This is a genomic window from Roseovarius mucosus DSM 17069 (genome assembly GCF_000768555.3).
Taxonomy (GTDB): domain Bacteria; phylum Pseudomonadota; class Alphaproteobacteria; order Rhodobacterales; family Rhodobacteraceae; genus Roseovarius; species Roseovarius mucosus.
This window is the reverse complement of sequence record NZ_KN293991.1, coordinates 1-56518: the sequence shown is the minus strand read 5'-3', so window position 1 is coordinate 56518 and position 56518 is coordinate 1. Positions and strand designations below refer to the sequence as shown.

Below are 56518 nucleotides of genomic sequence, written 5' to 3'. Positions count from 1 at the left end.
GGGTTTGACTATCTCATGCAGATCGTGACCCGTGACATCGACACCTATCAGCGGCTCATTGATGAGATGCTTGAGGCGCGGATCGGGCTCGCGCGCTATTTCACCTACATCGTGACCAAGCCGGTCAAATCACCGCGCCTGCCGCCGCTCGAGATGTTTTTCGAATGAATCATCTTTTTTGTGGGTGCCTGGCAGAAGATTAGTCTGCGCTTGCGGCAAACTTCAGTCTCTCTCTTTGGCAGAGCCAAGACATTCTTTGGCGCGAAGGGAGCGTCACTATGTCCGACTCAGCCATCTGGACCCGCAACGGAATCACCGACACACGCCTTGTGCGCAGCTTTGCCTATGTGGGTGGCAAATGGGTTGGTGGAGACGATACGGCAACCTTTGCCGTAACCAACCCTGCCGATGGCAGTGCGCTGGGGGCCGTCGCCAGCCTCAGCGCAGATCAGGCTTGTGCCGCGGTCGATGCGGCGCAGGGTGCGTTTGGCGGCTGGGCGATGACCCTGCCGCAAGACCGCGCAGCACTTCTCCGCCGCTGGTTCGATCTGATCCTTGCGCATCGCGAAGACCTCGCGCGGATCATGGTGCTGGAGCAGGGCAAACCCCTAAGTGAAGCACGTGGCGAGATAGACTATGCCGCGAGTTTCGTGGAGTATTATGCCGAAGAGGCCAAGCGCCCCAATATCGAAGGAGTCACAAGCCACCTGCCCGATGCCGAGGTGGAGCTGTGGCTGGAGCCGGTGGGCGTGGCGGCGCTCATCACGCCGTGGAATTTTCCCTCAGCCATGCTCACACGCAAGGCGGCGGCGGCGATGGCGGCGGGTTGCACCGTGGTCGCGCACCCAAGCGCCGAAACGCCGTATTCCGCGCTGGCCCTAGCCGAATTGGCTGAACGGGCGGGGTTTCCGGCGGGTGTGTTCAACGTGGTCACGGGTAATGCCGCCGTGGTGGTCGAACCTTGGACCCAAGATGCCCGCGTGCGTGTCCTTAGCTTTACCGGCTCGACCAATATCGGGCAGTTACTTTATCGCCAATGCGCCGGGACGGTCAAGAAACTGGTGCTGGAATTGGGCGGTCATGCGCCCGTGATCGTGTTTAAGAATGCCGATCTGGACGCGGCCGTAAATGAAACGATCAAGGCAAAATTCGCTACATCCGGACAGGACTGTCTGGGGGCGAACCGCATCTATGTAGAGCGCGCGATTTACGAGGAATTCTGCCGACGTTTTACAGACGCAGTACAGAGGCTCACCATCGGGCGCGGCATAGACGATCCCGACATCGGCCCGTTGATGAACGAGAAGGCCATTCGAAAGCAGGAAGAGCATGTGGCCGATGCTCTGGCGCATGGCGCGACGCTGGCCTGCGGTGGCAAGCGCGATGCCCTAGGACCGCTTTTCTATCAACCAACTGTTCTGACGGATGTGCCCGACGCCGCCGAGATCATGCGCGATGAGACCTTTGGTCCAGTGGCCGCAATCACGCCCTTTGACACCGAAGAAGAAGTGGTCGCCCGCGCCAATGCTACTGAATATGGCCTAATCGCCTATTTGCACTGCCACGATCCGCGCCGCATCTATCGCATGACGCGGGCGCTGCAATTCGGCATGGTGGCGGTGAACCGCACCAAGGTCACGGGCGCACCGATCCCCTTTGGTGGGGTCAAGCAATCGGGGCTGGGCCGTGAAGGGGCGCGGCGCGGCATGGAGGAATTTATGGAGATCAAATATGTCTGCCGCGATTGGGCGTGAGCAGACGAAATCTTGAAAAGATTTCGGCCTGGAATTTTTTCAAAATTCCGGTGCCCCAGAACAAACGAAAGGAACAAAAATGCTGCGGAATGACCAACTCGATCAATGGGATCGCGAGAATTTCTTTCACCCCTCCACGCATCTTGCGCAGTTCGCACGCGGCGAGGCACCCAACCGCGTGATCAAGACCGGCAGCGGCAGTCATATCGAGGATCGCGACGGCAATCGCCTGCTTGATGCCTTTGCCGGGCTTTACTGCGTCAACGTGGGCTACGGCCGTCAAGAGATTGCCGAGGCGATCGCCGCGCAGGCACGGGAACTGGCCTATTATCACGCCTATGTGGGGCACGGGACCGAGGCGTCGATCACCTTGGCCAAGATGGTTCTGGACCGCGCACCGGCGCATATGTCCAAGGTCTATTTTGGCCTCTCGGGCAGTGACGCCAACGAGACCAACGTCAAGCTGATTTGGTATTACAACAACATCCTTGGACGGCCTGAAAAGAAGAAGATCATCAGCCGTTGGCGCGGTTATCACGGTTCGGGGCTGATGACCGGCTCGCTCACCGGGCTCGAACTCTTCCACAAGAAATTCGACCTGCCGCTGGCGCAGGTGATCCACACCGAGGCCCCCTATTATTTCCGCCGCGCCAATCTGGATCAGACTGAGGCGCAGTTCGTCGCGCATTGCGTGGCGGAGTTGGAGGCGCTGATCGCGCGCGAGGGGGCTGATACAATCGCCGCCTTTATCGGCGAGCCGGTGCTGGGCACCGGTGGTATCGTGCCGCCGCCCGCAGGCTATTGGGCCGCCATTCAAGAGGTGCTGGCCAAGCATGACATCCTGCTTGTGGCTGATGAGGTCGTGACGGGCTTTGGGCGTTTGGGCACCATGTTCGGTTCGGATCACTATGGAATGAAGCCGGACCTCATCACGATCGCCAAGGGCCTTACCAGCGCCTATGCGCCGCTCTCGGGCAGCATCGTCAGTGACCGTATGTGGAAGGTGCTGGAGCAGGGCACGGATGAGAATGGCCCCATTGGCCATGGCTGGACCTATTCGGCGCATCCCATCGGTGCGGCGGCGGGGGTGGCCAACCTCAAGTTGCTAGATGATCTGAACCTGATCGCCAACAACCGTGAAGTGGGCGGCTATCTTAATCGTGGCATGGCCGAGGCTCTGGGAGCGCATGCGCATGTCGGCGAGGTGCGCGGCGAAGGGATGCTCTGCGCTGTGGAGTTCGTCAAGGATCGCGATGATCGGGTCTTCTTTGAGGCCGCCGACAAGGTGGGGCCGCAGGTTTCTGCCGCGCTGGCGGCCACGGGTGTCATTGCGCGGGCCATGCCGCAGGGCGACATCCTGGGCTTTGCGCCGCCCTTCTGCCTGACGAAATCCGAGGCGGATGAGGTGATTCACAAAACCACAAAAGCCGTGCAATCGGTGCTGGGATAAGCTTGTTTCCGGCGAAAACTCTGCCGGGGCTCGCGCTAAAGCGGAGCGTGCCTCGGCCGATTGCAGGAAAATTGACTTATCTTGCGTGACTTGCAGGCGATTTGACCTGTGTAGGTCGGTTTCGGGAAAAAAGCGCCGCAATCCGCTTGCATGTGAAGGTCCATCTTGTTTTAGTTTCTTCCGAACGCGAGGCAAACGCTTGCGATGAATAAAATAGGGAGCCGACTTTGGCAGATACCGGGAACAACGATGCGTTCGTTGCGTTTGAACGTGTCCAAAAGAGCTATGACGGCGAAACACTGGTCGTCAAGGATCTGAACCTGACCTTGCCCAAGGGCGAATTTCTGACGATGCTGGGGCCGTCGGGATCAGGCAAGACAACCTGTCTGATGATGCTTGCAGGGTTTGAAACCGCCACCCATGGCGAGATCAAGTTGGACGGTGTGAGCATCAACAACATTCCGCCACACAAGCGCGGCATTGGCATGGTGTTCCAGAATTACGCGCTATTTCCACACATGACGATTGCCGAAAACCTCAGCTTTCCGCTCGAGGTGCGCAAGATTGGCAAATCCGACCGTGAGGCCAAGGTCAAGCGTGCGCTTGAAATGGTGGAAATGGGTGCCTTTGGTGGGCGTCGTCCGTCGCAGCTGTCTGGGGGCCAACAACAGCGTGTGGCTCTCGCCCGGGCGCTGGTGTTCGAGCCTGAATTGGTGCTGATGGACGAACCCCTTGGCGCGCTGGACAAGCAATTGCGCGAAAAGATGCAGTTCGAAATCACCCATCTTGCGCACAACCTCGGAATTACTACTGTTTATGTGACCCATGACCAGACCGAAGCACTGACCATGTCGGATCGGGTGGCGGTCTTCAACGATGGACGCATTCAGCAGATCGCGCCGCCGGATGAGCTGTACGAGAGCCCCAAGAACAGCTTTGTTGCGCAGTTTATCGGTGAGAACAACACGCTCGAGGGTCGTGTCAAAGAGATCAAGAATGGCATCGCTGTTGTGCAGCTGGACAATGGCGACCTGATTGACGCGAAACCCGTGAATGTCGAAAAACCGGGCGACCGCACGCTGATTTCCATTCGCCCCGAGCGGGTTGAGTTCAATCGTGACCGCCTCAAGCCGGATGCGCATACGCTCAAGGCTGAAGTGCTGGAATTCATCTACATGGGTGACATTTTCCGCACGCGGCTCCGGGTGGCAGGATCGGATGAGTTCATCATCAAGACCCGAAACGCCCCCGATCAACGCCGTCTCCAACCCGGAGAGCAGATCGAGATCGGCTGGTTGCCTGAGGATTGCCGCGCACTGGATGCGCCCCAAGTATAAGAATACGCGCGCCGGCCACAGGACCGGTGCGGGTTGAGCAAGGCCCTCGACGTTCCGCCCGTAGCGCAGGGCCCAACCATCGAAAAACGGGATAAACTGGGAGTATGTTTATGAAACTGACGAAAACCCTGCTCGCGACCACGGCTCTGACCGTCGCTGCGGGCACCGCCGTCACCGCACAGGATATGGCCAACAGCATGACCATCGTCAGCTGGGGCGGGGCTTATCAGGCCAGCCAGGACAAGGCCTATGTTCAGCCCTATCTGGCCGCCAATCCCGGCGTGACCGCGACCTGGGACGAAAGCTCTGCCGAGGCGGTGGCCAAGCTGCGCGCGATGAACGAAGCCGGCAACATCACCTGGGATCTGGTCGATGTGGTGGCTTCTGACTCGATGCGTCTCTGCGACGAAGGTCTGGCGATGGAAATCGACCATGACGAAATGCTGGCCGCAGCACCCGATGGCACCTCCGCCAGCGATGACTTTGGCGATCTGATCGTCAGCGACTGCTTCATTCCGCAGATCGTTTACTCGACCACTTTCGGCTATCGCACCGATATGGTGCCCGCCGGCACCGAGCCGCCGAGCAGCGTTTGTGACGTGTTCGACCTTGCCAAATATCCCGGCAAGCGCTCGCTGCAAAAGCGTCCGATCGACAACATGGAATGGGCGCTCTATTGCGACGGCGTGGCCAAGGACGAGATTTACGACGTTCTGGGCACCGATGAGGGCGTCGAGCGCGCTCTTGCCAAGCTTGGCACGATCAAGGACCAGGTTGTCTGGTGGTCCGCCGGTGCGGAAACCCCGCAGCTTCTGGCAGATGGCGAAGTCTTTATCGGCTCCACGTTCAATGGTCGTCTGTTCTCGGCGATTGCAGAGCAGGGTCAGCCGATCGCGATGCTCTGGGACATGCAGTCCTTTGACCTCGACGGCTGGATCGTTCCCGCCGGTCTGCCCGCAGACCGTCTGGCGCGTGTGATGGACTTCCTCAAGTTCGGCACTGACACGCAGCGTCTGGCGGATCAGGCAGCCTATATCTCCTATGGTCCGGCGCGCGCGTCTTCGGCACCGCTGGTGGGCAAGCACGCAGAGCTTGGGATCGACATGGCACCGCATATGCCGACCGACCCGGCAAATGCGTCAAACGTCCATATCTATGACTACGAATGGTGGGCTGACAACCGCGATGATCTGGATGCCAAGTTCCAGTCGTGGCTGGCCCAGTAATCTAGTCTAACCACAGGTGGGGCCGCACGCGGCCTCACCGCTTCTTTGACCGGGCACAAGACCCGGGCTGAATAACCGGAACACTTCGACGGGGAAGACATGAGCGATAGCACCCACACCGGCCCGATGCTTGCCGCCGATGGCACGCCTCTGAAACGCAGCCTGCGCCGCGCCTTGCGTGCCCAGAAAATGCGGGCATTGGCGCTGATCGCCCCTCTATTGATCTTTGTCCTCCTGACCTTCATTGCACCCATCGTTGATATGCTGTTCCGTTCGGTCGAAAACCAGATCGTTGGCAACACCCTGCCCATGACGGTTGAGGAATTGCGCGATTGGGATGCAACCGAGGTTCCCGATGAACAGGTGTTTCGGGCGCTGTTCTTTGATCTCTTTTTGGCCGCCGAGGCCAAGGAACACACCAAGCTGGGAAGCCGCCTGAACTACGAGAAGAGTGGCATTTCCTCGCTCTTTCGTACCTCTGGGCGGGATATGAACGACATTGGGGAGGTGTTCCAAGACGCGCTGGAAGAGATTGACCCCGCCTTTGAGGAGGCGTCCACCTGGGTCGAGATGATGTCGGGTGGTGCCCGGGCAGAGCCGAACGCACGTCTGATGTCCAATCAGATCGCCCGGCTTGAGGCCCTGGAGGCGACCACCTTCAGCGGTGATGCCGAATTCCTGCCCGGTGCCGCGATTTCCGATATTCTGCCCAATACCGCACGCGCCTATGCGGCCTTTGCTGCCTTTACCCAATTTGTCGATGGTAAGAGTGTCACCAAGGAAGAACCGTGGGAGGCTGTCTATGCTGCCCTGGCGCTCGACCTCGAGGATCCGGCCACGAAAACGGCGATCGCCAGTTATGCCGGACCCGGTGCTGACAATTTGCGGCAAGCGGCTGCGGCAACGTTGCCGCCGATCGCGATGCGTGATGCCTTTTTCGAGTCGAACAAGGACTGGGCGAATGTGACGTTTTGGGAAACCATCAAAACCTATTCGCCGCCCTATACCACCGGCTACTTCCTGAATGCCGTGGACATGGAAAAGACGCCGCAAGGTATCGCGCTGCGCAGTGAGGATGAACGCATCTACGGCATTCTCTTTCAGCGCACGATGTTCATGTCGCTGATGATCACCTTTTCCTGTGTCGCCCTTGGCTATCCCGTGGCGTGGATTCTGGCCAATCTGCCGACGCGCACTGCGAACCTTTTGATGATCCTCGTCCTTCTGCCATTCTGGACCTCGCTTCTGGTGCGCACCAGCGCGTGGAAAGTGATGTTGCAGCAACAGGGTGTCATCAATGACGTTCTGGTATGGCTAGGTCTTGTCGCGGATGAGAGCCGTCTTGTGATGATCAACAATCAATTCGGCACCATCGTGGCGATGACGCATATTCTGCTGCCCTTCATGATCCTGCCGATGTATTCGGTGATGCAGACCATTCCCCCCAGCTATCTGCGCGCCGCCAAATCGCTTGGGGCAAACAACTGGACGGCCTTCTGGCGCGTATACTTTCCACAGTCGGTTCCCGGAATCGGCGCGGGATCGATCCTCGTGTTCATCCTTGCCATCGGTTACTACATCACGCCCGAGATCGTGGGCGGTACCACAGGCACCTTCATTTCCAACCGGATCGCGTATCACATCTCGTCCTCGCTCAACTGGGGTCTTGCGGCGGCGTTGGGCACGATCCTGCTGGCGGTGGTTCTGATCCTCTACTGGGCCTATGACAAGATCGTCGGTATCGACAACGTGAAGCTGGGGTAAGAGACATGAACGGATTCACACTGACACCGGTTGAAACCAAGCCGCTCTCCTTTTCGTTGCCAGTGATTGGTGCGGCCGGGGGCTTTGTCGGCCTTTTTGTCGGCACGGCGCATGGCTCTGGTCTGATGGGCGTTGTGATCGGGGCCGTGGCGCTCATGGTGCTGGCCTATGTTGCTCTGGTGGTCCTCGGATTGGCTCAGGAAAAAATCACGCGCTGGGGCCTGGTCGCGCTCTTTATCGTTGCGGGCGTACTCTTGGCGGGAGTGCCGGGGTTTGTGCTCGGGCTGCTCTTTGGCCTCTTTTTCTCTTGGTTCATCTTCTGGATTGGCGAAGGGCGCTATCGCGCCAATCTTGCGCCGTATCTGACCAGCGGTCAGGTGCTCTGGCACTATGCGTTCCGGGTGATCTGTGGGGCGATCTTCATCTTTCTGATCACGCCCATCCTTGTGGTGATGCCGCTCAGCTTCAACGCGCAGAACTTCTTTACCTTTACGCCGGAGATGCTGCGGTTTGATCCCGCTGGGTATAGCCTCAAGCATTACCAGGATTTCTTCACCTCGAACGAATGGCAACAGGCGCTGCGCAATTCGCTGCTGATCGCGCCGGCAGCCACCGTTCTTTCGGTGAGCTTTGGTACGCTGGCCGCGATTGGTCTGAGCTCCGAACACGTGCCGTTCCGCCGGGCGATCATGGCGGTTCTGATCTCACCGATGATCGTGCCCCTCATCATCTCGGCGGCGGGCATGTATTTTTTCTATAGCCGGATCGGGTTGCAAGGCACTTACCTTGGGGTCGTTCTGGCGCATGCGGCATTGGGTATTCCCTTTGTCATCATCACCGTGACCGCCACGCTGGTCGGGTTTGATCGCTCGCTGACGCGGGCGGCGGCGAACATGGGTGCTGACCCTGTGACGACTTTCTTCCGGGTTCAGATGCCGCTCATCCTGCCGGGCGTGATTTCGGGCGGTCTCTTCGCCTTCATCACCTCTTTCGATGAGGTGGTCGTTGTGCTCTTTGTCGGTTCGGCCAATCAGCAAACCCTGCCGTGGGAGATGTTCACCGGTCTGCGTGAACAGATCAGCCCGACCATTCTGGCGGTGGCGACGATCCTTGTGGTGATCTCGATTGCGCTGCTGACGACCATGGAGTACCTGCGCCGCCGGTCCGAGCGGTTGCGCGGCATGAGCCCAAGCTGATCCTTCGCATCCCTGACGCCACGTCGCGCTTTGGCTTGGGGCGGTCCCCAGCATAGCGTGGCGGGGCAGAGGGAGGCGGGGCATGATCTATGACTACATCATCGTGGGTGGGGGATCGGCGGGCTGTGTCCTTGCGGCGCGGTTGAGCGAGGACCCCAGCATCACTGTCTGCCTGATCGAGGCGGGCGGTTCCGGGCAAGACATCTTTGTCCGCGCGCCGGGCCTCGTGGCGGCGATGGTGTCAGGCCGACCCAAGATCAACAATTGGGCGCTGAAAACCGTGCCGCAGCCGCAGCTGAACGGGCGGCGGGGATTTCAGCCGCGTGGTCGGGCGTTGGGTGGCTCGAGCGCGATCAACGCCATGCTCTACGTGCGCGGCCACCCCTCCGATTATGATGAGTGGGCCGAACTTGGCTGTGAGGGTTGGGATTGGCAGAGTGTTCTGCCGTGGTTTCGTGCGGCTGAGCGGAACGCGCAACATTGCGGCGCTCTTCATGGTCAGTCCGGGCCGTTGCAAGTCACGGATCAGAGCGCGCCGCGTGCTATTTCCGAGGCCTTCATCGCGGCTTGCGAGAGCCTGCAAATCCCCCGGAACCCTGATTTCAACGGCACGACCCAAGAGGGTGCAGGGCATTATCAGGTCACGCAGTTCTTTGACGGTCCACGGCGCGGCGAGCGCTGCTCAGCCGCGGCCGCCTATCTTTTTCCAGCCATGTCGCGGCCGAATCTGACGGTGGTCAGGCGGGCCATGGCCGAGCGGGTGATCTTTGACGGCAAACGCGCCGCGGGCCTCCGCTATCGCCACAAGGGGCGAGCGCAAGAGATACGCGCGCGACGCGAAGTGATCGTGAGCGGTGGCGCCTTCGGCTCGCCGCAGCTTCTCATGCTGTCCGGGATCGGCCCAGCCGAGGTGTTGCAGGCGCAGGGTATCGCGCCTCTGCATGACCTGCCGGGTGTGGGTGAAAACCTACAGGATCATCTGGACTACATCCTCGCGGAAACCTCGAAGCGCGACGATGTCATCAGCCTGGATCCCAAGGGTCTCTGGCATCTGGGCAAGGCGGCCTTTGAATGGCGCAAGACCGGGCAGGGATCTTTCGCAACGCCCTATGCCGAGTCCGGAGCATTCTTGCGCTCAGATCCCTCGGTTTCGCGTCCTGATCTGCAACTGCATTTCGTCATCGGCATTGTCGAAGATCACATGCGAACCCTACATTTCCGCCCCGGCTATTCCTGTCATGTATGCATGTTGCGGCCCTTTAGCCGAGGGCGGGTAACGCTACGCTCTGCCCGTGCCACGGATGCGCCGTTGATTGATCCGGCGTTTCTGAGCGATCCGCGCGATTTGTCAGTGATGATGCAAGGTGCGCGGCAGATGGACAGGATTTTGCGTGCGCCCACGCTCGAGCCTTGGCGCAAGGAGCGGCTGCATCCGCATGATTGGTCCGATACAGGACTCGAGGCCGATATCCGCGCCCGGGCCGACACGATCTATCATCCGGTCGGCACCTGCGCGATGGGGCGCGGGGATATGGCGGTGGTCGATCCGGCCGCGCGTGTTCACGGGGTTGATGGGTTGCGCGTGGTTGACGCGTCGATCATGCCGCGCCTCGTGAGCGGGAATACCAACGCGCCCACGATCATGATGGCCGAAAAAATTGCGGCGGACATGCTGGGGCGCGGTGCCCCTGATCAGGCGCGGTAGCGGGCCAAAAACATCTCGACCGCGCCATTGACCACCCGCTCTATATCCTTCTTGGATGGCTCTGTGCACATGCCACAGAGGCTGCGGATAAAGAGATCGCCTTTGCACAGCTCGCCGAACTGATTGGCGGCCAGTTCCATGTCGTCGATCTTGAGAATCCCCGCTTCGACATAGGGTCGCAAGACCTTGCTCAGTCGTTCACGCACAAGGTCCGGGCCCGATGCATAGAATCGACGCCCCAATTCAGGAAACCGATGCGATTCCGAGACGCAGATGCGAAACACTTGCTGGCCGAAATCCGATAGAAAGAAACTCACGATCCGCGTGGCCGCTTCGTGCAACACATGCTCGATGCTCGCCCCTTTGCCGATCACTTCAAGCGCTTCTTCGGCTTGCCGGTTGCATTCGACCCGCGCCACTTCGGAAAATAGTAGCCGTTTGTCGGGGAAATAGCTGTAGAGCGTCGCCTTGGATACCTGCGCCTCGCGCGCGATTTCATCGACGCTGGCGCCCTCAAAGCCATCGCGCATAAAGACCCGCCGCGCCCCTTCGAGCACTTGATCGAACTTGCGACCTTTCTTGATTTCAACGGCTGGTGCCGACATCCAACCCCTCCCCACAGGTCGGGACAGTGTAGTCGGCCCAACCCCGTAACCGCAAGCCCGTCTGCGCGCGGTCACGGGACGGTGTTTCTGGCGTGGCTTATCGGTTGATACCCGAATTGCCCTGCGTCACTGGCGCTGGCGCAGGTTCGGGATAGGTCAGCGTGGGTGTCAGGCTGCTGGTGTCAAAGCTGAAGGCCAAGGCAGGTGCTGCGATCAGGCTGAGTGAGAGAGTGAGAACGGTCAAGGCGCTTTTCATATCGAACTCCATAACTGAACTGTTTCGTTCAGATACATAACTAAACAGATCGGTTCAGAATTCAAGATAAAAATGAACTAAACGGTTCACTTCTTGAACTGCACAACACCCCTTTGCCTTTGAAGCATGCAGCGCTAAAATGATTTAGAATAATTCTAATTGAGGTGCCCGATGATTCCCGGCATGACATCCCGTCGTCGCTTCCGCGACCTGAGCGAGCAGGAGATTCTCGCGCTTGCTATTTCCTCGGAAGAGGATGACGCACGCATCTATCGCTCTTATGCTGAAATGCTACGACAGGATTTTCCGGATACCGCCGCGATCTTTGACGGGATGGCGACCGAAGAGGACGGCCACCGTCACCGGCTGATCGAGCTGCATCGCAGCCGCTTTGGCGAGGTGATCCCGCTGATCCGGCGCGAACATGTCGCCGGGTTCTATGCCCGCCGCCCTATCTGGTTGGTCGAAAACCTTGGGATCGAGCGTATCCGCGACGAAGCCGAGGCGATGGAGCGCGACGCTGGTGCCTTTTATCTCAAGGCGGCACAGCGCACCACCGATGCCGATACCCGTAAATTGCTTGGGGATCTCGCGGCGGCCGAGGCCGGGCACCAATCCCGCGCCGAAGAGCTGGAGGCCGAACATCTCGATGCCGACGCGCGCGATGCCGAGGATCGCACTGCGAAACGGCAATTTGTGCTGACATGGGTGCAACCGGGGCTTGCCGGGTTGATGGATGGCTCCGTGTCCACGCTCGCACCGATCTTTGCCACGGCCTTTGCCACGCAGGACACATGGACCACCTTCCTCGTCGGCCTCGCGGCCAGTGTGGGCGCGGGCATTTCAATGGGCTTCACCGAGGCTGCCAGCGACGATGGCGAACTCTCGGGGCGTGGCAGCCCGACGAAGCGCGGTTTCGCATCTGGGATCATGACAACCGTAGGCGGTTTGGGCCACGCCCTGCCCTATCTGATCCCGGACTTTTGGACCGCGACGATCATCGCCTTTGTGGTTGTGTTCGTCGAACTCTGGGCAATCGCCTGGATTCAGAACAAATACATGGAAACGCCGTTCTTTCGCGCGGCGTTTCAGGTTGTCTTGGGCGGGGCACTGGTTTTTGCCGCCGGTGTCCTGATCGGCAGCGGATAAAGCCTAGTCGCCGTATTCAAATCCTCCTGAGGTCGCCGCAGGACTCTCAGATACAACAATGGCAGGAGAAGACGTTCTTGACGCACTAAACTCGAGAAATTGCCTAACCTCAGTTTGGCACATGGGTTCAATTGGCGAGCATCTTATACGGACCCCATCAATCGTTACGAAGTAGGACGTTACACCTCCGGGTCCATAAGATGCTGGTTGATAGACTTCTTCGAATGGATAGCTCTTGCCATCGACAGAAATCGTTCCTTTGCTAACAACCGGCTCCAACGCACATGCGCAAAGAGCCAGACCGGCCATCAGAGCCGGTATTCTAAAATTTCCAGACATTGTTTTTCCCCCAACAAAAGATTTCCCCCGCGGAAGACCAGCGGAGACAATCCTGAGCAAGGTAATGTCAGATATCTATACCAAAATTTCTCAATACCTTGATCAGGTTATGAAACCGGAAACGAGATACGGACAGACCGTCATAATAGCAAACATTGCTAAAAAAGATAGATAGCGTCATCGCAGGGGTGCTGTCGCCTTGTCGCTACAGACCACGAGGCGAGTGATCCTGGGCTCTCTTGGCTATTTGCTCTCGCATATGATGGTTGCGATTGACCCTGCCCATTTGCCTGTCTACCAAACCCGCATGCTGAGTATCTTTCTCCAGACCCTACCTTTCTTCATGATCATCGGGCTTGGGTATGGCGCCGGGCGCACCGGGTTTTTTCCCGAGGTGGCAACCGCGTGGTTGACCAAGTTTGTCTTTTATTTCGCGCTTTCGGCGATGCTCTTCCGGTTCTCGGCCAACCTTACATTGGCAGATGTGCTGGATTGGAATTTCATCCTCGCCTATCTCTGGGCCACGGCCTTTGTTTATGGCATCGCCACGGCGGTGGCGCTCTTGCGCCGCGTTAATGTGCAAGAGGTCGCCATCGAGGCACAGTGCGCCGTCATCGGAAACGTGGGGTTTCTTGGCGTGCCGATGCTAGCGATGCTGATGGGTGAGGCGGCGATTGGTTGGGTGATGATCGTGCTGGCGGTGGACCTTATCGTGTTCGGTTCGCTTGTGGTTATTCTGATCACCGGCTCACGCGATGGGCGGCTTAGCTTCGGTATTCTGCGCACGGTGGGTATGGGGCTCTTGAAAAATCCGATGATTGTCTCGATCGTTCTGGGCCTGACTTGGTCTGGGCTGCGCTTGCCCATTCCGGACCCGATCAACGATTTCGTGCGTATTCTGGGCGGCGCTGCGACACCCGGCGCGCTCTTTGCCATCGGGGCTTCGCTCGCGTCGAAATCCGCAGAGAGGCCGCATATTGCGGGCTGGCTATCGTTTTGCAAACTGGTTCTGCACCCGATTTTCGTGGCCTTTGCCGTGCTCTACCTCTTCGAGGTTGACCCCTATGCCGGGGCGGTGATGATTGCGGCCTCCAGTCTGCCGGTGGCGGGCAATGTGTTCATGCTTGCACAGCATTACGGCGTCGCACCCAAGCGCGTCTCGTCCTCGATTCTGATTTCCACCGGCGCTGCCATCATCACGGTGTCGCTTGTCATCGGTTGGGTGAACCAACTTTACTGAACAGTCCTACGGACGTTAGAGGAGAATATGATGAAAACGGTTTCGGAAAACACCTGTTTCGGCGGCACTCAGGGCGTCTATACCCACGCCTCTGAGGTGTGTGGCGTAGATATGACCTTTGGCCTCTTTCTGCCTGCTGAGGCGCAGGATGGTCCGGTGCCGGTGCTATGGTATCTTTCGGGCCTGACCTGCACCCATGAAAATGCGATGGTAAAGGCCGGTGCGCAGGGCTGGGCGGCAGAGCAAGGCATTGCCCTGATTTTTCCAGACACAAGCCCGCGCGGCGATGGTGTGGCCAATGACGAGAATTTCGATCTGGGGCAGGGGGCCGGATTCTATGTGAATGCCACCCAATCCCCTTGGGCACCGCATTTCCAGATGTGGGATTATGTCGCCACGGAATTGCCAGCGTTGATCGGTGAGAATTTTGCCCTCGATATGGACCGGCAGGCAATCACAGGGCATTCCATGGGCGGACATGGTGCGCTGACGCTAGCGATGTCCCTGCCGGGGCGGTTTCGGTCCGTGTCGGCCTTTTCGCCGATCTGCAACCCGACCAACAGCGATTGGGGCCGCAAGCAGTTCACGGCCTATCTCGGCGCGGAGGAGTCCGCTTGGGCGGCACATGATGCAAGCCTCTTGATGGCAGAGCGCGGCTTTGACGGGCCGGTTCTTGTGGATACCGGCACCAAGGATCAATTCCTTGACCTGTTGCGCCCCGAAACGCTGGCCCATGCCATGACCGCCCGCCGCCAAGAGGGCACATTCCGGATGCAAAAGGGCTATGACCACAGCTATTTCTTCATCTCGACGTTTATGGAAGATCACGTCACCTTCCATGCCGAAGCACTCTATGCGGATTAAGATATGAGCCATTATGACCTGATCATCGTTGGCAGCGGTCCTGCAGGACGGGCCGCTGCCATTCAGGCGGGCAAACTGAAACGCCGCGTGCTCGTGATCGACCGCAAGGATCGATTGGGTGGAGTGTCGGTGCATACTGGCACGATCCCGTCCAAGACACTGCGCGAAACTGTACTGAACCTCTCGGGCTGGCGCGAGCGCAGCTTTTATGGCCGCTCTTACCGGGTCAAGGACAACATCGGCGCCGATGACCTCAAGGCGCGGCTGCATATGACCTTGGACCACGAGGTTGATGTTCTGGAACATCAGTTCAACCGCAACCATGTCGATACGCTGCACGGCATGGCGCGGTTCGTGGATGACAAGACCATCGAGGTTGCGACCGAGGCGGGCGATGTCACGCGTCTGACCGCCGACCGCTTTTTGATTGCAACCGGCACCAAAACGCACCGCCCGGACAATGTGCCGTTCAATGGGCGCACCGTGGTGGACAGCGACGAGTTCCTGGAATTGGCGCAAATTCCGCGCAGTCTGATCGTCGTGGGTGCGGGCGTGATCGGGGTGGAATATGCCACGATGTTTTCCGCCCTTGACGTGCGCGTGACCCTGATCGAGCCGCGGGATACTTTTCTTGATTTCATCGATCGAGTTCTCATTCAGGATTTCGTCCATCAAATCCGCGAGAATGGTGTTGATCTGCGCCTCGGCTCTGCCATCGAGCGGATCGAGGACGCAGGCGAGCATGTCGAGGTGAGCCTTGCCAACGGCCGCCATGTGCGGGCCGAAATGCTGCTCTTTGCCGCCGGGCGTATGGGGGCAACCTCTGCGCTCAATCTGGCGGCGGCCGGGATCAAGACCGATCATCGCAATCGGATCGAGGTCAATCGCAAGACCTATCAAACGGTGGTGCCGCATATCTATGCTGCGGGGGATGTGATCGGGCATCCCAGCCTTGCCTCGACTTCGGTGCAACAGGGGCGCGTCGCGGCATGTCATGCGCTCGACATCCCGACCCTGCCCGAAAGCCCGTGGTTTCCTTATGGCATCTATTCTGTGCCCGAAATTTCCACTTGCGGCATGTCCGAAGAGGAAATGCAGACGCGCGGCATCCCCTATGAGGTGGGCGTCGCCCGGTTTCGTGAAACGTCGCGAGGGCATATCATGGGGCTGGAGCATGGCATGCTGAAAATGCTCTTTTCGCTAAAGACGCGCCGGGTTCTGGGGGTTCAGATCGTGGGCGAGGGAGCGACGGAGCTGATCCACATCGCGCAGGCGGTTTTGAACCTCAAGGGCACGGTGGACTATTTCGTGCAGAACACGTTCAACTATCCGACGCTGGCTGAGGCCTATAAAATCGCCGGTCTCGATGCCTTCAACCGCATGCCAATCCCCGAGGAATACAAAGTCAAGCGTGACGCGGCCAAGCCAAACACGGTTTAATTGCAGTTGCTTGGCGAAAAAACGCCCCGCTGATCGCTCAGAGGGGCGTTTTCGGTTTCAGTGAACCACGGCGTCCTTTGGTGGCTCTTGTGTCGTGCTGCCAACCCGGTTTCCGATAATCAGACCTTCTGGCCCTGCTGTCACCGGCACCACCGCCCCATCAAGGATATCCCCGGACAAGAGCGCCTCGGCCAACGGGTCTTGCAACGCGCGCTGGATCACCCGCTTGAGCGGACGCGCGCCATAGACGAGATCATAGCCCTCGTCAGCCAGCCATTTGCGGGCGCTGTCATCCAGTTCCAATTGGATCTTGCGGGCTGCCAGCCGTTTGAGCAGGCGTGCCATCTGGATATCGACGATCCCGTCCATCTGCGGCCGCGTGAGGCGGTCGAACACCACGATCTCATCCAGCCGGTTCAGGAACTCGGGCCGGAAATGCGCGCGCACGGCATCCATGACATCGCGCTTGGCGCTTGCGGCATCTGCACCCTCGGGCAACTGGCTGAGCGCCTGAGAGCCAAGGTTCGACGTCAGGATGATCAGCGTCTGCTTGAAATCCACGGTGCGGCCCTGACCATCCGTCAGCACGCCGTCATCAAGCACCTGCAAGAGCACGTTGAACACCTCAGGATGGGCCTTTTCGACCTCGTCGAATAGGACCACCTGATAGGGCCTGCGGCGCACGGCCTCGGTCAACACGCCACCCTCATCATAGCCGACATAGCCCGGAGGCGCACCGATCAGACGCGAGACAGAATGCTTTTCCATGAATTCGCTCATGTCGATCCGAACCATGGCGCTGTCATCGTCAAAGAGGAACTCGGCGACGGCCTTGGTCAATTCGGTCTTGCCCACGCCGGTTGGCCCAAGGAAAAGGAAACTGCCCAAGGGGCGCCCCTCGTCGTTCAGCCCGGCGCGTGCGCGGCGCACGGCGTTGGCCACGGCCTTGACGGCGGTGTTCTGGCCGATCACCCGGCGGTGGAGGTTGTCCTCCATGCCCAAGAGCTTGTCGCGCTCGCCCTCCAGCATCTTGGCGGTGGGGATGCCGGTCCAGCGTTCCACCACCTGTGCGATCTGCTCGGGGCGCACGGCCTCTTCCACCATGACGCCATCGTCGCCTTGGGTTTCGGCCTCGGACAGTTGTTTTTCCAGGCCAGGAATGACGCCATAGCTCAGCTCACCGGCGCGGGCGAGATTGCCTTCGCGCTTGGCGATGTCCAACTCGGCACGGGCGCGGTCAAGCTGTTCCTTGAGGTCGCGCGCGCCGGCCAGCTTGTCACGCTCGGCCTGCCATTTGGCGGTCATCTCGGAGGACCGCTCTTGCAAGTCGCCCAGTTCCTTTTCCAGTTTTTCCAGCCGGTCGCGTGAGGCGGCATCGTCCTCTTTCTTGAGCGCCTCTGCCTCGATCTGCTTTTGCAGGATCTCGCGGTCAAGCGCGTCCAGTTCTTCGGGCTTGCTGTCCACTTCCATGCGCAGACGGCTTGCGGCCTCGTCCATCAGGTCGATCGCCTTGTCAGGCAGGAAGCGATCAGTGATATAGCGATGCGAGAGCGTGGCGGCGGCAACAAGTGCGGAGTCGGAGATGCGCACGCCGTGATGCAGCTCGTATTTCTCCTTGATCCCGCGCAGGATCGAGATCGTGTCCTCGACTGTCGGTTCTTCGACCACGAGCGGCTGGAATCGGCGGGCGAGCGCCGCGTCCTTTTCCACATGCTTGCGATACTCATCGAGCGTGGTCGCGCCGATACAGTGCAATTCGCCGCGCGCGAGTGCCGGTTTGATGAGGTTTGCGGCATCCATGGCGCCATCGGCCTTGCCGGCGCCCACGAGCGTGTGCATCTCGTCGATAAAGAGAATAATCTCTCCTGCGGCCTGAGTCACTTCGTTCAGCACACCCTTGAGCCGTTCCTCGAATTCACCGCGATACTTGGCCCCCGCAATCAGCGCGCCCATGTCGAGCGACAAAAGCCGCTTGTTGCGCAGGGATTCCGGCACGTCGCCATTGACGATGCGCAGGGCCAGACCCTCGGCGATGGCGGTTTTACCCACCCCCGGTTCCCCGATCAGAACGGGGTTGTTCTTGGTGCGGCGGCTGAGCACCTGCATGGCGCGGCGGATTTCATCGTCACGACCGATGATGGGATCAATCTTGCCTTCGCGTGCGGCCTTGGTCAGGTCGCGGGCATATTTTTCCAACGCCTCATAGGTGTCCTCTGCCGAGGCGCTATCGGCCGTGCGACCTTTGCGAATGTCGTTGATCGCCTCGTTCAGTTTCTGCGCGGACACCGCGCCAGCCTCCAGCGCATCCTTGGCGGGGGATTTCACCAGCGCAAGCGCGGTCAATATACGCTCGACCGGAACAAAGCTGTCGCCTGCCTTTTGCGCCAGTTTCTCGGCCTCGGCCAGGACCTTGCCGGTCTGCTGGTCCATATAGGTCTGCCCGGCGTCGCCAGAGACACGCGGAATTTTGGCCAGTGCGATATCATTGGCCTGTGTCACACGTTCCGGCGCGCCATCGGCGCGTTTGATCAAGTTGCTAGCCAGCCCCTCGGGGTCATCAAGCAGAGCCTTGAGAATATGCTCGGGGGATAGTTTCTGATGGCTTTCGCGCATTGCGATAGTCTGAGCGGCCTGAATGAAACCACGCGACCGTTCCGTGAACTTGTTAAAGTCCATGGGCTTTCTCCTTTTGACAAGCGTTCCCCCGGTGGCGCACCCAGCATTAGGCATGCGGCGGTCGGGGACCTCTTTCCATAAATGGGTAACGGCACCGTGAGGTTCAAGACAGATCGCGCGGGATTCGTACGAGCGCCACGTTTTCGTGACTGGGACTTGGCATAAGCCGTTGCGATACCGATCTCTCTCAAAGTTATCCACAGGGCCGTGATGCCCTTCGAGGAGGTCAGGAGCAATGACAGAGCAGGCAGTGAGACTTGAAGCGGTTGGATACAATCCCGAATGGGCGGCCTTCGTCGCGCGGGCAGAAATGATCGACGGGCAAGAGCGGCTGGTTTATCCTGTGTTCTTCCGGGCACCGCTGACCGCGGAATTCGCAAGGGTGATGCGTGGCCTCGTCGAGCGGGCGCGGTATCTGCACCGCTCTGGCCGGTCAGACATTCGGCTACGCCGCCCGGCTGGGTACCCCATGCCCACCTTGGCGGCCTGATCGACAGCCCTGGGGCCTATCCAGAAAATGATGCAGAAGGGTCCTGAATTCACCGTGATGTTGTGCGAGGCTATCTTTAGTATCATCGCGATAAATAGCCGGCGTTTCGGGCCGTTTGTGTTGTAAACAGTGACAGGGTTCTCAGGATGCATATCATCAAGGTGCGCGCGCGCGATCTGCGCCAAGACAGTCAGGCCGCCTGCGTAAGCGGCGTGCTGCTGCTGGAAACCGAAACCGGACAAATCAGCCTGAATGTCACGGCCCCGGCAGAAGAGGCAAGCCATGATGCGCTATGGTTGGATGCCCTGCGCCAGTTGAAGCGTTTGCCCGAGTTCCGTCGGAATGTGAATCGCATTACGCTCGCCACCTCTGCGCTTGACGGAATGTTCGCAGAGGCTTGACGCCGCGCATCCCCCCCGCGACAAGGGCGTTATCCGACAGCAGAGGACCGCGCCCCATGACCGACGACCGCCTGATCGTAGCTCTCGATGTACCCGACGCGCTGGCGGGACTGAAACTTACCGAGCAATTGGGCGACGCTGTTGGGTTTTACAAGATCGGCCTCGGAATGCTCACCGGCGGCGGGCTGGCCCTTGCCAATGAGCTAAAAACCGAACAGGGCAAGCGCATTTTCCTCGACATGAAGCTCTTTGACATCGGTGCCACGATCGAGGCGGCTGTGCGGGGGCTGGCGCAATTTGATCTGGATTTTCTGACCGTGCATGGTGATCCGCATGTGGTGCGCGCGGCGAAAGAGGGGGCCTCGGGCAAGCCGATGAAGATCCTCGCGGTGACGATCCTGACCTCGCTGGACCGAGCCGATCTGGACGCCGGGATGATCAAGCAAGGGGATGTGCCCGATCTGGTGGCTGAGCGTGCGGGTCGCGCCTTTGACGCCGGGGCCGATGGGGTAATTGCCAGCCCGCAAGAGGCCGCGATGATCCGCGCGTTGCCCGAGGCGGCAGGCCGCCTGATCGTCACCCCCGGCGTGCGCCCTGCGGGTAGCGCCCTCGGCGACCAGAAACGTGTGGCAACACCGGCACAGGCCATCGCCGATGGGGCCGATCACATTGTGGTCGGGCGGCCCATCTGGGCCGCACAGGACCCGCTGACGGCGGCCGAGGCGATACTGGCGGAATTGCGCGGCTGAGAAATTCTGGAGCGGGTAACGGGAATCGAACCCGTAACTGAAGCTTGGGAAGCTTTCGTGATACCTTTTCACCATACCCGCCGCGGCGCTCTGGATAGCACCGTCGCTTGGACTGCTTCAAGCGAAAACTTGTGGGCCTCACGATCGCGTTGTGAATAAACCGCCCGGATCAAGAGCCAAACCGGATGACGTTTTGACCTTTGGGGGTCGTGCTGCGATAGACCACCGTTTCGGGCAGGTTCAGCGTGAGCGGTGCGCGGGCCTGATCCGCGCGCCAAGGCGTGCCAAGGTCGAGGCAGGTTGCCTCAGCGCCAGCGAAATCGCGGCGCGGCGTTACCCATCGCAGATTGCCAAGGTCGAGGGCAATCTCCTGGCCTGATTGCGTCACGCGGCTGCGGCGCAACATTTCGCGGCCCAGTCCCTCGGTGCGAGCGTCCTGACCCGGCAGATCGGACCAGACCCCGCAGAGATGCGCGCGCCCGTTGATGGGCTGCAATTCTGCCGCGAGGCGCAGACCGCCGCCGCTGCTATAGCGTCCTTCGACCACCTGAGCCGCGCTCGAAAGGGGCACGGTGCGGCTGTTGCGGATCAGGAACGGGAGCACTTGGAGAGAGGAACTCATCGCGCCGGTGCCGGTCTGGGTAAAATCAATCTGTGGATCGCTGCCGCCGCCATTCCTGCGACTGACCTGTTTGCGCGGCACGAAAACCTCGGGCACGCGGCCCGGCTTCCATGCCAGAGAGGTGAGGAGGCAACCCGCAGGCGCGCCGGCATAATCGAGCCTTGGGTCGATCTGTGGCAATTCCCCGAGGTTCTGGGCGACGCGCTGACCGTCTACGTAAACCGTCGCCAAACGCACGAGTTCGCGGGCGGCACCTATGGTATAGCTCGACTGGTGCTCGCTCTCGGACCAGGCCCCGCATAACGCGGTGCGCCCGTCTGTCGTCGGGCGCAGTTCGGTGGCAATCGTGAGGCCGCCACCGCTGCTGAACGTGCCATGCGTGAGGCTAACCCGTTCGCTCAGCGCGGTTTGCGCCGCGGCACCCCCAGCCAGTCCAAGGATCAGAGCAAAAGACAGGGACAAACGCAGCATGAGGGCCTCCGGGCATGTTTGGCACAGTGTAACAGGCCGGAAACCCCGGCTCAATTCACGTTGGTAGAGCGGCGTCAGACTGCTACCTGTAAAAGTTGTTCCTCGACCAGCCGGTCGGCGATCATTGCGGGGCTTACGCCTTCGCCCGATGCGCGCGCGAGAATGTGCGCCATGCGCGCCTGCATTGCGTCCAGCCGCTCGTCGACCCAGGGCGCGCGCGGCGCGATGCGCAGGATTTCGGCGGCGACGTTGACGATCCCGCCACCATTGGCGACGTAATCGGGCAGATAGAGGATGTCGCGCGCGCGCAGGCGCTCGGCATCTTCGGGGCTTGCCAGTTGGTTATTGGCGGCACCGCAGACCATCCGTGCCCTTATCTCGGGGATGCTGCGGGAATTGAGAACGCCACCGATGGCGCAGGGGGCAAATATGTCGGCATCAACGGCATGGATGCTGCGCGGATCGACCATGGTCGCGCCAAACTCTCGCACAGTGCTGGCCACGTGGGCGGGGTTCATATCCGCCACGCTCAGCTTGGCGCCTGACTCGTGCAGCAGGTGGCACAGATGCCAGCCGACATGGCCCAGCCCTTGCACCGCCACATGCCGACCGCTGAGGTTCTGCGTGCCCCAAAGCTGTGCCGCCCCGGCCCGCATCGCGCCCAGCACGCCCCGCGCGGTCACCGGGGAGGGATCGCCGCTGGCATGTGTGCCGCTGTTCAGACCGGCGACAAATCGTGTCTCGCGGGAAAGCTCGGCCATATCCTCGGGGGACATGCCCATATCCTCGGCGGTCCAATAGCGCCCCTGAAGCCTGTTGATCGCGCGCCCCATGGCGCGCAGCAGTGCCGGTGTCTTGGCGTGGTCGGGATCGCCCAGGATGACGGCCTTGCCCCCGCCCAAGGGCAGTCCGGCGGCCGCGTTCTTGTAGCTCATGCCGCGCGAGAGGTTGAGCACATCCTCAAGGGCGGCGTCGTCGCCCTCGTAGGTGCGCATACGCAGGCCGCCCGCAGCAGGGCCAAGCCGCGTGGAATGCAACGCGATAAACCCGCGCAGGCCGCTTTCGCGATCTTCGACGCGGTAAACTTCTTCATGTGTGGATATCGCCAGACGTGTGAGCATGTTGGACTCCTCCTTGCCCACAAGGTAAGAGCGGTCAGGCGCGATAAAACAGCAAACTCTTGTCAATTGCGCGTGACCTTTGGGTGATATCCCCAAAAAACGGGGAAAGAGTAGGGAAAATGGATCGCATCGACCGCCAGATCATCGCTGCCCTGCAACGCGACGGACGCCAGAAGCTCGCCGACCTGTCGGCGGCGGTGGGTCTTTCGCCCACGCCTCTGGCGCGGCGCATCGCGCGGCTTGAAACAGAGGGGGTCATCACCGGCTATGCGGCTCGGGTGAACCAGGAAAAGCTCGGCCTGCCACTCAACGCCTTTATCTTCGTCGAGTTGGAGCATCACACAAGGGATGCGATTTCGGCCTTTGAGACGCGCCTGAGGCGGTTCGACGAGGTGATGGAATGTTACCTGATGACCGGCACACGGGATGTGCTCTTGCGGGTGGTGGCGGCCGATCTGAGGGATTTCGACCGCTTTCTGGAAGAGGGGTTGATGCAGACCCCGGGCATCCGATCGATGCGGTCAAGTTTCGCGCTGCGCACCATGATCCGGCGCGATGCCCTGCCAGAGGTCTGAGGGGTGGACCGCTTCGACGTGATCGTGATCGGGGCCGGACCCGCAGGTGCCTCTGCTGCCTTTGTGGCGGCGCAGACCGGGTTGCGCGTGGCTCTGATCAACCGCAGGACCTTTCCGCGCGACAAGCTCTGCGGTGGCCTCGTTACCGGGCGTGCGCGGCGCCACTATGCCGATATTTTCGGACATGAGATGCCGTTTCATCCGGAGGACCGCAAGACCACGGTCGATTTCCGCTATCGTGGTCAGCCGGTGGGGATCATCGAGGATGCACCAGCCCTTTGCGCCACGATGCGGTGGGATATGGATGCCATGCTTTGCCGTCATGCGTTGGCTGCGGGTGCGCAGGATTTCACCGGGCAGGCGGTGGCAGAGATCGACCGTGACAGCGGAACGGTGAAGCTCAAAGGCGGCGCGATGCTTGGCTATGGCGTGCTGATCGGTGCGGACGGGGTCAATAGCCAAGTGGCACGGGAGCTTTTTGGCCAGCCGTTTGACCGCGCGCGCATCGGCTTTGGGCTAGAGATCGAGGCGGACGGCGCGCATGTGGATCCTGCCGCGCCGATCCGCATTGATTTGGGGGCGGCGCAGTGGGGCTATGGTTGGGTCTTTCCCAAGCGCTGTTCGACCACGGTGGGCGTGGGTGGGGTCTTGGCCAGGAACCCCGAGATGAAACGCGCCATGTCCGCCTATTGCGAGATGCTGGGGATCGACGCGGCTGAGGCGTCTTTCAAAGGGCAATTCCTGCCCTTTGGGGATTTCCGCAACGTGCCGGGGCAAGGTGCCGTGCTGCTAGCGGGGGATGCGGCGGGGCTGGTTGATCCGATCACGGGCGAAGGCATCGGCTATGCGATGCAGAGCGGACAGTTGGCGGCCAAGGCGGCGCTTGCGGCGTTGAGTGCCGGGCAACCAGAGACCGCATTACCCCATTACTGCCGTGCCTTGCGCCCTATGCATCGCGCATTGCGTATGGCGCGGTTGATCCGTCCGGTCATCTTCCTGCCCGCGCTAGAGCCGGGCTTTGCTCGCGCCTTTCAACGCTCCTCCACCTTGCGGCGCGATTACCTGCGCTTGATGGCGGGCGAGGCGGAGTATGAGCAGATTTTGGCACGGTTGGTGCTGCGCCTGCCGCGCTTCGGGCTGATGGCACTGCGCGCCCGCCTCTGACGGGGTGGAGGGATGGGGGACATTGTCCCCCAAACCTTCAGAGTGCCGCCTTGAAAAGCGCGGTCAGATTGGCCTCGGTCAGTGTCACCGGGTTGCCGCCACAGCTCGGATCGGTCAGCGCATCTCGTACGAGGTCGGGGATCGCGGCCTCGGTCACGCCCAGATCGCTCAGGCGGCGCGGGATGCCGAGGCTGTCGTTGAAGTCCTGCACGAAGGCGCGGAATCCATCATAGCCGCCCTCAATTCCAAGATACCCTGCCGCCCGGTCAAACCGGTCGCGGATCACATCGGCGTTGAGGTCGAGCACGGCGGGCATGCAGACCGCATTGGTGGTGCCGTGGTGGGTGTTGAAATGCGCCCCGATCGGGTGGCTCATGGCGTGGATGGCGCCGAGACCTTTTTGAAACGCGGTGGCGCCCATGGCGGCTGCGCTCATCATCTGGGCGCGCGCCTCGATATCCGTGCCATCGGCATAGGCGCGCGGCAGGTAGTCGATCACAAGGCGCATGCCCTCAAGGGCTATGCCCTGCGACATCGGGTGGTAATGGGGCGAAGAGAAAGCCTCGACGCAATGAGCAAAAGCGTCAAGCCCGGTGCCTGCGGTGATGAATTTCGGCATGCCGACGGTCAGTTCGGGATCGCAGATCACGACTGTGGGCAGGAATTTGGGGTGAAAGATGATCTTTTTCGCATGGGTCACGGAATTGGTGATCACGCTGGCGCGCCCCACTTCCGAGCCGGTCCCGGCGGTGGTGGGCACGGCGATGATTGGTGCGATGGCATCGGCATTCGCGCGCGTCCACCAATCGCCGATGTCCTCGAAATCCCACACGGGCCGCGTCTGCCCCGCCATGAAGGCCACGCATTTACCCAAATCAAGACCCGAGCCGCCGCCAAAGGCGATCACGCCGTCATGCCCGCCCGCCTTGTAGGCGGCAACCCCGGCCTCGAGGTTGATCTCGTTGGGGTTGGGATCGACCTCTGAGAACATCGCGCGGCCAAGGCCCGCGGCGTCGAGAATGTCGAGCGTGCGGGCCGTCACCGGCAAGCCCGCAAGACCCTTGTCGGTCACGAGAAGCGGGCGTTTGATCCCGGCCTGCGCACAGGCGGCGGGCAGTTCGGCAATCCGGCCAGCGCCGAATTTGATCGCGGTCGGATAGGACCAGTTGGCAGTCAGGGTCATTTCGTCACCTTCTTGAGATGGTAGGATTTGGGGCGCGTGAGGTTGTGATAGCCGATCACCGAGAGACCGCCGCCGCGCCCGGTGTTCTTGCAGCCGGTCCAGCAGAGACCGGGATCGAGATAATCGGCACGGTTGAGGAATACCGTGCCGGTCTCGATCCGGTCGCCCACCGCCTGCGCGCGGGCGACGTCGGCGGTCCAGAGACTGGCGGTCAGGCCAAATTCGCTGTCATTCATCAGCGCGACGGCTTCGTCATCCGAGGCGACGGGCATGATGCCCACGACGGGGCCAAAGCTCTCGTCGCGCATGACGCGCATCTTGTGGGTTACATTCGTCAGGATTTGCGGCGTGAGATACGCCGCACCGTCATCCTCGGGCATGGTGGCGATATGCGCCGATGCCCCCATTTCGAGCGCCTCGGCCACCTGCGCGCGCACCTCTGCGGCAAAGCGCACATTCGCCATCGGCCCGATGGTGGTTTCAGCGATCAGCGGATTGCCCAGCTTGTAGGTGTTCACCAGCGCCACGGATTTCTCGACAAAGGCATCATAGAGGCTCTGGTGCACATAAATGCGTTCGATCCCGCAACAGCATTGCCCGGAATTGAACATCGCCCCGTCAATCAGCGTCTCAACCGCTGCGTCCAGATCGGCATCCTCCATCACATAGCCGGGGTCTTTGCCGCCAAGTTCCAGACCAAGCCCGGTAAAGGTGCCCGCTGCCGCCCGCTCCATCGCGCGCCCGCCGCCGACAGAGCCGGTGAAGTTGATGAAGTTGAAGGCACCGCCTGCGATCAGCGCAGACGTGGTGTCGTGATCGAGAAAGACGTTCTGGAACACATCTTCGGGCACGCCTGCCTCGTGGAAAGCGCGCGCCATGCGCTCGCCCACGAGGAGGGTTTGCGTCGCATGTTTCAAAACCACGGTGTTGCCTGCGATGAGCGCGGGGGCCACGGTGTTGATCGCGGTCATGTAGGGATAGTTCCACGGCGCCACGACAAAGACCACGCCATGCGGCACACGTTTGATATAGCGCAGGAAGGTGGCATCTTCGCCCACGGCGATGTCGGCCAACGCGCCTTGGGCAATCGTTGCCATATGGCTGGCGCGTTCGTTAAAGCCGTGGAATTCCCCACCATAGCGCACCGGGCGACCCATCATATGCGCCAGTTCCGGCACGATGTCGTCATTCATCGCCCCCACGGCGGCGACACCGGCCATCACCAGTTGGATGCGCTCTTGCAAGGGGCGCGCCGCCCATGCCGACTGCGCTGTGCGTGCCCGTTCGGCCGCCGCTTGCGCCGCAGCCAAGGACAGCACGGGACGCTCGGCATAGACCGATCCGTCGATGGGTGAGATACATTTCAATGTCTGCATGATCGCATCCTTGATCGCGGGCGTGACGCCCGTCCTTTCATCGTTCAACAAGTACTCAAGTCCGAGCGCGCGGCGCTCAGGCCCGCTCGAATCCGCGCGCCACCTCGTAATCCGTGACCACGCGGTCGAAATCCTCGATCTCGACCTCCGCGGCGCGGGCATAGTGATCTATGACCTCATCACCAAAGGTGTCGCGCAGGAATTGCGAGTCTTTCAGCGTGCGATAGGCATCGCGCAGCGTTTCGGGAATGCGGCCGCTCTCGCCGCTATAGGCATCCCCGGTCGCGGGCGGGGCCAGTTCCAGCTTGTCCTCGATGCCCTTGATGCCCGCCGCCAGCATCGCCGCCATCGCGAGGTAGGGGTTGAGATCCGAGCCACCCACGCGGCATTCCACGCGCACCGCCTTGGACCCTTCCCCGCAGAGGCGGAAGCCGGCGGTGCGATTGTCCACCGACCACAGGATGCGCGTGGGCGCAAAGGTGCCCTTCTGGAACCGCTTGTAGCTGTTGATATAGGGGGCGAGGAAATAAGTGTAATCGGGCGCGTATTTCAGCAGGCCCGCCATGTAATGTTTCATCAGTTGCGACATCCCGAGGCTGTCCTCGGGATCGAAGAACGCCGGTTTGCCATCCTGCCAGAGCGACTGATGCACATGACTGGACGAGCCGACGCGCCGGTGATCCCATTTCGGCAAAAAGCTGGCCGCATGACCCTGTTGCCAGGCAATCTCCTTGATCGCGTGTTTGGCGATGGTGTGGTAGTCGGCGGTATCGAGCGCGGGCGCGTATTTGATGTTGAGCTCTTCTTGCCCTGCCTCTGCCTCGCCCTTGGTGTTTTCGATGGGCAGACCGGCGGCATAGAGATGATTGCGGATGGGCCGCATTACATGCTCTTCCTTGGTGGTCTGGAAGATATTGTAATCCTCGTTATAGCCCGCCAGAGGTGTGAGGTCGCGATAGCCGGATTTGCGGATTTCGTCATAGCTCTTCTCAAACAGGAAGAACTCGAGTTCCGTTGCCATCATCGCGTCAAAGCCCATGGCATCGAGCCGCGCCAATTGCCCCTTGAGCATGGCACGAGGACTATGGGGGACCGGCGCATGGGTGTGGTGATCGAGCACATCGCAGAGCACCATCACCGTGCCCTCCAGCCAAGGCATCGGGCGCAGCGTGCTCAGATCGGGCTTCATCACATAGTCGCCATAGCCGCGCTCCCAGCTTGTGGCGGCAAAGCCCTCGGGCGTGGTCATCTCCAGATCGGTGGCCAGCAAGTAATTACAGCAATGGGTTTCTTCCCAAGCGCTGTTGACAAAATGGCTGGCGTGAAATCGTTTGCCCATGAGCCGCCCCTGCATGTCCACGAGACAAACGAGCACGGTATCGACCGTGCCGGCGGCAACCTTCGATTTGAGATCTTCGAGACTGAGGGCCATGGCGGCGTCCTTGTTTTTCATGCGGTATCGCGTCGGTATTACATCGGTATTCGGCGGGTGTCTTTACGTGACCCGGCCCCGCGTCTGGACGGGGCCGGGCGGTGTCGTCGCAGGGCGATCAGCCGTTGGTATAGGGAGGACCAGCCTTGTTGATTACCTCGTTATACTCGCGGAAGATGCCGACGATCTTTGCCTCGATCTCGCCTTCTGCGGCGATCTCGGTCCAGAACTCCTTGGCGGCATTCTCGACTTCGGCCCATTCATCGGCGGGCACCGTGCGCAGTTCCAGCTTGTCGCCGCGCGCGCGCAGGCGCGCTTCGCCGCCCCAATACCACTGATTGCGATAGGTGTGGCTGGCGTCGGTCGCGGCCATCACCAACTGCTTGAGGTGATCTGGCAGATCGGCCCACTGCCTCTGGTTCACGAACCAAGATCCGATCCACGCCCCCGAGATGTTGTTGGTCAGGAAATAGTCGGTCACGTTGGCCCAACCGACCGTGTAATCCTCGGTGATCCCCGACCATGCCATGCCGTCCAACTCGCCGGTCTGCACCGCCACCTCGGCATCCGCATAGGGAATGTTGACCGGCACGACGCCAAACTTGGCCAGGAACCGCCCGGCCGTGGGGAAGGTATAGAGCTTGAGCCCGTCAAGATCGGCGACAGACTTGATCTCTTTCTTGGTGTTGAAGTTGCACGGATCCTGTCCTGCCGAGGAAATCCACTGCACGCCAACCTTGGCGTATTCGTCGCGCCAGATGTCGGCGAGGCCGTATTGGTTAAAGAGCACCGGCACATCGAGGATATGCTTGGTGGCAAAGGGGAAATAGCCGCCGAACTGCCGCAGCGGTGTGGGCGATGCCATTGAATCGTCATCGGAATGGACCGCGTCGATGGTGCCGCGCTGGAGGGCCTGAAACAGCTCTCCGGTGGGCACGATCTGATCGGCATAGAATAGCTCGATCTCCATTTCACCATTGGCAGCACTGTTGACAAAATCGACCATCGGCTTGGTCACATGCTCGCCCAAGGCGCCGCCTGCATAGGTCTGCATCCGCCACTTGATCGGGGCTTGTGCCTTGACGATGGCGGGGCTCGCGAGCGTCGCCGCAGCACCTACCCCGGCGGTGGTGAGAAATTTTCTTCTGGTGGTCATGTCTTGATACTCCTGTTGGTTGCACTGTTTGGTTTGCTCCGTTGGCGGAGTTCTCGGGTTATTCCATCATCCATAAACAAGCTGCGGCAGCCAGAGCGCGATCTGCGGAAAGATGATCACAAGGGCCAGTGCCAGCATCATGACAAGCACGAAGGGCAGGATCGAGCGATAGATGTCGCGCAGGGTGATTTCGGGCGGGGCCATGGCCCGCATCAGGAACAGGTTATAGCCAAAGGGCGGCGTCATATAGGCGATCTGCGTGGTGATCGTGTAGAGCACGCCATACCATATAAGATCAAAGCCGAGCGCGCCGACCAGCGGCACATAGAGCGGGGCCACGATCACCAGCATGGCCGTATCGTCGAGGAATGTGCCCATGACGATGAAGCTGAGCTGCATCAGGATCAGGATCACCCATGGATCAAGCCCCAGCTTTTCAGTGAACAGGCTCTCGATCGCCTTGACCGCGCCCAGCCCGTCGAACACGGCGCCAAAGGCGAGGGCGGCAAGGATGATCCACATGAACATGCAGGAAATGCCGAGCGTCATGCGGACCGAGGTTTCAAACACGGTCTTCGTCATCCGCCCCTTGAGCACGGCGGCCATAAAGGCAGTCATCGCACCGATGGCCGAGCTTTCGACAAGGCTTGTCCAGCCGTTCACAAAGGGCACCATCATCGCGGCAAAGATGAACAGCGGCAGCAGACCGGCGCGCAGAAGTCTCAGCTTTTCGCCGAGAGGCATGGTGCGCTCGTCTGGCGGCAGGACCGGGCCAAGATGCGGCTGCATGCGGCAGCGCACATAGATGTAGAGGATAAAGAGCGCGGCCATCAGCAGCCCTGGCATGATCCCCGCGAGCCAAAGTTGACCCACGGGCTGTCGTGCGATCATCGCATAGAGCACCAGCACGACAGAGGGCGGCACGAGGATGCCAAGGCTCGATCCCGCCTGAATGACCCCTGTCACCATGATCTTGTCATAGCCGCGCCGCAGCAATTCCGGCAGGGCAATCGTTGCCCCGATCGCCATGCCTGCCACGCTGAGGCCGTTCATGGCCGACACCAGCACCATGAGGCCGATCGTGCCGATGGCAAGCCCGCCGCGCACTGGTCCCATCCAGACGTGGAACATCTTGTAGAGGTCGTCGGCGATGCGGCTCTCGCTCATCACGTAGCCCATGAAGATGAACATCGGCAGCGTCAGCAGCGGATACCAGTTCATCAGCTTGATCGCCGAGGCAAAGGCGATATCGAACCCGCCCCGGTCGCCCCAGAGCAACAGCGCCGCGATGACCGCAACAAAGCCGATGGCACCAAAGACGCGCTGCCCGGTGAAGAGCATCACCATCATGGTCGCGAACATGAAGAGCGCGATCATTTCATAGGACACTTGGTACCTCCTCGCCGCGCAGCCGCAGAATGTCGCGACACAGCTCTGCCAGTGTCTGCAACAGCATCAGGAAAACGCCGAAGACGAGGATCGTCTTGATCGGCCAGATCACGGGGCGCCAGACGGTCGAGCTGCGCTCCAGCACGCCGATCTTGGCGCGTGCGGCCTCGGCACCTTCTGTCACAAGCGTTCGCAGGAGGTCCCCGAAAAACACCATGGGTTCGGTACCGAAGTAGCCTAGGGAATAAGCGGTCGAGCTGATCCCGCCATAGAGCAACACGCCAAGGTAGAAGAGCAGAAAGAACACTGTGATCACGTCGACCATGGCACGCGTGCGGTTCGACCAATCGCCGTAAAACAGGTCCATCCGCACATTGCTGCCCATCTGGATCGAATAGGGCCCGCCCAGAACGTAATAGGCGACCATCACGAATTGCGCTGTCTCCAGCGTCCAGAGTGCGGGGGTGAAGAATGTCTTGGAGACCGAGGACCACAAGAGCACCCCGACCAGCGCGAAAATCAGATACATCGCGATTCGCCCGATAAAGCGGTTCATCGCGTCGATGATGCGGATGTAGGCGCGCATGGTTCTAAGCATGTGCGCCCCCTTGTATCGTTGCGCCTAGGGCACTGAGCGCTGGGCGCAGCAAGGTCAGCATCTCGTCGGCCATGCGCGCCTCGGCGGCGGCATCTTGCAAGAGGTCATTGCGGATCTCGATCATCACATTGGGCAGGTCATGCGCCAGCCCGTGCAGTTTCAGGGAATGGGTCACGCCATCCTCGGGGCCATAGGGATCGTTGCGCCGGATCACCCGATGGGGCAGGCGGTGCGCCTCGGCCAGCATGGCATCGGCGAGCCGCGTGTCCTTGTCATGGAGGATGCCGATTTCGCAGGCGCGGGGGGTGCCGAACCAGACCGGGGTAAAGCTGTGCATTGTGATCAGCGCGGTGGCCAGCCCCGCCGCCTTGCGCGCGGCGATCACCTGGCTGACAGCGCTGCAGAACGGCGCGTAGACCTGCGCGGCCCGGTCGGCGCGCTCCGCCTCGGTCAGGTTGCGATTGCCAGGCACCTCGATCAGTTCGGAGCGGTCCGGCATGGCACTTGCCGCCTCGGGGGGCCGGTTGCAGTCATAGACGAGGCGCGACACCTTGGCCGCCACCATCGGCGCATTGAGCGCCTTGGCCAGGGTCAGCGCCACAGCCTGCGCACCGGGGTCCCAGGCGGCATGGCTCTGCTGCGCCTCGGCGCTCAGCCCAAGGCCCTGATAACGCGCGGGAATGAAGTTCGACGCATGTTCGCACAGGATCAACGCCGGGCCAGTGGCCTGCGCGTCGATCACGTCGACCACGTCAGAATCATCCCGGTGCAGATCGTTTGTCATGCGCCCCCCTGCGGCATTTGTAAAAATGTTTCCACATGAGGAAAATTGTGTCAATATATTTCCAGCGGGCATCACCGGAATAAGATCCGGCCTGCCTGTTTCGACAGCACCCGTTCAGGAGCCGCGATGTGACCAAGCCTCCGCCAACCGTGCGCGACCTGATCCGCGCGCATTACAGCGCCCTCACCCAATCCGAGCGCAAGTTCGCGCAGGCGCTCTTGGACAGTTATCCGGCGGCTGGTCTCGCCTCGATCACCATCGTCGCGGCGAATGCGGGTGTCTCCACGCCGACGATCGCGCGCATGGTGCAGAAACTGGGCTTCAAGGGGTATCCGCAATTCCATCAGGCGCTGTTGAAAGAGTTGGAGGCCAAGGTCTCTGGCCCGACCCAACGCCGCGCCAATTGGGCCTCTGAGGCGCCGGCCACCCATTCGCTCAATCGCTTTGCTCAGGCGGTGACGCAGAACATCGAACAGACCTTTGCCAATATCGACAGCGCGCAGTTCGACGCGGCCGCGCGCCTCTTGGCCGATACCGATGGGCGGCTCTATCTGGTGGGGGGGCGAATCACACGGGCCTTGGCCGATTACGCCTTTACCCATTTTCAGGCGGTGCGCGGTCGGGTCACACATATGACCTCGTCTTCGGCGACATGGCCGCATTACGTGCTCGATATGGTCGAGGGTGACACCCTGCTGATGTTCGATATTCGTCGCTATGAAACCAGCCTGATGCGGCTGGCCGAGATCGCCACGGCGCGTGGCGTGCGCGTGGTGCTCATTACCGACCAGTGGATGAGCCCAATTTCGGACCTTGCCACCCATACCTTTAATTGCTGGGTCGAAATCCCCTCGGCTTGGGATTCCAACATCTCGACCATGATGCTTCTTGAGGCGCTGATCGCGGCGGTCCAAGAAGAACGCTGGCCCGCCACCCGCGAGCGCTATGAACAGTTGGACGAGCTGTTCAACGCGACCCGGCTGTTTCAGAAATAGCCACGACCTTGCCCGCGATCAGATGGGTGATCTGGGCCGCCGCCTGTGCCACGGCCGCGCCGAATTCCGAAATCTGCGCATCATGGAACCGGCTGCTGGGGCCAGAGATGGACACCCCGGCGCAGGGTTCGCCACGGTCGTTGAATATCGCGGCCCCGATGCAGGACATGCCGTCGTACCGCTCGTTGCGGTCAAACGACCAACCGCGCGCGCGGGTTTCCGCAAGATCGTCGAAAAGCGCGCGCGGGGTGATCAGGGTTTCTTCGGTAAACCCCTTGAGGCCTGCGCCCTTGAGCAAGGCCATCAGCCGATCCTCGGGCAGTGCGGCCAGAATCGCCTTGCCGGTGCCGGATGCATGCATCGGCGTGCGTGATCCGGGCGGAAAGAAGGCGCGGATCGGATTCTGAGTCTCGACCTGGCCGATAAAGACCACTTCGGCCCCGTCCGGCACCGCGAGATTCGCGGTTTCGCCGGTCTGCTCCATCAATCGGCGCATCACGGGCCGGCCCGCATCGGCCAGATTGGTGCGTTTGAGATAGGCAACGCCGGTGCGGTAGGCCTCGATGCCGATGGTCCAATCCTGCCGCTCTTCGTCGAAGCGCACGAAGTCGCGCTTTTGCAGGGTGGTCAATATCCGGTGCGTCGTGGCGGTGGGGATGCCAAGGCTGAGCGACAGATCGGTCAGGTTCACCCCCTCTTGCCGGGCCACGGCGGTCAGCACCGATAGCGCGCGATCCAGCGCTTGCATGGTCCCGGCGCTGCTATCGGCAAACTGCGATTTCGGACGGCCGCGCGCGCGCTTGGTCTGGGTCATGGTCGTGATTCCCTTGCTGGTTCACTCGGTAGGCGATTGTATGCAGAATAAAAAATATTTTCACGCATTTCCTTAAATTGGATTTGGAAAAATGAAAATCAAATAAAAACATGCGCTTGCTTATTTAATTAATAAAATGAAAATGCCTTTCAAGAAAATTGCAAAGTGGGGCCGTCTTCACCATATTGGCGCTATCTCAGAGGAGGATGGTGCAATGTCAGATCAAAACCCGGTTTTCATCCCCGGTCCTACGAATATCCCCGACCGGTTGCGTCGCGCCATGCAGGTGCAGACACAGGATCACCGCTCGCCCGCTTTCGTCAACACGCTTGCCCCGGTTCTCAAGGGCTGCAAGACGGTCTTTGGCACGGCCAAGGGTGAGATCATCACCTTTCCCGCGTCGGGCACAGGTGGCTGGGAGGCGGCGATCACCAACACCCTCAGCCCCGGCGACAAGGTTCTGGTGGCGCGCTACGGCATGTTCAGCCATCGCTGGATCGATATGTGCGAGCGCCACGGGCTGGATGTTCAGATCATCGAATGCCCTTGGGGCAGCGGCGCCCCTGCCGACCGTTTCCAAGAGGCGCTGACGGCCGACAAGGGCCACAGCATCAAGGCCGTTCTCGTCACCCATAACGAGACCGCGACCGGCGTCGTGTCCAACATTGCAGCCGTTCGGGCCGCGATGAAGGCCGCCAAGCACCCGGCGCTGTTGATGGTCGATTGCGTCAGTTCCTTGGGCTCGATGCCCTTCGAGATGGACACCTGGGGCGTTGATATCGCAGTCTCCGGGTCGCAAAAGGGCTTCATGCTCAACACCGGCATGGCGATTCTCGCCGTCAGCCCCAAGGCGCTGGCGATGATGGAAACCGCGAAATTGCCGCGCACCTTCTTTGATTTCCGTGATATGATGGGTGCAAATGCCAAGGGCGGCTTTCCCTATACCCCGCCGCTGCAGCTGATCTACGGTATGGCCGAGAGCCTGAACATGCTGTTCGAGGAAGGCTTGGACAATGTCTATGCCCGTCACACCCGGATTGCTGAGGGCGTGCGCCTCGCGGTTGCGGCTTGGGGCTTGAAACTGGTGGCGCAGACGCCAGATCTGTATTCTGACACGGTCAGCGCGGTTTTCGTCCCCGAAGGCTTTGACAGCAACCGTTTGACCGAGCGCGTGTTCTCTACCTATGGCATGAGCTTTGGTGTGGGGCTGGGTGAAATGAACGGCCGCGCTTTCCGTATCGGCCATCTTGGGAGCCTGACCGAGTCGATGATGCTCTCGGGTCTTGCAACGCTCGAAATGGCCATGGCGGATCTGAATTACCCCGTTAAAATGGGGTCTGGCGTGATCGCGGCGCAGGAATACTACCGCTCGACCGCCAAGCCTGTTTTGGCCGAAAAAGCCGCGTGAAAGGAAGACCAAATGCTGGATCAACGTAGTCCGAGCGATCTGACCATCGACGATGTGCGTGCCGCGCATGAGCGGATCAAACCCTATATCCACCGCACGCCCGTGCTGACCTCGTCTTATCTGAATGAGCTGACCGGGGCGGAATTGTTCTTCAAATGCGAGAACTTCCAAAAGGCGGGGGCCTTCAAGGTGCGCGGAGCCTCGAACGCGGTGTTCGGGTTGACCGACGAGATGGCCAAGATGGGCGTGGCGACCCACAGCTCTGGCAATCATGCGCTGTCGCTCAGCTATGCCGCAGGGCGGCGCGGCATCCCCTGTCATGTGGTCATGCCCCGCACCGCGCCGCAGGCGAAAAAGGATGCGGTGCGCGGCTATGGCGGGATCATCACGGAATGCGAGCCGTCAACGACCAGCCGCGAAGAGGTGTTCGCCAAGGTGCAGGCAGAAACCGGAGCGGAATTCGTGCATCCCTACAATGACCTGCGCGTCATCACCGGGCAGGCGACCTGTTCGCTTGAATTGATGGAGCAGGTTGAGGGGCTGAATGCCGTGATCGCCCCTATTGGTGGGGGTGGTATGGTGTCCGGCACCTGTCTGACGCTGTCGAACATCGCGCCGCATGTCGAGATCTATGCAGCAGAGCCCGAGCAGGCCGATGACGCCTATCGCAGCTTCAAGGCGGGCCATATCATCGCCGATGACGCGCCCGATACCGTGGCGGATGGCCTCAAGGTGCCGCTCAAGGAAAACACCTGGCATTTCGTGAGCCATAATGTGACCGACATCCTGACCGCCAGCGAAGAGGAAATCATCGACGCGATGAAGCTCACGTGGAAGCGGATGAAGATCGTGATCGAGGCAAGCTGTTCCGTGCCCCTTGCCACCATCCTCAAAAACCGCGAGGTTTTCGCGGGCAAGCGTGTCGGCGTGATCATCACGGGGGGCAATGTCGATCTCGACACGCTGCCGTGGATCAAATGAACAATAACGTAGGGTGCGCGGTCCCCGCGCGCCGCAACTGAACAACCCGTAATCAGGGAGGAACTCCGATGAAAGACACGATCAATCTCGACGCCTATGAGGTAGGCTACGACATTCCCGCATTGCCGGGCATGGACGAATCCGAAATTCAGACCCCTTGCTTGGTGCTTGATCTCGACGCTCTCGAGCGCAACATCAAGAAAATGGGCGATTGGGCCCGCGATCATGGCATGCGCCACCGCGTGCACGGCAAGATGCACAAATCCGTTGACGTGGCAAAGCTGCAAGAGAGCCTTGGTGGTGCCTGCGGCGTTTGCTGTCAAAAGGTCAGCGAGGCCGAAGTCTTTGCCCGTGGCGGCATCAAGGATGTTCTCGTGTCCAACCAGGTTCGCGATCCGGCCAAGATCGACCGTCTGGCCCGCATGCCGAAACTTGGCGCGCGCACCATCTGCTGCGTTGATGATCTGGCCAACGTCGCCGACCTCTCGGCGGCGGCGCAAAAGCATGGCACCGAAATCGAATGTCTCGTTGAAATCGACTGTGGCGCTGGGCGCTGCGGTGTGACGACAACCCCCGCCGTGGTGGAGATCGCCAAGGCGATTGACGCCGCACCCGGCCTCAAGTTCGCGGGCATTCAAGCCTATCAGGGCGCGATGCAGCACATGGACAAATACGAAGACCGCAAGGCCAAGATCGACCTCGCCGTTGCGCAGGTCAAGGATGCCGTTGACACGCTCAAGGCCGAAGGGCTGGAGTGCGACATCGTAGGTGGCGGCGGCACTGGCAGCTACTATTTCGAAGGTAACTCGGGCGTCTATAACGAGCTTCAGTGTGGCTCTTACGCCTTTATGGATGCCGATTATGGCCGCATCCTCGACAAGGACGGCAAGCGTATTGACCAAGGCGAATGGGAAAATGCGCTGTTCATCCTGACCTCTGTCATGAGCCATGCCAAGGCCGACAAGGCCATCGTTGACGCGGGCCTCAAGGCACAGTCGGTCGACTCGGGCCTGCCCTTCGTCTTTGGCCGCACGGATGTGCAATATGTCAAATGCTCGGACGAGCATGGCGTTGTGTCCGATCCCGATGGCGTGCTCAAGGTCAATGAAAAGCTGCGCCTTGTGCCGGGTCACTGCGATCCGACCTGCAACGTGCATGACTGGTATGTCGGCGTGCGGGGCGGCAAGGTCGAAACCGTTTGGCCGGTGTCGGCACGCGGCCGGGCCTACTAAGGGCTGGCATGATGAATACCCAACAACAGGTGGCCGCCGACGGTTTCGTGATCGTCGGCGAGGAAATCTGCCAGAAAATCATCAGCCGGGCGGATGCCTTTGGCGCGGTCGAGGCGGTGTTTGCCGCGATGGCAAGCGGCGATGCCTATAACTTTCCGGTGGTTCGCGAGGCGATCGGTCATGCCGATGCGCTCTATGGCTTCAAGGGTGGGTTTGACCGCTCTGGCCTGTCGCTGGGCCTCAAGGCCGGGGGTTATTGGCCGGGCAATATGGACAAGGGGCTGACCAACCATCAGTCCACCGTGTTCCTGTTTGATCCCGATACCGGGCGTCTTTCGGCGCTGGTGGGCGGCAATTACCTGACCGCCATTCGCACGGCGGCGTCGTCCTCGGTCTCGATCGCCCATCTCGCGCGCAAGGACTCGAAAGTCTTGGGCATGGTCGGTGCAGGGCATCAATCCACCTTCCAGTTGCGTGCCGCCGTCGAGCAGCGCGCGTTTGAAAAGGTGGTGGCATGGAACCCGCATCCCGACATGCTGCCGCGCCTTGGTGCCGTGGCAAAAGAGCTGGGGCTGGAGTTCGAGGCGGTCACGCAAGAGGAACTTGGTGCGCAGGCCGATGTGATCATCACGATCACCTCAGCCTTTGAGCCGCTGATGATGGCCGACTGGATCAAGCCCGGCACGCATATCGCCTGCATGGGCACCGACACCAAGGGCAAGCAAGAGGTCGACCCGGCGCTCTTTACCCGTGCCACGGTTTTTGCCGATGAGATCGCGCAGTCGATCACCATCGGCGAGGCACAGCATGCGGTGGCCAAGGGCCTGATTGCCGAAGGCGACATCACCCCCATCGGCGCTGTGATCAACGGCACCCATGGCGGGCGCGCGTCGGAGGCGGAAATCACGCTGTTTGACGGAACGGGCGTCGGGCTTCAGGATCTTGCCGTGGCCTCGGTCGCGGCCAAGCTGGCGCGTGAACAAGGGCTGGTGACACCCATCACCCTGGGCTGATCCGGTTCATAACAGTTTGGTGAAATTTGCACAGGCAGCCGTTACTACGGTTGCCTGTTCGCGTTTTACGTGTAGCTTGACCGCGCAAGACGCGGCTGGACGGGATGATCCGGGCACGCGTTCCACAGGGAGGATCAGATGTCTAAATTCGCTTTTGGCGCCATTCTTGCGGCCACTACGGCCCTTGCACCACTCACCGCTGCAGCGCAGACCGAGATTCAATTCTGGCACGCCTTCACGGGGCGGCTGGCCGAATTGCTCGATGAACAGGTTGCTGGCTTTAACGCCGGGCAGAGCGATTACAAGGTCACTGCCACGCCCAAAGGCAATTATTCCGAGGCGCTGAATGCCGGGATCGCCGCGTTCCGCGCGGGCGAACAGCCGCAAATCCTCCAGGTCTTCGAGGTTGGCACCGCAAGCATGATGGCCGCCAAAGGGGCAATCAAGCCGGTCTACGAGGTCATGGCCGAGTCGGGTCTGCCCTTTGATCCCAATGCCTACCTCTCTGCCGTCACCGGCTATTACACCACCGCCGAGGGGCAAATGCTCTCGTTGCCCTACAACTCTTCGACGCAGGTTCTCTATGTGAATCGCGACGCGCTGGAAGGGGCGGGGATCGACCCCGACACGGACCTCAGCACATGGCAAAACGTTGACACGGTGCTGGGCCAACTCAAAGAGGCGGGCCATGCCTGCCCCTACACCACCTCCTGGCAGAGCTGGGTACATCTCGAGAGCTTCTCGGCCTATCACAATGTGCCGTTTGCCACGCAGGCCAATGGTTTTGGCGGTCTGGATACGGAACTTGTGTTCAACGGACCGCTCCAGGTGCAGCATATCTCCAAGCTGGGGGAATGGGCGCAGGACGGCAAATTCATCTATGCCGGTCGCCGCAACGAAGCCGGGGCCAATTTCCGCGCCGGAAACTGTGCCCTCTTCACCGAAAGCTCGGCAGGCTATGCCGGCGTCAAGGCCGAGGCACAGTTCGACTTCCAGATCCGCCCCTTGCCCTATTGGGACGGGGTCGAGGGTGCGCCGCAGAATACCATCATCGGCGGCGCGTCGCTCTGGGTGCTGGCCGGGCATGAGCCCGAGGAATACAAGGCTACCGCCGCTTTCCTCAACTACCTCTCTTCGCCCGAGGTGCAGGCGCAATGGCACCAGAACACCGGCTATCTGCCCATCACCTCTGCCGCTGCCGAGGTGACGCGCGCGGCAGGTTTCTACGAGGCCAACCCCGGCACGGATATTGCCGTGATCCAGATGACCAGCAAGGAACCGACCGAGAATTCCAAAGGGTTGCGTCTTGGGTCTTTTGACCAAATCCGCGCGATCATCGACGAAGAGCTTGAGGCGGTCTGGTCCGGTGACAAGGACGCTCAGGCGGCGCTGGATACGGCGGTGGAACGCGGCAATCAACTGCTGCGCCGCTTCGAGCAAGCCAATCGCTGAGACAAGGGCGGGGCCGGGCAACCGGCCCCTGACCGTGCATGGAAAAACGTGTCACCTTCAAGGGCTGGCTCTTGCCGCTCTGCCTGATTGCCCCGCAGGTGTTGATCTCTGCGGTGTTCTTCTTTTATCCGGCGGGGCAGGCGGTCTGGCAGTCGCTCTTTATCCCTGATCCTTTCGGCCTGTCGTCGCAATTCGTGGGGCTGGGGAATTTCGAGTATCTTCTTGGCGATCCCTATTACCGCGCATCCTTTGTGACCACGGCGGTATTTTCCACGCTGGTCACGCTGGCGTCGATGATCCCGGCGCTGTTTCTGGCGGTCATGGCCGACCGGCTGGTGAAATCGGCGGGCACATACCGGACGCTGCTCATATGGCCCTATGCCGTGGCCCCGGCCATCGCGGGGGTGCTGTGGATGTTCATGTTCAACACCCGCGTGGGCGTGGTGTCGTGGTATCTGGGGCAATTGGGCTATGACTGGAACCATGTGCTGAACGGGACCGAGGCGATGGGGCTGGTCGTCGCCGCCTCTGCCTGGGGGCGGATCAGCTATAATTTCCTGTTCTTCTTTGCCGCGCTTCAGGCCGTGCCCCGCTCGATCATCGAGGCCGCTGCCATCGACGGCGCGCGCTTTTGGCGGCGGTTCTTTACCATCGTGCTGCCGCTCCTGTCGCCCACCACGTTTTTCCTGCTCGTGGTCAATATCGTCTATGCGTTTTTCGAAACCTTCGGCGTGATCCACACCATCACTGCCGGTGGGCCGCAGCAATCCACGACGATACTCGTCTACAAGGTGTTTTCCGATGGCTTTGTCAGTCAGGATCTGGGGTCTAGCGCCGCGCAATCGGTGATCCTGTTGGTGGTCGTGGGCCTGCTCACGGTGCTGCAATTCAAATACATCGAGAAACGGGTGCATTACTGATGGCGCGCGAGATCACAGGCATGGTGGAGCGGCGCGGTGCGGGTCTTTGGCTCACGCATCTGTGCATGATCGCGGGCGTGCTCGTGATTTTCTTTCCGATCTGGCTGGCTTTCGTTGCCTCGACCGTGACGCAGCCGGAAATCGTGCGCCCGCCGATGCCGCTCTGGCCCGGTGACCAACTGATCGAGAATTACACCGCAGCCCTTTTCTCGGGCGTCAACGTGCCGGTGCTGACCATGCTGGGCAATTCGCTGGTCATGGCGGTGGGGATTGCCGTGGGCAAGATCATCATCTCGCTCACCTCTGCCTTTGCCATCGTCTATTTCCGCTTTCCGGGGCGCAATATGTTCTTCTGGTTGATCTTCCTCACCTTGATGCTCCCGGTCGAGGTGCGGATCGTGCCGACCTATGAAGTCATCGCTGGCTTTGGCATGCTCAACAGTTATCAGGGTCTGATCTTTCCGCTTGTCGCGTCGGCCACTGCAACCTTTCTCTTTCGTCAATTCTTCCTCACTATTCCCGATGAGTTGGCCGAAGCGGCGCGCGTCGACGGGGCGAGCCCGATGCAGTTCTTTCGCGATATCCTATTGCCGATGAGCCGCACCAATATCGCGGCGCTTTTCGTGATCCTCTTCATCTATGGCTGGAACCAGTATCTCTGGCCCCTTCTGATCACCACGGATCCGTCGATGAACACGATCGTCATGGGCATCCGCCAGATGTTTCCATCGGGCGATGACGTGGCCGATTGGCCGGTGATCATGGCCACCTCGATCCTTGCGATGATCCCGCCGGTGGTGGTGGTCATCTCGATGCAGAAACTCTTTATCCGCGGCCTCGTGGACAGCGAGAAATAGACCCAATGGCAACCGTAACCTTCGACAATATCAAGAAACGCTTTGGACCGACTGAGGTGATCAAGGGTGTTAGCCTCGACGTGGCGGATGGCGAATTCATTGTCATCGTCGGCCCCTCGGGCTGTGGCAAATCCACCCTCCTGCGCATGGTCGCGGGGCTAGAGACGATCACCGAGGGCGAGTTGCGCATCGGCAATCGCCGCGCCAATGATCTGGAGCCGATGGACCGTGACATCGCCATGGTGTTCCAGAATTACGCGCTCTATCCGCATATGAGCGTGGCGCAGAACATGGGCTATGGCCTGAGGATCGCGGGACTGCCCAAGGCCGAGATTGCGGCCAAGGTGCAGGATGCGGCCAAACTCCTGCAACTGACCGAGTTGCTGGATCGCAAGCCCCGGCAGCTTTCGGGCGGTCAGCGTCAGCGTGTCGCCATGGGGCGCGCCATCGTGCGTGCGCCGTCGGTGTTTCTCTTTGACGAACCCTTGTCCAACCTCGATGCCAAGCTGCGGGTTCAGATGCGTCTGGAAATCCGCGAGTTGCAGGCCAAGCTCGGGATCACATCGCTCTATGTCACCCATGATCAGGTCGAGGCGATGACCATGGCGGACCGCATGATCGTGATGAACGCAGGGCGCGCGGAACAGATCGGAACGCCTCTGGATGTCTACGAGCGTCCTGCCACGCTCTTTGCGGCGCAGTTCATTGGCAGTCCGTCGATGAATGTGCTGGAAGGTGAGGGGCGTGAGGGCGCGCTCTGGCTGGGGGCGGCGCGGCTGCCCAATCCGACGGGTCATAGGGGGCCTGTGATGCTGGGGCTCAGGCCAGAGCATCTTGTGCCCGATCCCGAGGGGCCGATTGCAATGCAGGTGCAGCTTGCCGAGCCCCTGGGGGCCAACACGCTGTTGCACGGCAAGCTGGAAACGGGCCAAGGGTTTACCGCAAGCCTGCCTGGCGTCCATACGGTTGCGCATGGTGGAGAGATCCTGCGCCTCGGCATCAAGCCTGAGAACATGCACCTTTTCGATCGCGCCACAGGCCTGCGATTGGGGTGATCGGCCGACAGGTGCCGGGGCTCATCCGTCCTTGAGAATGGCCCGCGCTACATCCCTCCCGGTCAAAACCGCTCCATGTGCCGTGCCGAAATGTCCGACCGAACAGGCCTCACCGGCAAACCAGAGTTGACCGTCCCAGTCCGAACCCGCCAAGGCGCGCCGCGTCGCGGGCCCGGTGCCGACCGCGTTGTAGCTATAGCTGCCTCTGCTCAGCGGTTCTTGACCCCAGCGGGTGATCTGCGAATCCAGAGGTGCCGGAAACCCGGTGCCGAACATCGCGCGCAGCGCATCTTGCGCGGCGGCGCGGGTGTCACGATCACTCATGCCTTCGATCTCGGTGGCCGGATCGGCGGCGTTGAAGCCGATCAAAACAGGCACCGCCATCGTATGCGCAAGTGAGACCCATTCCCCCCAGAAGCCCGGACGCGGACCCAGCCAGCCGATCCAGTCCACATCCCGGGGCCAGTGGATCCGGTCAAACCGCAGCACGCATTTGTTCAAGACACCCATGCGCAACCCGTCGATTGCCGCCTGCCGTTCGCGCGTCAGGGCCGCGCCAAAGCGCACCCGCCCGGATTGCAGCACGCCAAGCGGCAGGGTGCAGATCACCCGCTCTGCCGCAATCCGGCTGCCATCGGCCAAGTGAACCTGTCCCGGCACAATCTCTTGCACAGGCGAGGACAGCCGTACATCCAGTCCTTGCGCAAGCCGCGTGGTGATCCGGTCGAACCCATCTGGAAAGAGCACGTCCGCGCCGCCGAATTCCTCGCCCTCATCGCCATACCAGGCCGACAAGAGGCGCGCGGGGCTTGCGTATTCCTGCTCCAGCGTGCTGTTGATCAGATAGAGCACCAGACGCCGCAGGTCTGCATCCGCGCTTTGCCATTCAGGCGCGGCCTCGAGCGCCTGCATCACGGAAATGTCGCGCGAGCGTCTCTCTGTGGCGGCAAGGGCGCGGCGCAAAAGGGTGTTGGCTGGGCGCATGTCCGGGTCAATCTCCGATCCGTCCTGCGCCAAGAGGATTGCTGCATGGTAGCTCGTCGCAACCATCCGTGCGCCGCTCTGCCGCGCCAGATCCGTCAGGGGATTGTCGCGCTGCCCGTGTATCCAGCTTGCGCCAAGGTCGATCGGCAGGTCGGGCCAATGGCGCGATGTCCGGATGCGCCCGCCAACCCGTGGGCTGGCCTCTAGTATCGTCACGGCATGCCCTGCGTCGTGAAGCGCGCGCGCCGCCGACAGCCCCGCCAGACCTGCGCCAATAACGACGGTGCGTTTTCCCGATTGGGCCGCCGCATGGCCTGTGGTGCAGGCGAGTGCGCCCAACCCCGCCAGAACCGCGCGTCGGCCCACCCCCCGGCTCATCGCATCTGCCGCGGGCGGGCCTGTGAGCGCGCCCACTGGCGCGCAGGCCTTTGAATTGGTGATGTGTGATAGAGGTCCATGCGCATTACCTCCATGTCAGGCGTTAGACGATAACCTCGAACTCTTCCTGTGCGCCCACACCAAAGACGCGCTGGTAGCGGGCGATCTGATCGGCGGGTCCCATCGCCTTGCGCGGGTTGTCCGACAGCTTGACCGTGGGTCGCCCATTGGCGGCCACCGCCTTGCACACCAGCGAAAACGGGGCCAACGCATCATCCGGCGTGAGCCCTCGGAAATCGTTGGTCAAGAGCGTGCCCCAGCCGAACGAGCAGCGCACCCGCCCCGAAAACCGCTGATGCAATGCGATGATGCGGTCCACGTCCAGACCATCGGAAAAGATCACCATCTTTTGCCGCGGATCCTCGCCGCGTGATTTCCACCAGTTTATCGCGGTTTCCGCCCCTTCTTCGGGCGCACCGGAATCGATGCGGATGCCGGTCCACCCCGCCAGCCAGTCGGGCGCATTGTCGAGAAAACCCTTGGTCCCATAGGTGTCGGGCAGGATGATGCGCAGGTTGCCATCATGCTCTTCATGCCAGTCCGACAGCACCTCGTAGGGCGCGCGCGCCAGCGCTGCATCATCCTCGGCCAGGGCGGCATAGACCATGGGCAATTCATGGGCATTGGTCCCGATCGCCTCCAGATCGCGGTTCTTGGCGATCAGGCAATTCGATGTGCCGACAAAGCGGTTGCCCAACCGCTCGCTCATCGCCTGCACGCACCAATCCTGCCACAGAAATGAATGCCGCCGCCTTGTGCCGAAGTCGGCGATGCGCAGCCCCTCGATGGGGCGCAGATGTTCGACCTTTTCCCACAGCTTGGTCATGGCACGGGCATAAAGCACCTGAAGCTCGAATTTCTTGAGGTGATGCAGCACCGCGCGCGACCGCAATTCCATCAGCACGGCCAGCGCCGGGATTTCCCAGAGCATCACCTCGGGCCATTTGCCCTCGAATGTCAGTTCGTATTGCCCGTTGCGTTTTTCCAGATGATAGGGCGGCAGGCGCAGAGCCTCGAACCAATCCATAAATTCGGGCGTGAACATGCTGCGCTTGCCATAGAACATGTTGCCGCGCATCCAGGTGCTCTCTCCGCGCGACAGCGACAGGGACCGGATGTGATCCAGTTGCTCGCGCAGCTCGCCCTCATCCACGAGATCGGCCAGACGGATCGCGCTGCTGCGGTTGATCAGCGAAAAGGTGACGGTTGTATCGGGACGCCGGCGAAACACCGATTGGCACATCAAGAGTTTGTAGAAATCGGTGTCGATCAGGGATCGGACAATCGGGTCGATCTTCCATTTGTGATTATGCACACGGGTGGCGATATCGACCATGGGTGGCCTCCGGCGGGACAATTGCAGCGGTTAAATCAAAGCAAGAGGGGGCGCGCAAGGCGCATCGGTCCGCGTGGCCCTTGGGCTGGGCTGCAATTCTGTCGTCTGGAACAAGAAATCAAGCCAATTTGGTAAATTAATCTTACCAGAATGCTTGCCTTTGCTCGCATAACCGTTACGATTGCCCGCGTGTGGCGGAAACAGGGCTTCGAATCGCCCGTGGGGGTTATGCTTTGCCCGCCATCCGATGCGAACAGACGCAACAGATTTAAGGGAGGACTAAAATGACAAACAAGTCGAAGATGGACCGGCGCTCGTTCCTGCGCCGCGCGGCGGTTGGGGCGCCGGCGGTTGCTGCGGGCGCGCTCGCGGCTCCGGCGGTGTTGGCACAAGCGCCCTTGGTGCTCAAGATGCAGACATCCTGGGGATCGGGTAATATCTGGCAAGAATTTGCACAGGATTACGCCGACCGGGTTGAGGCGATGTCTGGTGGCCGCCTGAAGATCGACGTGCTGCCCGCGGGTGCGGTCGTGGCTGCTTTCCAGGTGCTCGATGCCGTGAACGACGGCGTGCTCGACATCGCCCATTCGGTGCCGGTGTATTGGTATGGCAAGAACAAGGCGGCCTCGCTCTTTGGTACCGGGCCCGTGTTCGGCGGCTCGGCCACAACGATGCTGAGCTGGTTCTATGAGGGTGGTGGCAAGGCGCTCTATGATGAGCTGGTAAACGACATCCTCGGCATGGAGGTTGATGGTTATCTCGGCTTCCCGATGTTCGCGCAGCCCTTTGGCTGGTTCAAGGGTGAGGTGAACACTGTCGCTGACCTGCAAGGCTTCAAGTATCGCACCGTGGGTCTTGCGGCGGATCTGTTGCAGTCCATGGGCATGTCCGTGGCACAGCTTCCGGGCGGCGAGATCGTGCCCGCAATGGAGCGCGGCGTGATTGACGCGTTCGAGTTCAACAACCCGTCGTCGGACAAAGACTTCGGTGCGCATGACGTGGCCAAGAACTACTACCTGTCCTCGTACCACCAGGCGTCCGAGAGCTTTGAATTCCTGTTCAACAAGCTCACCATGGAAGACCTTGATCCCGATCTGCGCGCGATCCTGAAATATGGTGTGGAGGCCGCTTCGACCGCCAACACCGCCAAGGCGATGCGTCGTTACTCGGCCGACCTCAAGTGGCTTCAGGAAGAGGCAGGTGTCACCGTGCACCGCACGTCCACGGACATCCTGAACGGCCAGATCGAGGCGTGGGACAAGTTGATCCCCGTTCTCGAAGAAGACCCGTTCATGAAGAAGTGCCTCGACAGCCAGCGGGCATGGGTTCAGGATGTGACGTTCTACGAGTTGATGAACGCACCCGATTACGCGCTTGCTTACGATCATTACTTCCCCGGCAAGCTCAAGTTGTAATCCCGGTGTAACAACCGAAAAATCCAGGGCCCCGGCGCAGGAAACGCCGGGGCCACTTTCAAAATAGAGGGGGCTCCGTGTGATCGGTTTCATACGTTTCGCCGACAACCTGTCGGCCTGGTTCGGCAAGGCGTTTGCCTGGCTGATTGTGCTGATGGCCTTTGGCACCGGCTATGAAGTGGTGGTGCGATATGTCTTCAACAACCCGACAGCGTGGTCGTTGGATGTGTCTTTCATCATGTATGGCACGCTCTTCATGATGGGCGGAGCCTATACCTTGTCGCGCGGCGGACATGTGCGGGGTGATTTTCTCTATCGCCTCTGGCAGCCACGCAATCAGGCCAAGGTCGATCTGGTTCTCTACATTCTGTTCTTCTTTCCGGGGATCATCGCGCTCATCGCTGCGGGCTGGAAATATGCCGCGCGGTCATGGTCCTATGCCGAGGTGTCCGTGAACAGCCCCGCAGGCATCCCGATCTATCAGTTCAAGACCGTGATCGTCGCCGCCGGAATTCTTCTCTTCATCCAGGGCATTGCCCAAGTGTGCCGCTGCATTCACTGCATGCGCACGAATGAATGGCTCAAGGCCGATGAAGACGTCTTCGAGACCGAAGACTTGCTGATGCAAAAGGCCGCCGAGGCCGAAAAGGACGCACATCCATGACCGATCCGCAAATCGCCCTGATGATGCTGGGCCTTTTCCTTATCTTCGTATTTCTGGGCTTTCCCATCGCCTTTACCCTCATGGCCATGGGGATCGGCTTTGGTTACTACGCCTATTTCGACGCTGGTCGCATGTGGCGCAGCTTTAACCGGCTAGGCGAGGATGCCGGCACCTGGGACCAATGGAGCTTGTGGCTCGAGGGGTTCTTCAACAACCGAATATTCGACCTCTTCGTCAACCAGACCTATACCGTGATGTCGAACGAGGTTCTCACCGCTGTGCCGCTGTTCCTGTTCATGGGCTACATCGTTGAGCGGGCGAATATTGTGGACCGTCTTTTCTCGACTCTCAACGTCGCCGCCAAGAACATGCCGGGATCAATGGGCGTGGCGGCTCTTGTGACCTGTGCGCTCTTTGCCACGGCCACGGGCATCGTGGGGGCTGTGGTGACGCTGATGGGTCTTCTGGCGCTGCCTGCCATGCTCAAGGCGCGGTATGATCCTTCATTCGCAAGCGGGATTATTTGCGCTGGTGGCACGCTGGGTATCCTCATCCCGCCCTCGATCATGCTGATTGTCTATGCGGCTGCGTCCAACGTCTCTATCGTCAAGCTCTATGCAGCGGCGCTCCTGCCGGGGCTTACGCTCGTCGGGCTCTATCTGGTCTATGTGATCGGTCGGGCGATCATTCAGCCTTCTGTGGCACCCAAGCCCAGCAAAGAGGAAATTCCTGACATCCCCAAGATGCAGCTTTTCCTTATGATCGTAACGTCCTTCGTGCCGCTGGCGTTTCTTATTCTCGCGGTGCTTGGCTCGATCCTGCTCGGTCTTGCAACCCCGACCGAAGCGGCGTCAATCGGCGCACTGGGTGGCATCTTCCTCGCCTTCGTCTACCGCGCGATGACATGGCAACGGATGCGCGAGAGTGTCTATCTCACCGTGCGGACAACGGCGATGGTTTGCTGGCTCTTTGTCGGCTCCTACACGTTCTCGGCGGTGTTTTCCTATCTTGGTGGCGAGCACATTATTTCGGATTTCGTCCAGAGCATGAACCTCAGCCCGCTGATGTTCCTTCTCTTGGCGCAGCTCATCATCTTTCTGCTGGGCTGGCCGCTGGAATGGTCCGAGATCATCATCATCTTCGTGCCGATTTTCCTGCCACTCTTGGCGTTCTTCGAAGTGGACCCGCTCTTCTTCGGCATTCTGGTGGCGCTCAACCTGCAAACCAGTTTCCTCACGCCACCTATGGCGATGTCGGCCTATTACCTCAAAGGGATCGCCCCGCCGGAGATCAAGCTTACGCAGATTTTCTCGGGCGTCATGCCGTTCCTCTTCTGCGTCTTCATCTCCATGGCCCTGATGTATATCTTCCCGCAGATCGTGTTCTATCTGCCGGAGCTGATGTATGGCAAATAAGGCCGATATTCTGATGCTGGATGCGTGCGCCCTGCGTGCGCGTCTGGCCTCGGGGGCGCTGAGCGTGCTCGATCTGGTCGAGGCCTGCATCGCCAGGATCGAGGCGCGCGAGCCCGAGATCAGGGCTTGGGCGTGGTTTGACGCCGATTTTGCCCGTCAACAGGCAAAGGCGCTTGACGCGCAACGACAGGCCGGGCGCCCTATCGGGCCGCTGCATGGCCTGCCGGTGGCACTCAAGGACATTATCGACACCGCGAAAATTCCGACGGAGAATGGCTGTCCGCTCGACGCGGGGCGCATCCCCATCAAGGATGCGGCCATCGTTGCGCGGCTCAAGGCGGCTGGTGCGGTGATCATGGGCAAGACGATCACGACGGAACTGGCCTATATGCACGCCGGACCCACCCGCAATCCGCTCAACACCGCGCACACGCCCGGCGGTTCATCCTCCGGCTCTGCGGCGGCGGTGGCCGATGGAATGGTGCCGCTGGCCGTGGGCACGCAGACTGGCGGGTCTGTGATCCGCCCGGCGTCCTATTGCGGTGTGACAGGGTTCAAGCCCAGCTTTGGTGCCATTCCGCGCACCGGGGTTCTGATGCAATCTCCCACGCTTGATACGCTCGGGGTGTTTGCCCGTACGCCCGCCGATGCGGCGCTTTTGGCTGAGGTTCTGATGGGCCATGACGCGGGCGACCCTGCGACCACGCCTGCCCCTGTGCCGCCACTCTTGTCGGTGGCCACCTCCGCGCCGCCGCTCAAGCCGGTATTTGCCTTTGTCCGCCCGCCGGGCTGGGACAAGGCCGATCCGCAGTTGCACGCGGCCTTTGACGAACTGATCGAGGCGTTGGGCGAACAGGTGTTCGAAGCGCCCCTGCCCAATGCCTTTGATGAGGCGGCAGAGGTGCGGGCGCGGATCAATTTCGCGGAAATGGCGAAATACTATTACCGCTATGGCAAATCCATCGACGCGCTTGGGCCGCGCACGCAAGAGGCGCTGAAGACGGGCAATGCCACGCTCGCCCGCGACTATCTTGCGGCACTCGACTGGGCCGATGTGCTGTATGCCGGGCTGGACGAGATTTTTGAGCGCTGTGACGCGATCCTCTGTCCCGCCGCCACGGGCCCCGCACCCGAGGGGCTGGAGTATACCGGCGATGCCATTTTCAACGGGCTTTGGACGTTGACCGGCACGCCGGCGATCACGGTGCCTGCCTTTACGGCGGAGAATGGCCTTCCGATGGGCGTGCAATTTGTTGCCGCGCGCGGCAATGACGCGCGGCTCTTGCGCAACGCAAACTGGTTCACGGGCTGGCTGTCCGAGGCCACAGCATGAGAAAAGGATGACGACATGAACAGAATTATGGCGATGTTTGCCTTCGCGGTCTTTGCCGCTTTTCTCTATATCCTTGCGGAAAAGGTCGGCACGTTCGACCTTTGGGTCGTTGTTGGCCTGACTGCAGCGCTTGCCGCGTATGATTTTGTGACCTCGAGCAAGAACAAAAGCTGACATGCCGGACAAGAAAGTCCTCTGGATTCCGCGCCGCCTCTCCGACGCCACGCTTGCCCGCGCCCGCCGCGATTATGAGGTGATCCTGAATGAAGCGGACACCCCCGGCACCGCCGCAGAAATCATTGCCATGAGTGCCAAGGTTGACGGGATGATCCCCTGTCATTCCGAGCATTTTTCGTCCGAGGTGGTGGCGCAGCTTGATCCAAGGCTCAAGATCGTTGCCAACCATTCGGTCGGGGTCGATCATTGCGATCTGGCGGCGCTCAAGGCCGCTGGAATCGTCGTCACCAACACACCTGATGTCTTGTCGGATGCCACTGCCGAGATCGCCATGCTCTTGATGCTGGGGGCTGCACGGCACGCGGTTGCGGGAGATCGGATCGTGCGGCAGGGGCAATGGGATAGCTGGTCACCCTCTTTCATGGTGGGCAAGCAGATGACCGGCGCACGTCTGGGGATCATCGGCATGGGGCGTGTGGGCCGTGCCTTTGCCGCCAAGGCGCGCGGCTTTGACATGGAAATCCACTATCACAACCGCACGCGGCTTGCGCCTGACGAGGAACACGGCGCGGTCTTTCACGCTGATGTCGAAAGCCTGCTTGAGGTGGCGGACTTCCTGTCGTTGCATTGCCCGGCCACGCCCGACACGACCAATCTGCTGAACGCTGACCGCCTTGGGCTGCTGCCTGCGGGGGCGGTTGTGGTCAATACCGCCCGCGGCGCGCTGATTGACGAGGATGCGCTCTTGGCGGCTCTGAAATCCGGCCATGTCGCCGCTGCCGGTCTCGATTGCTTCAAGGTAGAGCCGGGTGGCAACCCGGCGTTTGCGGCGCATGAGAATGTCTTCATGCTGCCTCATATCGGCAGCGCGACCCGCGCCACACGCGATGCCATGGGCTTTCGCGCGCTCGACAATCTCGATGCATTCTTCGCCGGGAAAGAGCCGGGCGACAGGCTGGTCTGAGACCAACCCGTCGTCCGAAACAGGCGTCAGGCGGCTTGTACCGCCTGCGCCTCAGTTACGATTGTATAGAGCGTCAAGGGATCGGTATTCGAGCGTAGCTTGGCGCGCAGCCCCGGATCGCGCAGCGTGCGCGACACCAGAGCCAGCGCCTTGAGATGCTCAACACCCGCATCAATTGGCGCAAAAAGCGCAAAGGCCAAATCCACCGGCTGCCGATCCACCGAATCAAAGTCTATCGGTTTCTCCAATAGCGCCAGAACTCCCACCACCTGATCCAATCCATCCAAGCGGGCATGCGGGAGCGCGACGCCGTGGCCGACACCCGTCGGGCCCAGGCTCTCACGCTCCAGGAGGGCTTCGACTGCTGCAGAATGGGAAACGCCATAGGCAGCTTCGGCGATATTGCCGAGTTCATGCATCAGACGCTTCTTGCTGGTTGCACCGGACAGAACACGTACTGCCTCCGGTTTGAGGATCATCGGAAGTTCCATGAATTGAGCCGCTCAGACAAGCGTGTCACCGCCTGCCACCCTCTCGTTATGGGTCAATCCAGCCGATGTTGCCGTCCTCACGACGATACACGACATTGACCGTATCCTTGCCTTGTTTGCGGAAAACTAAAACAGGTGCACCCGCCAGTTCCATCTGCATGACCGCTTCACCAACCGAGAGCGATGGAATCTTGGTCTCCATCTCGGCGACGATGATCGGTTGCAGGCTGTCGGGCTCTGATTCCGTTTCCGCGCTATCTGCGGCGAGGATATAAGTGGACGCTCCAAAGAGTTCAACCGGTTCCGCCCGGTCACGGTGATGGTCCTTGAGCCGTCGTTTGTAGCGGCGCAATTGCTTTTCCATCTTCTCGCAACAGGCATCGAAGGCGGCGTAGATTTCATGCGCCTTGGCGCTGGCCTGCGCCGTCAGGCCCGTAGAAAGATGCACGATGGTTTCGCAGGCGAATTCGCTAGCGCTCTTGGAAAAGACGACCATCGCATCGGTCGGACGTTCGGCGTATTTTGCAACAGCCGTGCCCAATTCCTCTTTCACATGCGTTTGCAGGGCCTCGCCGATGTCGATCTGCTTTCCACTGATTTGATACCGCATCTCATCTCCTTCGATTGACAAGCCGGGGCCATACGCGGCGATTACTCCGCGGGTCTGGTTAATCCCGGATGCTGAAAACTGACAGGTGGTGAAATTGTCCCAAGACAGGCCCTTGTCGCGGGGGCCATTCAGGGAACAGCGCGAGATCAACACATGTCATAGCTCAATTGACGCGCTTTCCGCGCGTCTTGTCAATCTGATTTGAAGGAGAGGGGCGCGGATTTGCCGCCTATGTCGCAGTCAGGAAATGCGAAAGCTGTCGCCCAGATAGACGCGGCGCACATTCTCGTTTTCCACCACATCGCGAGGGCTGCCCGACATCAGCACTTTGCCATCATGCAAGATATAGGCACGGTCAACGATTTCGAGCGTTTCGCGGACATTGTGATCGGTGATCAGCACGCCGATGCCCCGTTTCTTGAGGTCGGCCACCAGATGCCGGATGTCCCCCACAGAAATCGGATCGACCCCCGCGAATGGTTCGTCCAGCAAGAGATAGCGCGGATTGGCCGCCAGACAGCGGGCAATCTCGACCCGCCGCCGCTCGCCCCCCGACAGGGCAAGAGCGGGTGCGCGGCGTAGATGCTCGATCGAGAAATCCGACAGCAACTCTTCCAAGCGCTCGCGCCGCTTGTGCCGGTCCTTTTCGGCAATATCGAGGATCGCCAGAATGTTATCCTCGACCGACAGGCCGCGGAAAATCGACATTTCCTGCGGCAGATACCCGATCCCGAGCTTGGCCCGGCGATACATCGGCAGTCCGGTCACATCGCGCCCGTCAATCCGGATATGTCCGCCCTCCGGGTATATGAGCCCGGCAATCGCATAGAATGTCGTGGTTTTGCCCGATCCGTTCGGCCCCAGCAGCGCCACGACCTCGCCCTGACGGAGCGAGAGCGTGACATCGCGAATGACCAGACGCTTGCGATAGCTCTTACGCAGGTTCTCGACCACCAGACCGGTGCTCTCATGCGCCAGTGTCAACGCCGGGCGGCTCATGGGGTGGTCCCCGGCTGCAGAATGGTCTTGACCCGACCGCTGACCTGCGCCGTGCCTCCTGCGGTATCGACCAGCACGGTCTCGCCGGTGATGGCATTCGTCCCCTGCACCAAGAGCACATTGCCGCGCAACTCGATCATGCCGGTTGAGATGTTGTAATCGGCGCGCTCGGCCTCGGCGGCATCCTCGCCGCTGACCAGAGTCACGCCGCCGGTGGCCTCCAGGCTCTCAATTCCGGTACGGTCGGGAAGGTAGACCACCAGCACCCGAGGGGCCGCAAGCCGCATTTCGCCCTGACCGATCACCACATTGCCGGTGAATGTGGCGGTATTGTCGGCCTGATTGACGCTGAGGTTGTCCGAGGTCACTTCGACCGGCAGATTGCGATCCGCTTGGGTTTTGCCAAAGGCGACCTGCCCGGCCTGCGCCCATGCGACCACAGGCAAAAGGGCCAATGCGATGGCCGCGATCATTCCGAAAACTCTTGGCACTGGTTTCATTCCCCCGCTTCCCCCGGCTGGTATATCAGCTTGACACCCTCGGTGAAAAGCAATTCCGGCTCACCGCTCTCGGCATTGTTATGCAGCAGCATCTGTCCGGCGGTCAGTGCGCCAAGGGGGCCGGTCGCCGTGACCTGTCCCGGCGTTTCGGCATAGACCTCGTCCAATCGGGAATTCAGACGCTCGGTGTCGATGACATAGCCGGTCGAGGTGGTGATCTGCACCTCTCCCATCAGGCTCGCGGTCATTTGCCCCTGCTGCATCTGCGCCTGACCCGATGTTATGTCGATCACGGTTCCGGCGCTCAACCGTATCTGCGCCGTCACCCCGTCCGCGATCAGATGCTCGGGCGTGGTTCGATCCGGGCGCGCGAATTCAGCGGCGAAACGGATTTCGTCGCCCTCTCGTGTGACCCCAGCAAAGCGCGGGTTGGTCGCGCCCAGATCCTGCGCGCGCTGCTCGAGGTCGATCTGCGACGAGGGCACGGAGAGCGTGGGATCTACCGTGCGCGAGAACAGAAACAGCGTCGACAGCAGCCCAAGCGCGCTGAGTGGCAGGATGATCTTGATCCAAGCCACGATCCGCGAATAGGTGTTCTGCGCGCGGGCCATCCGTCAATGTGCGAAAATGTCGATCTCGGGCCAGCCCGCAAGATCGAGCAGCGCCCGCTGCGGCAGAAAATCGAAACAAGCCTGTGCCAGATCCATCCGACCCTCGCGGATCAGCCGCGCGTTCAACTCTTCGCGCAACCGGTGAAGATAGAGTACATCCGATGCGGCGTACTCGAGTTGCGCGGCGCTGAGGCTCTCTGCCCCCCAATCCGAGCTTTGCTGCTGCTTGGAGATGTCGACGCCCAGCAACTCTTGCAACAGATATTTAAGGCCATGACGGTCCGTGTAGGTGCGGATCAGCTTCGAGGCGATCTTGGTGCAATAGACCGGGGCCGCCAACGCGCCGAAGGCGTTGTGCATCGCGGCAATATCGAACCGGCCAAAGTGAAAGAGTTTGAGCACGTCGGGATTTTCCAGCAACCTCGCCAGATTGGGCGCGTGGGTCTGTCCCTTGGACACCTGTACCAGATGCGCATGCCCATCCCCGCCCGAAAGCTGCACAACACAGAGCCGGTCGCGATGTGGATTAAGCCCCATGGTTTCGCAGTCAATTGCAACGACAGGGCCAAGGTCCAGCCCATCGGGCAGGTCGTTCTGATAGAGATGATTTGCCATTGGAATTCCTTGTGGCCGGTGCGAGGCAGCCCGGTGAACCTATGTGAATGGCCTCGTGATTAGGCGCTTTTGTGCAGTCCCTCAACCCGGATTTAGGGTGGGGCAGGGGGAAAAACCAGTGCTCCCCCGGTCTTTGCGCCGCGAACCGGGCTTGCGGTCGCCCGACCGCTCCGCCACAAAGTCCGCAGAACGACAGAGGAGCCCGCCCCGTGACTGATAGCCGACAGACCAAAGACCGCGCCGCCGACTATCTTGCACGGCGTCTTTACGAGGCGGGGTGTCGCCATGCGTTCGGCATGCCGGGCGGTGAGGTTTTGACCGTGATGGATGCGCTGGCACGCGCCGGAATCGAGGTCACGTTGGCGCGCCATGAGAACGCCGCCGCCTTCATGGCCGAGGGGGTGTGGCACCGCACCGGCGCGCCCGGCATCCTGATTGCCACTTTGGGGCCGGGGGTTTTGAATGGGGTCAACGCCATCGCCAACGCCCATCAGGACCGTGTTCCGCTGATCGTCCTCTCCGGCTGCGTCGATGCCGATGAGGCGCTGACCTATACCCACCAGATCCTGGATCATCAGGCGGTATTGGCCCCGATCACCAAGGCCACATTCCGCCTGACCGCCCAAGGGGCCGACATTATCGCCGACAAGGCCATCGGCATCGCGACCGAGGGCCGCCCCGGCCCCGTGCATATCGACGTGCCGATTTCAGTGGCGGATATGCGCGT

The 56518-nt window shown here is 60.7% G+C and carries 54 protein-coding genes and 1 tRNA gene (1 of these 55 cut by a window edge); 33 read left to right on the top strand and 22 right to left on the bottom strand.

The features are described 5' to 3' along the window. The 8 genes from ROSMUC_RS17985 to ROSMUC_RS17950 all read left to right on the top strand — a co-directional run. Positions 1-168, top strand: partial view of an Lrp/AsnC family transcriptional regulator gene (locus ROSMUC_RS17985; protein ID WP_037275922.1) — the end only. It extends 306 nt beyond the left edge of the window; 168 of the gene's 474 nt are visible here — the last part of the coding sequence; its start codon lies off the left edge, out of view; it ends in the stop codon at positions 166-168. Between the two features lie 110 nt (positions 169-278). Next, positions 279-1754 carry an NAD-dependent succinate-semialdehyde dehydrogenase gene (locus ROSMUC_RS17980; RefSeq protein WP_037275919.1) on the top strand — a complete coding sequence of 492 codons (1476 nt, stop codon included), beginning with the start codon at positions 279-281 and terminating at the stop codon, positions 1752-1754. Positions 1755-1833: 79 nt separating this feature from the next. Further along, positions 1834-3204 (top strand): aspartate aminotransferase family protein, encoded by a 1371-nt coding sequence (locus ROSMUC_RS17975; protein WP_037275917.1) that lies wholly within the window; start codon positions 1834-1836, stop codon positions 3202-3204. Between the two features lie 227 nt (positions 3205-3431). Beyond that, entirely contained in the window at positions 3432-4541 is a 1110-nt protein-coding gene (locus tag ROSMUC_RS17970; RefSeq protein WP_037275915.1) for an ABC transporter ATP-binding protein, read from the top strand. A gap of 110 nt (positions 4542-4651) precedes the next feature. After that, on the top strand, positions 4652-5767 hold the full coding sequence (locus tag ROSMUC_RS17965; protein WP_037275912.1) for an extracellular solute-binding protein: 1116 nt from the start codon (positions 4652-4654) through the stop codon (positions 5765-5767). A gap of 99 nt (positions 5768-5866) precedes the next feature. Beyond that, positions 5867-7531: an ABC transporter permease gene (locus ROSMUC_RS17960; protein ID WP_037275911.1), complete on the top strand. Its 1665-nt coding sequence runs from the start codon at positions 5867-5869 to the stop codon at positions 7529-7531. Positions 7532-7536: 5 nt separating this feature from the next. Next, positions 7537-8727, top strand: a complete 1191-nt coding sequence (locus ROSMUC_RS17955; RefSeq protein ID WP_037275910.1) for an ABC transporter permease — start codon at positions 7537-7539, stop codon at positions 8725-8727. An 82-nt stretch (positions 8728-8809) separates the two neighbouring features. Continuing rightward, complete coding sequence (locus tag ROSMUC_RS17950; RefSeq protein WP_037275909.1) at positions 8810-10432, top strand: GMC family oxidoreductase; 1623 nt, start codon at positions 8810-8812, stop codon at positions 10430-10432. Here ROSMUC_RS17950 and ROSMUC_RS17945 read toward each other — a convergent pair. Both ROSMUC_RS17945 and ROSMUC_RS21135 read right to left on the bottom strand, forming a co-directional pair. Beyond that, positions 10420-11037: a TetR/AcrR family transcriptional regulator gene (locus tag ROSMUC_RS17945; RefSeq protein WP_037275906.1), complete on the bottom strand. Its 618-nt coding sequence runs from the start codon at positions 11035-11037 to the stop codon at positions 10420-10422. The genes ROSMUC_RS17950 and ROSMUC_RS17945 overlap by 13 nt on opposite strands. 97 nt (positions 11038-11134) lie before the next feature. Beyond that, entirely contained in the window at positions 11135-11293 is a 159-nt protein-coding gene (locus tag ROSMUC_RS21135; protein WP_170062591.1) for a hypothetical protein, read from the bottom strand. A gap of 171 nt (positions 11294-11464) precedes the next feature. On the opposite strand from ROSMUC_RS21135, the gene mbfA reads away from it, so the two are divergent. The 4 genes from mbfA to sthA all read left to right on the top strand — a co-directional run bounded on the left by mbfA (position 11465) and on the right by sthA (position 16325). Continuing rightward, the gene (gene mbfA, locus ROSMUC_RS17940) at positions 11465-12442 is read left to right on the top strand and encodes an iron exporter MbfA (protein ID WP_037275903.1); all 978 of its coding nucleotides are present in this window, start codon (positions 11465-11467) and stop codon (positions 12440-12442) included. Positions 12443-13088: 646 nt separating this feature from the next. Then, on the top strand, positions 13089-14021 hold the full coding sequence (locus ROSMUC_RS17935; RefSeq protein ID WP_037276816.1) for an AEC family transporter: 933 nt from the start codon (positions 13089-13091) through the stop codon (positions 14019-14021). Positions 14022-14051: 30 nt separating this feature from the next. Next, positions 14052-14885: an S-formylglutathione hydrolase gene (gene fghA, locus ROSMUC_RS17930; RefSeq protein WP_037276815.1), complete on the top strand. Its 834-nt coding sequence runs from the start codon at positions 14052-14054 to the stop codon at positions 14883-14885. Between the two features lie 3 nt (positions 14886-14888). Then, complete coding sequence (gene sthA, locus ROSMUC_RS17925; protein WP_037275901.1) at positions 14889-16325, top strand: Si-specific NAD(P)(+) transhydrogenase; 1437 nt, start codon at positions 14889-14891, stop codon at positions 16323-16325. Between the two features lie 57 nt (positions 16326-16382). Here sthA and clpB read toward each other — a convergent pair whose 3' ends face one another. Further along, positions 16383-19001 (bottom strand): ATP-dependent chaperone ClpB, encoded by a 2619-nt coding sequence (clpB, locus tag ROSMUC_RS17920; protein WP_037275899.1) that lies wholly within the window; start codon positions 18999-19001, stop codon positions 16383-16385. Between the two features lie 235 nt (positions 19002-19236). Here clpB and ROSMUC_RS17915 point away from each other — a divergent pair, with 235 nt between their 5' ends. The 3 genes from ROSMUC_RS17915 to pyrF all read left to right on the top strand — a co-directional run bounded on the left by ROSMUC_RS17915 (position 19237) and on the right by pyrF (position 20641). Continuing rightward, the gene (locus ROSMUC_RS17915; protein ID WP_037275897.1) at positions 19237-19491 is read left to right on the top strand and encodes a hypothetical protein; all 255 of its coding nucleotides are present in this window, start codon (positions 19237-19239) and stop codon (positions 19489-19491) included. Between the two features lie 146 nt (positions 19492-19637). Then, the gene (locus ROSMUC_RS17910; protein WP_037275895.1) at positions 19638-19892 is read left to right on the top strand and encodes a hypothetical protein; all 255 of its coding nucleotides are present in this window, start codon (positions 19638-19640) and stop codon (positions 19890-19892) included. Positions 19893-19948: 56 nt separating this feature from the next. Next, a complete protein-coding gene (gene pyrF / locus ROSMUC_RS17905) occupies positions 19949-20641 on the top strand; it encodes an orotidine-5'-phosphate decarboxylase (RefSeq protein WP_037275893.1) in 693 nt (230 codons plus the stop codon). A gap of 7 nt (positions 20642-20648) precedes the next feature. Here pyrF and ROSMUC_RS17900 read toward each other — a convergent pair. The 3 genes from ROSMUC_RS17900 to ROSMUC_RS17890 all read right to left on the bottom strand — a co-directional run bounded on the left by ROSMUC_RS17900 (position 20649) and on the right by ROSMUC_RS17890 (position 22855). Next, positions 20649-20722 (bottom strand) — tRNA-Gly (locus ROSMUC_RS17900). An 88-nt stretch (positions 20723-20810) separates the two neighbouring features. Next, positions 20811-21734, bottom strand: a complete 924-nt coding sequence (locus tag ROSMUC_RS17895) for a hypothetical protein (protein ID WP_037275891.1) — start codon at positions 21732-21734, stop codon at positions 20811-20813. 74 nt (positions 21735-21808) lie between these two features. Further along, positions 21809-22855 carry a Glu/Leu/Phe/Val family dehydrogenase gene (locus ROSMUC_RS17890; protein WP_037276814.1) on the bottom strand — a complete coding sequence of 349 codons (1047 nt, stop codon included), beginning with the start codon at positions 22853-22855 and terminating at the stop codon, positions 21809-21811. Positions 22856-22974: 119 nt separating this feature from the next. Here ROSMUC_RS17890 and ROSMUC_RS17885 point away from each other — a divergent pair, with 119 nt between their 5' ends. Next, on the top strand, positions 22975-23430 hold the full coding sequence (locus ROSMUC_RS17885) for an Lrp/AsnC family transcriptional regulator (RefSeq protein ID WP_037275888.1): 456 nt from the start codon (positions 22975-22977) through the stop codon (positions 23428-23430). A gap of 3 nt (positions 23431-23433) precedes the next feature. Next, on the top strand, positions 23434-24594 hold the full coding sequence (locus ROSMUC_RS17880) for a geranylgeranyl reductase family protein (RefSeq protein WP_037275885.1): 1161 nt from the start codon (positions 23434-23436) through the stop codon (positions 24592-24594). Between the two features lie 37 nt (positions 24595-24631). On the opposite strand, the gene ROSMUC_RS17875 is transcribed toward ROSMUC_RS17880, so the two are convergent. The 7 genes from ROSMUC_RS17875 to ROSMUC_RS17845 all read right to left on the bottom strand — a co-directional run bounded on the left by ROSMUC_RS17875 (position 24632) and on the right by ROSMUC_RS17845 (position 32512). Then, complete coding sequence (locus ROSMUC_RS17875) at positions 24632-25777, bottom strand: iron-containing alcohol dehydrogenase (RefSeq protein ID WP_037275883.1); 1146 nt, start codon at positions 25775-25777, stop codon at positions 24632-24634. Further along, complete coding sequence (locus ROSMUC_RS17870) at positions 25774-27153, bottom strand: aldehyde dehydrogenase family protein (RefSeq protein ID WP_425442851.1); 1380 nt, start codon at positions 27151-27153, stop codon at positions 25774-25776. The genes ROSMUC_RS17875 and ROSMUC_RS17870 overlap by 4 nt, the downstream gene beginning before the upstream one ends. A 76-nt stretch (positions 27154-27229) precedes the next feature. Next, complete coding sequence (locus ROSMUC_RS17865; RefSeq protein WP_037276812.1) at positions 27230-28585, bottom strand: glutamine synthetase family protein; 1356 nt, start codon at positions 28583-28585, stop codon at positions 27230-27232. Positions 28586-28703: 118 nt separating this feature from the next. After that, a complete protein-coding gene (locus ROSMUC_RS17860) occupies positions 28704-29741 on the bottom strand; it encodes a TRAP transporter substrate-binding protein (protein WP_037275880.1) in 1038 nt (345 codons plus the stop codon). A 66-nt stretch (positions 29742-29807) separates the two neighbouring features. Beyond that, on the bottom strand, positions 29808-31130 hold the full coding sequence (locus ROSMUC_RS17855) for a TRAP transporter large permease (RefSeq protein ID WP_037275877.1): 1323 nt from the start codon (positions 31128-31130) through the stop codon (positions 29808-29810). Further along, entirely contained in the window at positions 31120-31728 is a 609-nt protein-coding gene (locus tag ROSMUC_RS17850; protein ID WP_037275875.1) for a TRAP transporter small permease subunit, read from the bottom strand. Before ROSMUC_RS17850 ends, ROSMUC_RS17855 begins: the two co-directional genes overlap by 11 nt. Beyond that, entirely contained in the window at positions 31721-32512 is a 792-nt protein-coding gene (locus tag ROSMUC_RS17845; protein WP_037275874.1) for an N-formylglutamate amidohydrolase, read from the bottom strand. Before ROSMUC_RS17845 ends, ROSMUC_RS17850 begins: the two co-directional genes overlap by 8 nt. Before the next feature lie 128 nt (positions 32513-32640). Between ROSMUC_RS17845 and ROSMUC_RS17840 the strand changes: the two genes are divergently transcribed. After that, positions 32641-33507 (top strand): MurR/RpiR family transcriptional regulator, encoded by an 867-nt coding sequence (locus tag ROSMUC_RS17840; protein ID WP_037275872.1) that lies wholly within the window; start codon positions 32641-32643, stop codon positions 33505-33507. Here ROSMUC_RS17840 and bhcR read toward each other — a convergent pair. Further along, positions 33479-34321 carry an HTH-type transcriptional regulator BhcR gene (gene bhcR / locus ROSMUC_RS17835; RefSeq protein WP_037275870.1) on the bottom strand — a complete coding sequence of 281 codons (843 nt, stop codon included), beginning with the start codon at positions 34319-34321 and terminating at the stop codon, positions 33479-33481. The genes ROSMUC_RS17840 and bhcR overlap by 29 nt on opposite strands. A gap of 214 nt (positions 34322-34535) precedes the next feature. On the opposite strand from bhcR, the gene bhcA reads away from it, so the two are divergent. The 8 genes from bhcA (at position 34536) to ROSMUC_RS17795 (ending at position 43239) form a co-directional block, all read left to right on the top strand. Then, on the top strand, positions 34536-35729 hold the full coding sequence (bhcA, locus tag ROSMUC_RS17830) for an L-aspartate--glyoxylate aminotransferase BhcA (RefSeq protein WP_037276810.1): 1194 nt from the start codon (positions 34536-34538) through the stop codon (positions 35727-35729). A 12-nt stretch (positions 35730-35741) separates the two neighbouring features. Then, positions 35742-36710 (top strand): beta-hydroxyaspartate dehydratase BhcB, encoded by a 969-nt coding sequence (gene bhcB / locus ROSMUC_RS17825; RefSeq protein WP_037275867.1) that lies wholly within the window; start codon positions 35742-35744, stop codon positions 36708-36710. A gap of 68 nt (positions 36711-36778) precedes the next feature. Next, positions 36779-37942 (top strand): 3-hydroxy-D-aspartate aldolase BhcC, encoded by a 1164-nt coding sequence (gene bhcC / locus ROSMUC_RS17820; RefSeq protein WP_037275865.1) that lies wholly within the window; start codon positions 36779-36781, stop codon positions 37940-37942. Between the two features lie 8 nt (positions 37943-37950). Then, entirely contained in the window at positions 37951-38955 is a 1005-nt protein-coding gene (gene bhcD, locus ROSMUC_RS17815; RefSeq protein WP_206018475.1) for an iminosuccinate reductase BhcD, read from the top strand. A gap of 138 nt (positions 38956-39093) precedes the next feature. Then, entirely contained in the window at positions 39094-40407 is a 1314-nt protein-coding gene (ugpB, locus tag ROSMUC_RS17810; protein ID WP_037275863.1) for a sn-glycerol-3-phosphate ABC transporter substrate-binding protein UgpB, read from the top strand. A gap of 38 nt (positions 40408-40445) precedes the next feature. Then, a complete protein-coding gene (gene ugpA / locus ROSMUC_RS17805) occupies positions 40446-41327 on the top strand; it encodes a sn-glycerol-3-phosphate ABC transporter permease UgpA (protein WP_037275859.1) in 882 nt (293 codons plus the stop codon). 20 nt (positions 41328-41347) lie between these two features. Continuing rightward, a complete protein-coding gene (gene ugpE / locus ROSMUC_RS17800) occupies positions 41348-42184 on the top strand; it encodes a sn-glycerol-3-phosphate ABC transporter permease UgpE (protein WP_037276808.1) in 837 nt (278 codons plus the stop codon). A 5-nt stretch (positions 42185-42189) separates the two neighbouring features. Then, positions 42190-43239: an ABC transporter ATP-binding protein gene (locus tag ROSMUC_RS17795; RefSeq protein WP_037275856.1), complete on the top strand. Its 1050-nt coding sequence runs from the start codon at positions 42190-42192 to the stop codon at positions 43237-43239. Positions 43240-43260: 21 nt separating this feature from the next. Here the strand turns inward: ROSMUC_RS17795 and ROSMUC_RS17790 are convergent, their stop codons facing one another. Beyond that, on the bottom strand, positions 43261-44637 hold the full coding sequence (locus tag ROSMUC_RS17790; protein WP_245875234.1) for a flavin monoamine oxidase family protein: 1377 nt from the start codon (positions 44635-44637) through the stop codon (positions 43261-43263). 67 nt (positions 44638-44704) lie between these two features. Beyond that, entirely contained in the window at positions 44705-45997 is a 1293-nt protein-coding gene (gene pncB, locus ROSMUC_RS17785) for a nicotinate phosphoribosyltransferase (RefSeq protein WP_037275854.1), read from the bottom strand. A gap of 284 nt (positions 45998-46281) precedes the next feature. Here pncB and ROSMUC_RS17780 point away from each other — a divergent pair, with 284 nt between their 5' ends. From ROSMUC_RS17780 to ROSMUC_RS17760, 6 genes are all read left to right on the top strand, one after another. Then, positions 46282-47412, top strand: a complete 1131-nt coding sequence (locus ROSMUC_RS17780) for a TRAP transporter substrate-binding protein (RefSeq protein ID WP_037275852.1) — start codon at positions 46282-46284, stop codon at positions 47410-47412. A gap of 79 nt (positions 47413-47491) precedes the next feature. Then, positions 47492-48076: a TRAP transporter small permease subunit gene (locus tag ROSMUC_RS17775; protein WP_037275850.1), complete on the top strand. Its 585-nt coding sequence runs from the start codon at positions 47492-47494 to the stop codon at positions 48074-48076. Beyond that, entirely contained in the window at positions 48073-49491 is a 1419-nt protein-coding gene (locus ROSMUC_RS17770; RefSeq protein ID WP_037275848.1) for a TRAP transporter large permease, read from the top strand. Before ROSMUC_RS17775 ends, ROSMUC_RS17770 begins: the two co-directional genes overlap by 4 nt. Then, positions 49481-50824 (top strand): amidase, encoded by a 1344-nt coding sequence (locus ROSMUC_RS17765; RefSeq protein ID WP_052115444.1) that lies wholly within the window; start codon positions 49481-49483, stop codon positions 50822-50824. The genes ROSMUC_RS17770 and ROSMUC_RS17765 overlap by 11 nt, the downstream gene beginning before the upstream one ends. Before the next feature lie 15 nt (positions 50825-50839). Next, on the top strand, positions 50840-50998 hold the full coding sequence (locus ROSMUC_RS21130) for a hypothetical protein (protein WP_170062592.1): 159 nt from the start codon (positions 50840-50842) through the stop codon (positions 50996-50998). Between the two features lies 1 nt (position 50999). Continuing rightward, positions 51000-51965 carry a 2-hydroxyacid dehydrogenase gene (locus ROSMUC_RS17760; protein ID WP_037275846.1) on the top strand — a complete coding sequence of 322 codons (966 nt, stop codon included), beginning with the start codon at positions 51000-51002 and terminating at the stop codon, positions 51963-51965. 26 nt (positions 51966-51991) lie between these two features. On the opposite strand, the gene ROSMUC_RS17755 is transcribed toward ROSMUC_RS17760, so the two are convergent. From ROSMUC_RS17755 to ROSMUC_RS17730, 6 genes are all read right to left on the bottom strand, one after another. After that, positions 51992-52456 carry a PTS sugar transporter subunit IIA gene (locus tag ROSMUC_RS17755; protein WP_037275845.1) on the bottom strand — a complete coding sequence of 155 codons (465 nt, stop codon included), beginning with the start codon at positions 52454-52456 and terminating at the stop codon, positions 51992-51994. Between the two features lie 46 nt (positions 52457-52502). Next, positions 52503-53066, bottom strand: coding sequence for a ribosome hibernation-promoting factor, HPF/YfiA family (gene hpf / locus ROSMUC_RS17750; RefSeq protein WP_037276805.1), 564 nt, complete (start codon positions 53064-53066; stop codon positions 52503-52505). Positions 53067-53306: 240 nt separating this feature from the next. Further along, positions 53307-54065: an LPS export ABC transporter ATP-binding protein gene (gene lptB / locus ROSMUC_RS17745; protein ID WP_037275844.1), complete on the bottom strand. Its 759-nt coding sequence runs from the start codon at positions 54063-54065 to the stop codon at positions 53307-53309. After that, positions 54062-54538: a lipopolysaccharide transport periplasmic protein LptA gene (lptA, locus tag ROSMUC_RS17740; RefSeq protein ID WP_037275842.1), complete on the bottom strand. Its 477-nt coding sequence runs from the start codon at positions 54536-54538 to the stop codon at positions 54062-54064. The genes lptB and lptA overlap by 4 nt, the downstream gene beginning before the upstream one ends. Positions 54539-54561: 23 nt before the next feature. Then, entirely contained in the window at positions 54562-55176 is a 615-nt protein-coding gene (lptC, locus tag ROSMUC_RS17735) for an LPS export ABC transporter periplasmic protein LptC (RefSeq protein WP_037275840.1), read from the bottom strand. Between the two features lie 3 nt (positions 55177-55179). Continuing rightward, positions 55180-55791, bottom strand: coding sequence for a ribonuclease D (locus ROSMUC_RS17730; RefSeq protein WP_037275837.1), 612 nt, complete (start codon positions 55789-55791; stop codon positions 55180-55182). Between the two features lie 209 nt (positions 55792-56000). Between ROSMUC_RS17730 and ROSMUC_RS17725 the strand changes: the two genes are divergently transcribed. Continuing rightward, positions 56001-56518 (top strand): thiamine pyrophosphate-binding protein (locus tag ROSMUC_RS17725; RefSeq protein WP_245875233.1); only part of this gene is annotated, 518 nt, incomplete at its 3' end.

Bases quoted from the DNA above. Each gene is read 5' to 3' on its own strand.
- ROSMUC_RS17765 (WP_052115444.1), top strand. From the start codon at position 49,481: ATGGCAAATAAGGCCGATATTCTGATGCTGGATGCGTGCGCCCTGCGT.
- ROSMUC_RS17910 (WP_037275895.1), top strand. From the start codon at position 19,638: ATGCATATCATCAAGGTGCGCGCGCGCGATCTGCGCCAAGACAGTCAG.
- bhcA (WP_037276810.1), top strand. From the start codon at position 34,536: ATGTCAGATCAAAACCCGGTTTTCATCCCCGGTCCTACGAATATCCCC.
- ROSMUC_RS17755 (WP_037275845.1), bottom strand. From the start codon at position 52,456: ATGGAACTTCCGATGATCCTCAAACCGGAGGCAGTACGTGTTCTGTCC.
- bhcD (WP_206018475.1), top strand. From the start codon at position 37,951: ATGATGAATACCCAACAACAGGTGGCCGCCGACGGTTTCGTGATCGTC.
- clpB (WP_037275899.1), bottom strand. From the start codon at position 19,001: ATGGACTTTAACAAGTTCACGGAACGGTCGCGTGGTTTCATTCAGGCC.
- ROSMUC_RS17890 (WP_037276814.1), bottom strand. From the start codon at position 22,855: ATGCTCACACGTCTGGCGATATCCACACATGAAGAAGTTTACCGCGTC.
- pncB (WP_037275854.1), bottom strand. From the start codon at position 45,997: ATGGTCGATATCGCCACCCGTGTGCATAATCACAAATGGAAGATCGAC.
- pyrF (WP_037275893.1), top strand. From the start codon at position 19,949: ATGACCGACGACCGCCTGATCGTAGCTCTCGATGTACCCGACGCGCTG.
- ROSMUC_RS17975 (WP_037275917.1), top strand. From the start codon at position 1,834: ATGCTGCGGAATGACCAACTCGATCAATGGGATCGCGAGAATTTCTTT.
- ROSMUC_RS17950 (WP_037275909.1), top strand. From the start codon at position 8,810: ATGATCTATGACTACATCATCGTGGGTGGGGGATCGGCGGGCTGTGTC.
- bhcR (WP_037275870.1), bottom strand. From the start codon at position 34,321: ATGACCCAGACCAAGCGCGCGCGCGGCCGTCCGAAATCGCAGTTTGCC.
- ROSMUC_RS17845 (WP_037275874.1), bottom strand. From the start codon at position 32,512: ATGACAAACGATCTGCACCGGGATGATTCTGACGTGGTCGACGTGATC.
- ROSMUC_RS17955 (WP_037275910.1), top strand. From the start codon at position 7,537: ATGAACGGATTCACACTGACACCGGTTGAAACCAAGCCGCTCTCCTTT.
- ROSMUC_RS17965 (WP_037275912.1), top strand. From the start codon at position 4,652: ATGAAACTGACGAAAACCCTGCTCGCGACCACGGCTCTGACCGTCGCT.
- bhcB (WP_037275867.1), top strand. From the start codon at position 35,742: ATGCTGGATCAACGTAGTCCGAGCGATCTGACCATCGACGATGTGCGT.
- ROSMUC_RS17980 (WP_037275919.1), top strand. From the start codon at position 279: ATGTCCGACTCAGCCATCTGGACCCGCAACGGAATCACCGACACACGC.
- ROSMUC_RS17870 (WP_425442851.1), bottom strand. From the start codon at position 27,153: ATGCAGACATTGAAATGTATCTCACCCATCGACGGATCGGTCTATGCC.
- ROSMUC_RS17770 (WP_037275848.1), top strand. From the start codon at position 48,073: ATGACCGATCCGCAAATCGCCCTGATGATGCTGGGCCTTTTCCTTATC.
- ROSMUC_RS17960 (WP_037275911.1), top strand. From the start codon at position 5,867: ATGAGCGATAGCACCCACACCGGCCCGATGCTTGCCGCCGATGGCACG.
- ROSMUC_RS17895 (WP_037275891.1), bottom strand. From the start codon at position 21,734: ATGCTGCGTTTGTCCCTGTCTTTTGCTCTGATCCTTGGACTGGCTGGG.
- ROSMUC_RS17860 (WP_037275880.1), bottom strand. From the start codon at position 29,741: ATGACCACCAGAAGAAAATTTCTCACCACCGCCGGGGTAGGTGCTGCG.
- sthA (WP_037275901.1), top strand. From the start codon at position 14,889: ATGAGCCATTATGACCTGATCATCGTTGGCAGCGGTCCTGCAGGACGG.
- ROSMUC_RS17730 (WP_037275837.1), bottom strand. From the start codon at position 55,791: ATGGCAAATCATCTCTATCAGAACGACCTGCCCGATGGGCTGGACCTT.
- ROSMUC_RS17850 (WP_037275875.1), bottom strand. From the start codon at position 31,728: ATGCTTAGAACCATGCGCGCCTACATCCGCATCATCGACGCGATGAAC.
- ugpB (WP_037275863.1), top strand. From the start codon at position 39,094: ATGTCTAAATTCGCTTTTGGCGCCATTCTTGCGGCCACTACGGCCCTT.
- lptA (WP_037275842.1), bottom strand. From the start codon at position 54,538: ATGATCGCGGCCATCGCATTGGCCCTTTTGCCTGTGGTCGCATGGGCG.
- hpf (WP_037276805.1), bottom strand. From the start codon at position 53,066: ATGCGGTATCAAATCAGTGGAAAGCAGATCGACATCGGCGAGGCCCTG.
- lptB (WP_037275844.1), bottom strand. From the start codon at position 54,065: ATGAGCCGCCCGGCGTTGACACTGGCGCATGAGAGCACCGGTCTGGTG.
- ROSMUC_RS21130 (WP_170062592.1), top strand. From the start codon at position 50,840: ATGAACAGAATTATGGCGATGTTTGCCTTCGCGGTCTTTGCCGCTTTT.
- ROSMUC_RS17945 (WP_037275906.1), bottom strand. From the start codon at position 11,037: ATGTCGGCACCAGCCGTTGAAATCAAGAAAGGTCGCAAGTTCGATCAA.
- ROSMUC_RS17780 (WP_037275852.1), top strand. From the start codon at position 46,282: ATGACAAACAAGTCGAAGATGGACCGGCGCTCGTTCCTGCGCCGCGCG.
- bhcC (WP_037275865.1), top strand. From the start codon at position 36,779: ATGAAAGACACGATCAATCTCGACGCCTATGAGGTAGGCTACGACATT.
- lptC (WP_037275840.1), bottom strand. From the start codon at position 55,176: ATGGCCCGCGCGCAGAACACCTATTCGCGGATCGTGGCTTGGATCAAG.
- fghA (WP_037276815.1), top strand. From the start codon at position 14,052: ATGAAAACGGTTTCGGAAAACACCTGTTTCGGCGGCACTCAGGGCGTC.
- ROSMUC_RS17935 (WP_037276816.1), top strand. From the start codon at position 13,089: ATGCTGAGTATCTTTCTCCAGACCCTACCTTTCTTCATGATCATCGGG.
- ROSMUC_RS21135 (WP_170062591.1), bottom strand. From the start codon at position 11,293: ATGAAAAGCGCCTTGACCGTTCTCACTCTCTCACTCAGCCTGATCGCA.
- ROSMUC_RS17885 (WP_037275888.1), top strand. From the start codon at position 22,975: ATGGATCGCATCGACCGCCAGATCATCGCTGCCCTGCAACGCGACGGA.
- ROSMUC_RS17865 (WP_037276812.1), bottom strand. From the start codon at position 28,585: ATGGCCCTCAGTCTCGAAGATCTCAAATCGAAGGTTGCCGCCGGCACG.
- ROSMUC_RS17795 (WP_037275856.1), top strand. From the start codon at position 42,190: ATGGCAACCGTAACCTTCGACAATATCAAGAAACGCTTTGGACCGACT.
- ROSMUC_RS17760 (WP_037275846.1), top strand. From the start codon at position 51,000: ATGCCGGACAAGAAAGTCCTCTGGATTCCGCGCCGCCTCTCCGACGCC.
- mbfA (WP_037275903.1), top strand. From the start codon at position 11,465: ATGATTCCCGGCATGACATCCCGTCGTCGCTTCCGCGACCTGAGCGAG.
- ugpA (WP_037275859.1), top strand. From the start codon at position 40,446: ATGGAAAAACGTGTCACCTTCAAGGGCTGGCTCTTGCCGCTCTGCCTG.
- ROSMUC_RS17875 (WP_037275883.1), bottom strand. From the start codon at position 25,777: ATGACCCTGACTGCCAACTGGTCCTATCCGACCGCGATCAAATTCGGC.
- ugpE (WP_037276808.1), top strand. From the start codon at position 41,348: ATGGTGGAGCGGCGCGGTGCGGGTCTTTGGCTCACGCATCTGTGCATG.
- ROSMUC_RS17915 (WP_037275897.1), top strand. From the start codon at position 19,237: ATGACAGAGCAGGCAGTGAGACTTGAAGCGGTTGGATACAATCCCGAA.